We start from the raw sequence: 53,023 nt of genomic DNA, 5'->3' as shown, positions 1-53,023 counted from the left end.
AGGGGGGGCGGGGGGGGGGTTAGCCGGCGCCCCCCCACAACGCCCGCTACCCGGGCACCGGCAAACCGTGGCAACCACAAAAGCTCTACTACCAAGCGGTCCTGAGCCGAGCCTGGTTCCAAACCCTCCACGACGCCACCCTGGCCGCCGGCCTCGAGTCAGCGATGGGCCCAGTCCTCGCCGAACTCCCGACCGAAGAAACCCTGAAGGTCACCACCCGAGTCCGCTGCGAGTCCTACTTCGCCACCCGCGACAGAGCCCTCCTGGCCCACGAAACCCAGGTCGACCCGGCCCACCCGTTCTTCGCCCACTCACGCGAAATCGAGCGCCAGGCCTGGCCCTACGAGGACTACCACCTGGCCCACCCCACCCCAGGCCCCCACCTCGAAGACGACCTGTTCACCGGAGTAACCCCATGACCCGTGATGCCCCGCCAATCACGCGTGATGCCCCCTCAATCACGCGAGTTCCGCTTCCAGCCACGCGAGATCGGCCCTCAAACACGCGAGATCCGCCCCGGATCACGGCGGGACACGGTCACACCGTGACCCGAAGCTCCCGCAAGCCGCGGATGACGAACTCCGGACGTCGCCGCGGAGCCTCGGCCAACCGCAGACCCGGCAGTTTCTCCGCCAACGCGCTCAACGCGGCGGCGATCTCCACCCGAGCGAGAGGAGCACCCACGCAGTAGTGAATCCCGAGGCCGAACCCGAGGTGAGCGTTCGGCGTCCGGCCGATGTCCAGGCGGTCCGGCTCGTCGAACATCTGCGGGTCGCGGGCCGCGGCACCCAGCAGTGCGCCGATCTTCTGCCCGCGTTCGACGACATATCCGCAGATCGACACGTCCTCGGTCGCCGTCCGCTCGAACAGCTGCAATGGCGCGTCGAAGCGAATCAGCTCCTCGACACACGAATCCAGAAGGGCAGGTGAAGCCAGCAGGCGCTCCCATTGGTCCCGGTGCGTGAGCAGGGCCGTGATGCCGTTGCCGAGCACGTTGACCGTCGCTTCGTGGCCGGCCATCAGCAGCAGTACGGCGGTGGCCACGAGCTCGTCCGGCGTCAGCTCGCTGCGGAGGAGGTCGCTGATGATGTCGTCCCCCGGCGAGTCCGCGCGGGCTGAGGCGACCGACCGGACGTACGAGACGAACTCGGCGGCCGCCCGCTCGGCGGCGTCGCGGCCCTCCTCGGAAAGGCCGTACTCGTACATCTTGACGATGGCGTTGGACAGCTGGACCATCCGCGGCCCGTCGGTTCCGGGGACGCCGAGCAGCTCCGCGATCACCGCGACCGGCAGCGGCTGGGCCAGGTGCTCCAGGAGGTCGGCGCTGCCGTCGGCGGCGATCGCGGCCGCCAGGTCGTCGACCATGCGGGTGGCGAGCGTCGCGACCATCGGACGCAGCCGCTGCACGTGGCCACGTCCGAACGCGCCCGCGATCAGACGGCGCAGCCGGGTGTGCGCCGGCGGCTCGTTCTCCAGGAGGGAGTTGCGGTGCAGGAGGTTGAACGAGGCGAACCGTTCGAGCGGCTGGGCGTCCTGCCAGATCCGGCCCAGCCCACGGTGGCGCAGGACGGCCGACGACGCGGCGTGCGACACCGCGATGGCGAGGCCCAGCCCGTCGTGGAAATGGACGTCGCCCTTCGCGCGGAGTGCGGCGAACGCCGGGTACGGGTCTTCGAGGAACGCGGGATCGCGGGGGTCGAACACGTCGCGAGAGTAACCCTTCGATAGCGTCTCAAGCCGAGCCAGAGGAGGCAGCAGTGGGCAAGGGCGCGCGCAAGAAGGGTCCCAAGCAGGCGTCGGACCGCAAGCCGAAGGTGCGCGACGTCTTCGTCGGCCAGCCGTTCGAAGGGCTGGCGGCGGAGCCTGAGCTGATCGCGCTGCGTGAGTTCGTGCCGTCCGCGACGGCCAAGCTGACCCTCGCCGACGGCGGCGACGTCACCCTCGGCACCGTGCTGCCGATGGCGGCGGCGGCGTTCGTTCGCTCGGACGGCGAGCGCTACCTCGGCCTGCAGGTGCAGACGCGTTCGTCGGACATCAGCCGCGACCTCGGCCGGTCGCTGAAGTGGCTGCTGGACGCCAAGGAGGGCGACGTCCTCGGCGTGCCGGACACCACCACCCCGCCGTCCGCCGACGAGCACGCCCGCCTCCAGGACCTGCTGACGCCGGGCGCCGAGCTCGAGGTCACGCTGCACCAGGACTTCGCCTGGTGGCTGCCGGAGGACGCCGACGCCAGTGGTGACGTCGCGGTGTCGCTCGAGCGCGCGAACGCCGCGATCATGCCCACCGAGCGGCTCGGGTCGGGTGCCTACTGGGTCCTCGCCGGCGAGAAGGCGCACCTGCGCTGGGTCCGGCCGGAGCCGGAGAACCTGCTGCTCCAGGCCCTGGCCCGGCTGTCCGCGGCCGGTGAGCTCGGCCTCGGCGAGGGCTCGCGCTACGCGGGTTCGTTCCGGGCGCACGGCCTGCTGGTCCCGGTCTGGGACCTCGACCCCGAGGCCCACGCCCGCGAGTGGGCGGAGGCGAAGGACGCCCTCGGCGCCCGCCTCGAGACGGCGTTGAAGTCGCTCGACGACGAGCCGCTGAACGCGGCCGAGCGTCGTGCTCGTGACGGCCTCATCGGCCGTCAGCTCACCCTGCGCTGACCGTGGGGAGCGAGCGCCGGACCACCGGGACGAACCGGTGGTCCGACGGCGCTGGATGAGCGTTCAACCAGGCAGTATGTGGCGCAAGAGACACCGCCGCCGGATCGCGCCGGTGGGACGATTCTCGGCGTGATACTTCACATCTGCGGGGCGGCCGACTGGGCCGAAGCAGGACCGGACGGCGGCTACCGGCCGCCGTCGCTGGGGGAAGTCGGGTTCATCCACTGTTCCGACTTCGGCACGGCGCACTTGCCGGCCAACGCGCTCTACCAGGGCCGGACCGACCTGGTGCTGCTCGAAATCGACCCGGCCAAGGTCGGGGCGCCGGTACGCTGGGAAGACGGCGCGCCGCCGCACCCCGCCGGGATCCGGTTTCCGCACGTGTACGGCCCGATCCCGCGCGCCGCGGTCGTCGGCGTGCACGAGTTCCGCGAGACGGACGGCGGCGGTTTCCGGCTGCCGGCCTCGCTCGCACACCGCTGAGGTGGGCAACTCAGCAGCCGGCCGGACGTCTGGGAATTCGGCCGGGAACGCGGGCAACCTGAGGGGGCTGTGATGCGTGTTGGGGAGGAAAGCAGCTCGGCTTCTGGCCATCCGACCCCGATGGGAGGCGATACGGTGACCGCTGCGGCACCCGTCTTCTCTGGGGGAGACACCTGGGTGACCAGTGCAGGCCGAGGGAGGGCCGCGACGTTGCCGGGCGAGTTCGTCGACTTCGGGGACTTCGTCCAGGCCACGCTGCCGGGGTTGCTGCGGTACGGACACGCGCTCACCGGCAATCCGCACGACGCCGCGGACCTGGTGCAGACCGTGCTCGAGAAGATCGGTTCGCGCTGGTCGTACGTGCACGAGAAGACCGGTGACCCGCTGGCCTACGTCCGCCGGTCCATGGCGAACGCGCACGTGAGCCGCTGGCGGCGCACGCGTCGCGAGAACCTGGTCGCCGATCTGCCGGACACCAGCCCGCACGTCCCGGCCGACCCGTTCGAGCACGAGCCGCTGTGGTGCGCGTTACGAACGCTGCCGCCGAGACAACGTGCCGTGATGGTGCTGCGTTACTACGAAGGTCTCTCGGAAGCGGAGATCGCGAGTGCCCTCGGCGTCACGCAGGGCACCGTCAAGAGCCAGGCCAGCAAGGCGATCACGTCGTTGCGGCTGAAGTTGAAGCCGGACGACGGCGGAGGCGAAGGGAGTGGTGCGGGTTGAACATCTCCGAGGACGAGCTGGAGCAGCGCCTGCGCGCGCTGTTCGCCGACGAGCGGCTCGACTTGCCACCGCCGCCTGACGCCGGCACGGTCATCGTCGCCGGTGCGCGTCGTCGCCGGCGACGACGCCACGCCGTGCAGGCCGTGGTGGGGGTCGCGGCGGCCGTGGTCGCCGTCGCGGGTGGGCTGACCATGATCCGGCTCCACGCCGAAGACGGCACCGCGGTGATGTCCGCCGACGGGACCGGCAACAGTGTCAGCTCGCCTGAAGACCTCACGGCCGGTCGCCCGCCGGAACCGTCGACGCCCGGGCCGACCAGTACCCAGAGCATCCAGGTCGCCGCGCCGCCGGATTCGCCGACATCGAACGCGTCGCGACCGCCTGCCACCCAGAAGCCGTCCACGCTCCCCGCGGTGCCGAGCGGGCCGCTGCTCGCGGCTGACGGCTTCGGCAAGCTCAAGCTCGGCATGTCCGCGGCCGAGGTGACCGCGCAGGCCGTCGCGCTCAGCGATCCGCAGGGCGGGGAGAGCTGCACCGTCTACAAGGCACAGGGCAGTGGCCTGCCCGCCACCGCGACCATCGCCATTTCGAAAGCCGCCGGGCTGGTCGCCGTAACCCCGGACGTGGTCGCGCACACCTCCGAAGGCATCGGCGCCGGTGCGACCAAGGACCAGGTGCTCGCCGCGTATCCCGCGGCCAAATTCGACGCCGGTGGCGTCGTCGCCCCGGCGAGTGCCGCCGCCGAGTACCACTTCAAGCTCGGCGAGACCGGGGTCGTGCTGACGAGCCTGATGAGCGTCAACCAGGACTGCGCCGGCTGAGTGCCGGTCGCATACCGGAAACCCGGGCTGTCCACAGGGGGAGAGCCCGGGTTTTCCTTTTCGGACTAGAGCTTGCCGCCGGCCACGGGCGGCATCTGGGAGTCGGTGCCGCCGTCGCCGACTGACTCGCGGTACAGGTGGTTCTCGACCTCGAACAGGTTGCCGTTCGCCCGCTTGACGACGTTCAGCAGCGTGTTCATCTGGGAGATCTCTTCGACCTGCTCCTTGAGGAACCACTGCGTGAACTGCTCGCTGATGTAGTCCTCTTCGGCGCGGGCGGCCTTGGCCATCGCGGAGATGTCGGCGGCGACCTCCTTCTCCTGCTCGAGCGCGAGCTCGATGAGCTCGGTGACGCCGGAAAAGTCGTTGCGCACCTCCCCGGTGCCGGGGATCTCGACGTGGTGGTCGCGGTCGAGCATGTACTGCACGAGCGCCATCGCGTGGTTGCGCTCTTCGACGGACTGCTTGTAGAAGTGCTTCGCCAGCTGCGGCAGGTCCTCGGCGTCGAACCACACCGCGAGCGCGATGTACTGCTGGGACGCGTTGAACTCGTTGTGGATCTGCGCCTGCAGCAGTTCGAAGAACTTCGAGCGCGGTTCTTTCTTCTTGGTGAGGGCCATGCTCAAGAAGATACGTCAGAAAAGGAGCCGATGCCACTTCGTACTGGTGATCTTGCCCCTATTAGGGTTACCATTCCTAAAGAAGACTCACCTAAATGAAGTAAGCCTTCCCTAAAACAATGCGAAATTTTAGGGAAGGCTTACTTCATTTCTCACAACGGATCGCGACGAACCGGGCACGACATGCAGCGCGGCCCGCCCCGGCCGGACCCCAGTTCGGAGCCCGCGATCGGCAGCACCTCGATGCCGGCCGCTTCGAGCCGCTCGTTGGTCTCGACGTTCCGCTCGTAGCCGACGACGACGCCGGGAGCCAGGGCGAGGGTGTTGTTGCCGTCGTCCCACTGCTCGCGTTCGGCCGTCACCGGGTCGAGTCCGGTGTCGATGACGCGCAGCCGGTCGATCTCCATCGCCTCGGCCGCGGCCACCAGGAACGGCGCCGGGCCGGCGACCTTCACGCCGCCGTCGCCGGTCGGGCGCAGGGTGAACGCCGTCAGCGAGTCGCGGGCCAGCGGGTACATCACGACCGCGTCGGCGTCGACCATCGTGCACACCGTGTCCAGGTGCATGGTCGCGCGGGACTGCTCGATCGGGACCGCGAGCACGGTGTGCGCGATGCCGTCGGCGAACACCGACCGGGCGAGCGACTCGGCGCCGGCTGCCGTCGTCCGCTCGCCGACGCCGATGGCGAGCACACCCGGCGCCAGCAGCATCACGTCGCCGCCTTCGATCGGCGCGGAATGCGCGCCGTACGCGCGGGCGGCGTGGCGGAACTGCGGGTGGTAGGCGTAGATGAGGTCGAGCACCGCGGTTTCGCGGCGGCGCGCGGGCATGGTCAGCGACGAAATCGCCACCCGGTCGGCGACCCACACCGACGAGTCGCGGGTGAACAGCAGGTTCGGCAGCGGATCGACGGCGAAGTCGTGCGGGTGGTTCATCATCCGCACGAGCGACGCGCCCTCCGCGGACGGCAGCTCTTCGAACGTCATCCCGGCCATCAGCACCTCGGCGAGACTCGCCGCGTCGACGCCGGAGAGGTGCGAACGCAGCGAGTCGGCCAGGTCGCCGCCGAGCCGCCGGTCGTCGACCGCCGCGTGCACGCCCGCCGCGTGGGCCCGGTCGTCCTCCAGGGCCGTCCGGAGGGCGTCGGCCAGCAGCAGGACGTCGACCCCGCGGCCGCGCAGCACCTCGGCGAACGCGTCGTGCTCGTCCTGGGCCCGGTCGACCCAGGGGATCGAGTCGAACAGCAGCTGGTCGTTGTTGCGGGGCGTCAGCCTTTTGAGCTCGTTGCCGGGCCGGTGCAGCAGCACCGCGCGCAGGGGTCCGACTTCGCTGTCCACCCGGGGAGGTGTCGTTTCGTCGATCACCCCTCGAGCCTAGTCAGGGCAACCAGGAAACGTGACCCTTGAGCAGCGAATATCCGACGAACGACACGAAATCGAAGAGCGTGTGCGCGGCGACGAGCGGCCACAGCCGGTTCGTCTTCTGCCACAGCCGCCCGAACACCAGCCCCATGACGAAGTTCCCGACGAACCCGCCGAACCCCTGGTAGAGGTGGTACGACCCACGCAGCACGGCGGCGCCGAACACGGCGTTGTTCTCCCGGACGCCGAGCTGCCGCAGTCGCGTCAGCAGATAGCCGATGACCAGGACTTCCTCGGCGAACGCGTTGCCGAACGCCGACAGCGTCAGCGTGATCGGCCGCCACCACGTGTCGCCCAAAGTGGACGGTTGCACCGCCAGGCTGAACCCCAGGTGGTAGGAGATGAAGTACAGCGCCAGGCCGGGGATCCCGATCAACGCGGCGAGCAGGACGGTCAGCAGCGCGTCCCGGCCGGGCGACCGGCGGTCCAGCCCGATCCGCGCGACCTTCACGCCCGCCCGCCACAGCAGGTACAGCCCGAGCGCACCCCACCCGACCAGCTGGGCGGCCGACAGCAGCTGCTTGAGCAGGTCGATCAGGCTCGCCGCGGCCTGCGGCACGTTCAGCTGCGCCTGCTGCTGGGCCAGCGGCACCGGCTGCAACAGCGAGTCCACAAGGGACAGCAGGCTGCGCACGCCGGACATGCCGAGCGTGATCCCGAAGACGATCAGCAGCTCGAGCTTGATCGCGCGGCGCTCGGCGGGGTCCTCGACCGTCCCGGGGAACTCGGGGCGGGCCGGGGCCAGCCACGATCGCGCGGTGAACGTCATGACCGCACGCTACCTTCGGGGTATGCCGAGGAGCATCGCCACCAACGAAACCGTCGACCGCGCCGCGCTGGTCGAGTTCCTGTCGACCCGCCACCGCGCGATCCTGCTGACCACGAAGGCCGACGGCGGCCCGCAGCTTTCGCCGGTCACGTGCGGTGTCGACGCCGAGGGCAGGCTGGTCGTCTCGACCTACCCGAAGCGCGCCAAGGTCGTGAACGTCAAGCGCAACCCGAAGGTGTCCGCCTGCGTGCTGTCCGACGAGTGGAACGACCAGTGGGTCCAGCTGAACGGCACCGCCGAGGTGCTGGACATCCCGGATTCGGTCGAGCCGCTCGTGGAGTACTTCCGCGCCATTTCGGGCGAGCACCCGGACTGGGACGAATACCGCGAAGCGATGGTCAAGCAGGGCAAGAGCATCATCCGCGTCACCATCGAGAGCTGGGGCCCGATCGCCAAGGGCGGTTTCCCGGCCGAACTAGCCTGACCGCCCGCGCAGGAACGGGCAGCCGACCAGCCGCCGCAGCTCCGCCGCGAGCTGCGGCGGGCTGTCGACGGACTTCGAAAACGCCAGCCGGACGTCGTGGTCGCCCGCGTCGGACTCGACGCGCAGCCGCAGCCCGAACCGGTCGAGCCCGAGCGGGCGGATCCGGCCGCCGCGCAGCTCCGCGGGCAGGTGCTCGGCCAGCTGCTCGACGACGTCGGAGTGGTCGCTCTCCAGGTGCCGCAGCCACTGGGCCTCGTAGTCGTGGAACGGGTCGGGCGGCGCGGCGCTGAACGTGTGCGGGCGCAGCGAATGCGTGCCTTCGGCGTCGGCGAGCACGAGCGACGCCGGGGTGAGCCGCAGCAGCGTCACGCCGTGGCCGACGTCGAGGAGCCGTTCGTCCGGCCGCGTCTCGGCGATCGCCACCGCTCGCGCGCGGGCCGACTCCGGCGAGAGCGGCCGCAGCCAGCCGGTGATCCACAGCAGCCCGCGGATCGGCTCCCGCAGGTCCACCGGGGCCTGGTCGGCGAGCTCGATCATCACGGCCAGCTCGCCGCGCTGGGTCTGCTTCGCCGCGTGGACCACCATCGAGTGGTCGTCGGGCAGCAGCACGCTGACGCTGCCGCTGGGGTGCACGTGGTGCAGGACCGGGACGACCCGTTCGCCGCCCAGGTCGGCGCGGTCGCAGGTGGGCAGCAGCGACGCGGGGCCGTTGCGGGTCGCGATCGTCTTGGCGCGCTCGGCGGGGTTCGGCGCCGGCGGGCGGCGGATGCTTGTGGGTGCCTCGGTCACGGCTCACCTCCTACTTAGGTGAGCCTAACCTGAATCGCACGGTCTGGGTAGTCGTGGCGATCACGTCTCTTCCGCTGATCGGAGCATCCGGTAACGCCGATGCCCAGTTCGCCGAAAAGCCGGTACCAGTGCCGAACCGGGTGGGGGCTCAGCGTGCCGATCGTCCCGCTTCCCGAACGCGTGCGCGCGTTCGAACTCGATCCCGCCATGCCGTCCGGGGCACTGCCGATCTTCGGCGAGTACCTCGACCGCCTCGGCCGCGACACCGCGAACCGCTGGCTGGTGGCCGGGTTCTTCCTGGTGTTCGGGGTCGCCCAGTTCGTCGCCGGCGCGGGGGTCGCCCTGCCGGTCGGCACGTTCGCCCTGGCCGGCTCGATCGAGGCGTGGTGGCTCTACCACGCGTACGCGAGAGTGCCCGAGACGCGGCTGAAGCGCGAAGCGTTCCGGCTGGTGGACATCAGCGCCGACGGCCTGGTCGCGGCCGGGCGGACGGTCGGCGTGCGCCTGCCGGACGGCCGGTGGCTGCGCGTCCGGCTCGACGAAGCGCACCGGCTGCTGGTGGCCGGGCACCGGCGGGTCTGGCTGCTGGGCCGGGGCTCGAAGGTGTTCGTCGGCTTCTCCGGTGTGGTACGGCTCCGCCGCGGCCGCATCCACGACGCGCCGCCGCCGGGTGCGGTGCCGGTGCCGGAACCGGCCGGGTCCGGTTCCCCGAGGCTCGACCCGGTGCTGACGGCGCACCGCCGCCAGATCGCCCGCGACCGGCGGGCGACGGCGGCGTTCCTGCTGGTCCTGGCCGGGTTCGCGGCGTGGGTCGCGCTCGGCTTCCCGGTCGTGGCGTGGGCCGCGTGGACGTTCGGAGCCGGCGCGCTGCTGGGTGCGCTCGCGGCCGTGCTGCGCTCGTTCGCCCACGACCGTCCCCTGCCCGCCGACCACTGGACGGAGCTGCGCGCGGTCCTCGACGGCCCGGTCCGGATGAGCCGCCGCGGTTCGGCGCGGCTGAGCGGGCTCACCATGCTGGCCGACGGCCGGGTGGTCCCCTTCCGCCTGCCGAAGGCGGACCCGTCGATGGCCGCCAACATCGCTGCCACCGGACGGCTGTGGATCGCGGGAGCGCCGACGCCGGGAGCCGCGAAGACGGGCGTGCCCGGTTACCCGGTGCTGGGCACGGTCTGGCTCGGCTGAGCACGCGTCCGGTCGCGGCGGGGCAGCAGCAACGGCGTGGCCAGCACGAGGACCCCGGCGATCCCGATCGCCCAGCGCGGCCCGGTGAGGCCGGCGAGCAGGCCCCAGACCGCGGTGAGCGTGGCGATCGCCGCCTTGGTGCTGACCGACCACGCCGACAGCGTCCGCGCGACGCGGTCCGCCGGGAGCTGCTCCAGCCGGTAGGTCGCGAGGACCGGGTTGAAGACGCTGCAGCTGACGATCAGGCCGAGCTCGACGACCATGACGTACATGAGCCCGGCGGTGCCGGCCGGGATGAAAGCCAGCGCGGGCAGCCAGCACGCCCGGACCGCGCCGGCCGTCACCAGGACGGGGTGCCGCCCGAACTTCTCGACGAGCCGCGGGGTCAGCCGCGAGCCGGCCAGCCCGCCGAGACACGGGACGGCGAACGCGAGCCCGTACTGCCACGGCGCGAACCCGAGCTGGTTCAGCATCAGCACGGCGAGCAGCGGCTCGGTGCCCATGACCAGGCCGTTGAACACCATGGCGTTGAAGAGCAGCGGCCGCAGTCCCGGGTGGCCCAGCAGGAAGCGCCACCCGTCGGCGAGATCACGCGCGCGCAGCCGAGTGGCGTTGCGCGGGCGCGGCTCGCCCCCGCCGATCGCGCGGATCCCGAGCGCGGAGAGCAGGAAGCTGACGGCGTTGGCGATGACCGACGTCACCGGTCCGAACAGCGCGAACGCCGCCCCGCCGAGCGGTGGCCCGAGGGCGGTGGCGGTCCAGTTCGTGGACTCGAACCGGCCGTTCGCGACGAGCAGGTCCTCGGGCGGCACGAGTCCCTTGAGGAAGGCGCCGCTCGCGGAGGTGAAGGTGATGTCCGCCGCGGCGACGACCACCGAGACGACCAGGAGCTGCCCGAAGCTCAGCATCCCGAGGGCATAGGCGGTGGGCACGCTGGTCAGCGCGGCGAACCGGACGAGGTCCATGGCCATCATCACGGGTCGCTTCCGGCGGTGGTCGACCCACGGCCCCAGCGGCACGGCCACGAGCGCGCCGACGGCGGGCCCGACGGCGGCGAGTGCCGAGACGGCCGCCGGTCCGGAGTGCAACACGAGGATCGCCAGCATCGGGAAGGCGCCGAAGCCGAGCCACGTCCCGAACGCGCTCACGGCGTAAGCCGACCAAAGCCACCTGAACCGCGGCCCCAGCGACCGCCCGCGCATCACCGGGCGATCAAAGCCGGGAACGGCCGCGCGGGGCAAACAACCGACGCGGCGGCGAGCCACAACGCGACGTTGTGAATCTAGAGTCGGTCGCCGTGGACCTCGACGCCGTGCGCACCTTCGTGGCCGCCGTGGAGGCGGGCCGGTTCCAGGACGCCGCCACCGACCTGTCGATCACGCAGCAAGCCGTCTCGAAACGCATTGCCGCGCTGGAGAAGTCGCTCGGGGCGCGGCTGTTCACCCGCACTGCTCGCGGAGCCGTGCTCACCGGGGACGGCGAGGCGTTCCTGCCGCACGCCCGCGAGCTGCTGTCGGCCGAGCTGCGAGCGCTCGCGTCGGTGCGGACCGGGCCGCTCCGGGTCGACGTCATCGGGCGGCGGTTGTGCCCGGCCACGTTGCTGCGCGGATTCCACGAGGCGCACCCGGACGTCCCGTTGGAGGTCGCGACGCTCTTCGACACCGCGGTCGCCGCGCTTCGCGACGGCTCGATCGACGCGTCGTTCCGCGCCGTCGTCGCGCTGCCCGAGGACCTCGATGCCCAGTGGGTGCTCGACGAGCCGATCCAGCTGTTGTGCGGGCCTGCGCACCCGCTGGCCGAAGCGCCCTCGGTGGCTCCGGCCGAGCTGGCCGGGCACCGGATCTGGATGCCCGGCGTGGTGCCCGGGACCGAGTGGGGCGCGTACTACGCCGAGTTCGCGGCCGCGTTCGGCCTGTGGATCGACGCGGCCGGGCCGAACTTCGGTACCGAGGTCGTGCTGGACACGATCGCGGAGTCGCCGGAGGTGGCGACCTTGGTCGGCGCGGGGAGCCGGGTGCTGTGGCCGCCCGGGCACGACCTGCGGCGCGTGCCGATCGAAGAGCCCGTGCCGGTGTACCCGCATTCGCTGATGTGGCGGCGAGGCAACGCGCACCCCGGGCTCACGGCGCTTCGCCAGCACCTCGCGAAGAGCGAGCACGTCACCGACGCGTGGCGGCCGCGCTGGGCCGGCTAACCCAGCGACTTCCGCGTCGCCTGCTCGGTCTCCAGCACGCCCTGCCGGATGCCTTCCAGCTGGTCGCTCAACTCCCGGACCGCGCCCGTGTCGACCGCGATGTCCGTGGTCGCCGCCGTCAGCTCCGCCACCCGGGCCACCAGGCTGTCCAGGCCCAGTGCGCCGGACTGCAGCTGGGCCAGCAGCTTGTCCCGGGCGCCGGAGAGCCGCGCGTGGACGTCCGCCTGGGCCTGGACCGCCGTCAGCGCCTGCTCCAGGTCGCCGCGGACCTCGGGGTTCGCCGTGCGCAGCTCGCGCTGCAAGCGCCGGCGTTCGTTCGCCACGGCGTCGAGGTCGACCCGGGTCAGGGCCTGGCCGGTCGCCGACGCGCGGCCGGCCAGGCGCCTCAACGTCGACAGCGTCTCCTCGACCACCGGCTCCATGTCCGCGACGCGGTCGGCGAGCGGACCGGAAGCGAGAGAGCCGCTGAGCGAGGCGAACCCCTCCGCCGCGGCCGACGCCCGGTTCAGCCAGCTTTCCTCCGCCGACCCGCGCGCGACGTCGAGTACCCGTGCCTCGCGCGGTGCGGGCTGCTTCTCCCGGCCCAGCACCGCCACGCCCGCCCGGGCGGCGAGCACCGCCACCCCGACTCCGACGGCGGCGACGACCGGCAGCTGCACGGCCCACGCCACTCCAGCCGACGTGGCGGCGACCAGCAGCCCCCACGGTTCGGCGAGCTCACGGGCGAACTTCATCAGAAATTGGAAATCACGGAGGTGAACACCTGGTTGATCGAGTCCGGTTTGGACGAATCGTACTCCGATCCCGCCGTCGCCTCCGCGATCTGCTTCAGCACGTCCTGGTCGGCGTCCGAGCCGTAGGCGATCGTGAACAGCCGGACCGACTCCGCGTTGCCCTCGGGCCGCAGCTGCGGCACCAGGTGGTCGAGGTCGATGCCGCCGGAGTCCTCGTTGCGGCCGTCGGTCAGGACCACGACCGCGTTGATCGCCGCCGGGTCCAGGTGGGCCTTCATGTACTCGTACGCGGCCAGCGACGAGTCGTACAGGCCCGTGCCGGACTGGGGCGTCAGCCCGCTCAGCCGCATGGCCAGCGTCTCCTTGCCGCCGGTGCCGAGCGGCTGCACCGGGAGCAGCTCCTGGTAGTCCTTGTCGCCGTCGAGGCGGGTCGAGAACTGCCAGAGCCCGACCTGGTCGCGGGGCACGAACTGGCCGAGCGAGTCGATCGCGGCCTGCTTCGCCAGGTCGATCTTGCTCTTGCCGGTGCCCTTCACCTCGTCGCTCATCGAGCCCGAAACGTCCACGACGAGCAGCACGTTCGCCTTCTTGCGCAGGTCGGTCCACGAGGTCAGCAGCTTCGACAGCACCGACGGCGACGGCGGCTTCAGGAAGGTGATCTTCGCGTCCGGCTGGACGCCGTTGGCGGTCGTCACCTGCGGGCCCGGCTTGCCGTCGAACGACCGGAAGCCCAGCGCGGCGAACTTCGCCTGCGTCTCGCCCTGGCGCAGGTAGTTCAGGAAGTCCGCGGCGATCTGCTTGCGCGTCGGGTCGGCCCAGTTCAGCGTGACGAACGGGTGGTCGGAGTTCAGCGTCCCGTCACCCGGGTAGATCGCCACCAGCGGCACCTTCGGCGGCGCGTGCTGCCCGACCTTGGCCGGGTCGTTCGTCGGGTTGCCCTGGTTGTAGCCGATCAGCGAGCTCTCCTCGACGGTCACCGCCGAGATGTAGGACAGCGCCGCGCCGCGGTCGTCGGCCTTCTGCAGGTTCGTCAGGAACGTCAGCGTGTTGTCGCCGTAGTGCACGATCGCCTGCTCGATGTTCGAGACGAACTGCTTGGCTTCGGGCTTCTCGAGCGCGGCGGCGGTGAGGTCGGACGACGTGCCGGTGGCCGCGTAGTACGCCCCGATGGTGGCGTTCAGCCCGGCGGTGGAGATGTTCGGGTTCGTCTTGCCGAGCCGGAACTTCCCCCACTCCGGGTGGCCGTACTTCGCCCAGCCGGCCGGGTCGGTGGCCAGCGTGGCGAGGTCCTTCCAGCTGATCTGCTTGGCCGGCCAGCCCAGCGCCTCGGCCATCGGCTTCGGCATGGCGACGGTCAGCGGCGAGTTCGCGATCGACTGCGGATCGCCGTCCGGCACGATCGAGCCGGTGTCGCCCTTCGCGTTGACGCGCAGGAGGTTGACCCAGCCGCTCGCGGCCGGCGTCCAGACGTCCGGGCGCGGGCCGTCGGTGGCTTCGTTCCAGCCCTTGGCCAGCGCCTGCATCGCCACGCCCGACGATTTCGACCGGACGACCACGTCGACGCAGTGCCCGGCGACCGTCCGTCCGGAGTAGGCCTTCGCGGCTTCTTGGACGATGCCGACCTTTTCCGGCGAAGAAGCGATGTTGAGCGCGACCGCGTCCGCGCCCGAGCATTTCGGGGCGTCGGTGTCGTCGCTCGAACCGCTGGTCCAGTACCGGATTCCGATGATCAAGGAGATGGCGACCACGATCGCGGCCAGGAACGGGAGAACTTTTCTGTTGCGTCGCGTTGGTTGGGAATTGATCATCGTAACCTCCCCGTTCCGCCACCCGGAAGTTCATTATCCGGGCGCCGGAACGAGGAGGGGACGGTATTTCCGAATCTTGATTATCACTTGGGGCCGCGGCGCGACCACGTCCACGCGTAGCCGGGGTCTTCGGACGCGTCGGCGGCTTCGCCGAGCTCCAGCGGTGCGAAAGTGTCGACCATGACCGCGGTCTCGTCGAAGAACTCCGCGCCGATCGACGCCTCCGCCGCGCCCGGCTGCGGGCCGTGCGTGAAGCCGGACGGGTGCAGCGAGAGCGAGCCGATGCCGATCCCCGAGCCCTTCCGGGCCTCGTAGTTGCCGCGCACGTAGAACATCAGCTCGTCGGAGTCGACGTTCGCGTGGTTGTACGGCACCGGGATCGCGCCCTCGTGGTAGTCGACCTTCCGCGGGCAGAAGGAGCAGACGACGAAGTTCGGGCCCTCGAACGTCTGGTGCACGGGCGGCGGCTGGTGCACGCGGCCGGTGATCGGCTCGAAGTCGTCGATGTTGAACACCCACGGGTAGAGGCAGCCGTCCCAGCCGACGACGTCGAAGGGGTGCGTCGCGTAGGTGTAGCGGGTCAGGCCGGCGCGGTGCCGCACGAGCACCTCGACGTCCTCGCCGTTCTCCAGCAGCGGCTCGGCCGGCCCGCGGATGTCGCGCTCGCAGTACGGCGAGTGCTCGAGGAACTGGCCCTTCGCCGACAGGTAGCGCTTCGGCGGGCCGATGTGGCCGCGCGCCTCCAGCGTGAACAGGGTGACCTCGCCGTGGGGGACGACCCGGTAGGTGCACGACGTCGGGATCACGACGTAGTCGCCGTCGCCGACCTCGAGGCGGCCGTAGATCGTCTCGAAGGTCGCGGAGCCGCCGTGGACGTAGAACAGCTCGTCGCCGGCCGCGTTGCGGTACAGCGGGCTGGGCGCGGTCGCCGTGACGAACCCGATGGTGACGTCGTTGTTGCCGAACAGCCGTCGCCGGTCGGTCACCGCGTCGGCCTCGGCGCCGAACTTGAGGTCCTGGGTCTTGAAGGCGCGCGGCTTGAGCGGGTGGTTCGGGGTGAGCGAGCCGCGGTCCTCCTCGACCGCGACGGCGTCGACGATCGCCGTCGGCAGGCCGCGGTGGTAGAGCAGCGCGGAGTCCGCGGAGAAGCCCTCGACGCCCATCAGCTCCTCGGCGTAGAGCCCGCCGTCCGGCCTCCGGAACGCGGTGTGCCGCTTGTGCGGGATCTCGCCTACTTGCCGGTAGTAAGGCATCGACGTCCCCTTCTGACGTGTTCGTTGTGCGAACGATTTTGTCCTGATGTCGTACGCTACTAGCGTGTCAGTCGTGTCAAGCGCTGTGGAACTCACGCCCCCCGGCCCCCGTGGAATTCCTCCCCTGTTCGCGAGGCTCGTCGACGACTCGGCGCTGTTCCCTCCGGGCGATGCGGCCATGCCCGAAGCGCTGCGCGCGCACTTCGCCAGCCGGGAGTCCGAACACGCCGGTGTACTGGGGGTTTTCCTCTGCCAGGCGTCGCGGCTGCCCGAGCTGATCACCGAGCTGATCAAGATCAAGCCGAAGCAGCCGCTGCCGCTTTCGCTGATCATCGACACCGGCCTCGGCGGCGTCCCGAAGGCCATCTCGATCGTCGAATCGCGCAGTGAGCTGCTCGCGCTGCGGATGGTCGAGATGCCGGCGCCGTCGGACGTCGACGAGGTGTGGCTCGAGCGCGTCTCGGAGTTCGTCCCCGAGGACGTCATCCGGGTGGTCGAGCCGCGGCGCGGCGTCGGCTGGCTCGACGGCGTGCGCAAGGTGATCGAGCACGGCAGCTGGCCCAAGATCCGCTGCGGCGGCCAGGCGGGCGAGAACTTCCCCAGCGTCGACGAGGTGGCGGACTTCCTCGCCGTCGTCAGCGGTTCGACCGGGGCGTCGTTCAAGGCGACGAACAGCCTGCACCGCGCGGTCCGGCACACCGACCCGGACACCGGGTTCGTGCACCACGGCTTCCTGAACCTGCTCGTGGCCTCCGCGCGCAGCCTGTCCGGTGGCGACGTCCGGGCGGCGCTGGAGTCGACCGACGCCCAGGCGCTGGCCGACGAGGCCCGTGCGCTGTCCGAGCCGGCCGCGAAGGCCGTGCGGGCGCTCTTCGCGTCCTACGCGGCGGCGTCGTTCGAGGAACCGGTCGCCGACCTGGGCGAACTCGGCTTGCTGTGACCAGCCGGGAGGGGTCGCTGACGCTCGATCGGGGCTTGGCGCTGCTGCAGGCAGTGGCCGACGCCGGCGGCGACGCGGCGACCATCTCCGAGCTGGCCGTGGCCATCGGGGCGAGCCGTGCGGCCGTCTACCGGCTGCTCGTGCCGCTGTCCGAACGCGGGTTGGTCTGGCGTGACGGCACGAAGGTCCGGCTCGGCGTCGGCCTGCTCCGGCTGGCCGGGCAGGTGCTGCCGCAGCTGCGGGACGCGGCCGGACCGGTGTTGCGGGAGCTGGCCGAGAAGGTGGGGGCGACCGCGCACCTGTCGGTCGCCCAGGGACCGCAAGCGCTTGCGGTGGCCGTCGTCGAGCCGTCGTGGACGAGCTTTCACGTCGCCTACCGCGTCGGCAGCCGGCATTCGCTGACCGCCGGTGCGGCCGGCAAGGCGATGACCCTGCGTCCCGGCGGCGACGGGTGGGTGACGTCGACCGGCGAACTCGAGGCGGGCGCGTCCGGCGTCGCCGCGCCGGTCCGCGGGGTGCCGGGACTGCGGGCGAGCGTCGGCGTCATCTCCCTGGAGCCGTTGAAGGCGGCCGAAGTGGGCCCTCAGGTCGTCGCGGCGGCCACCCGGCTCGCCGACATCCTCAAGACGGACGGCTGAGCAGCGGCCGGACCATCGTCAGCAGCAGGGCGACGTCGACGGTGAACAGCAGGCGCTCGAAGAGGCCCAGCGTGACGTCCTGCTGGGCCGGGCCGAGGACGAGCGTCAGGACGAACCCGCCGAGCACCACGCCGACGCTGACGAAGCTCGCCGTGGCCAGCCGCCGGATGGTCGTCCGGCGGGGTTCCCACGGGCAGCGCTCGCGGCCCTTCTTCGTCAGCACGAACGCGGCGGCGGGGAGCGCGACGAACGCCGTCAGGGCGGCGAGGTTGTGGACCTGTCCGGCGAGCGAACGCGCCTGGCCGTCCGGGTCGACGGGCACGAGCCCGCACACCAGCAGCCCGGCCGACCAGACGCCCAGCAGCACGCAGACGGCGGTGGTATCCGGGCGGTGGGCCTTGGCGATCCCGGCGAGCAGCGCGACCGAGCCGAGCGAGAGCGCCAGGCACATGGTGCTGAACAGGGGCGCGGCCGAGGACGTGCCGAGCTTGCCGTAGACGTATTCCGACAGCGTCTGCCAGATCGGGCTGACCTGGCCGGACAGCCGCAGGTGCAAGTCGATCGAGATGGCGACGGCCAGGCCGATTCCGCCGACCGCGACCCGGCCGTGCAGCGGCGAGACCGCGGTCGAAGGCTTGTTCACCCGGTGCTCTCCCTTTCGTTGCCGAAAGGTTACCGGGTGAACCTGTGAAAGATCGGTCAGAAGGCCAGCTGGAGCAGGGCGAACGCGGCGAACCCGGCGAACGCGAACCCGGCGCAGCGCTGGATGAGCTTCGGCCGGATCCGGCTGCGCAGCTTGGCGCCGATGAACACCGCGAGCCCGGCGACCACGACGAGCGCGCTGAAGGCGCCGACGCCGACGGCGAAGGGGTTGCCGATCCGGGCGGCGAGGCTCGCCGTCGCGAGCTGGGAGGCGTCGCCCCACTCGGCGGCGAAGAGCACGCCGAACGACGTCATCGCGGAGCGCGTGAAGGACAACGGCGAGGGGCCGGAGCGCGAAGCGTCTTCGCCTGCTTCGTCGGCTTCGCTGAATCCCTCGCGAAGCAGCATGAAAGCGCCGAGGCCGAACATCGCGGCGACGACCAGCGAAAGGACTACGTCCGGCAACAGCGTCAACACGCTGCCGAACGCGACCGCGATGACGGATTGCGCGGCGAACGCGGCGCACACCCCGGCGAAAACCGGCCAGCCGCGGAAACGGGTGGTCAGCACCAGGGTCGCGACGAGCGTCTTGTCCGGCAGCTCCACGGCGAGGACCAGGCCGAACGCGCTGATCAGCGCCACCATCGCGGCAGTCATGAGATTTCTTCGCCCCTTTCACTGCAACGATAAAGGGGAGTTCAGGAAAGCCGCAAGCTGATGGCGTCCGCGAAATTGCCTGATCGGCGGCCATGAATTTGACATCAAGGGCGAACGCACAAATTTTTTCGGCACGCCGAATTTTCGGTTGTGGGCTGCGGTAGGTTCACCCGCATGGGGTCACGGGCGCGCGAGGCGCAGGTCAACGAGGTCATCCGGCGGCTGGAAGATCACTACGTCTTCCCGGACGTCGCCGCGAAGCTGGCGAAGGTGCTTCGGGCGCGTCTCGGCGAAGGGGCGTACGCGGACCTCGACGACCCGGCGTTCGCGACGGCCGTCACAGCCGACCTCCAGTCGGTGAACGGTGACCCGCACCTGCGGTTGCGCCACCACGTCGACCCGGTGGCCGAGGACGGCGACGCGGAGTACGCGACCGAGGACTTCCGGCGCGCGGCCGAGCTGGAGAACTTCGGGATCGCGTCGGTGCGGCGCCTCCCGGGCAACGTCGGCTACCTCGACACGACCATGCTCTACCAGCCGGAGCTCGCGGCGCCCGCGATCGCGGCGGCCATGACGCTGCTCGCGCCGGCCGACGCGCTGCTGCTCGACGTGCGGCGCAACCGCGGTGGCAGCCCGGACACCAGTGCGTTCCTGCAGAGCTACCTCTTCGACGAGCGGACCCACTACCTCGACATCTACGAGCGCGAAGGCCACCGCACGACCCAGATGTGGACGCTGCCGTACGTCCCCGGCCCGAAGTTCGGCGGCACCAAGCCGATCTGGGTGCTGACCGGACCGGACACGTTCTCCGGCGGCGAAGACCTCGCGTTCTCGCTGCAGCAGCAAGGCCGGGCGAAGACCGTGGGGGAGCCGACGCGGGGTGGCGCCCACCCGCGTGAACAGTACAAAGTGGACACCTATCTCGACGTGACGGTGTCGATCGCGCGCTCGTTCCACCCGGAGACGGGGAAGAACTGGGAAGGCACCGGCGTCTCCCCGGACGTCCCGGTGGCGGCGGACAAGGCGTTCGACACCGCCTACGAGCTGGCCCTGCGGCACGTCCTCGAGCTGGGCGAGGCGGGCCCGCGGCGGGGCGTGGCGGACGAGGCGCGGAAGGCGCTCGACCAGCTGTAGTCACCCAGGACGTTGGTCCTGGGCCGGACGGGACCAGTTGATCTGGCTGCCGCACCGGCCCCGGAGCAGGCTGGACCACGTGGAGGTCCTTGAGCTAGCGCGGTGGCAGTTCGGCATCACCACCGTCTACCACTTCCTGATGGTCCCGCTGACCATCGGGCTGTCGATCCTGGTCGCGGCGATGCAGACCGCCTGGGTCCGCACCGGCGATCCGCGGCACCTGAAGATGACGAAGTTCTGGGGCAAGCTGCTGCTGGTCAACTTCGCCATGGGCGTCGTGACCGGCATCGTGCAGGAGTTCCAGTTCGGGATGAGCTGGAGCGCGTACTCGCGCTTCGTCGGCGACGTCTTCGGCGCGCCGCTCGCGATGGAAGGCCTCGTCGCGTTCTTCGTCGAGTCGACGTTCCTCGGCCTGTGGATCTTCGGCTGGGACCGGCTGCAAAAGCATGTTCATTTAATGTGCGCGTGGGCGTTTTCGCTGGCCACGATGGCTTCGGCGTACTTCATCCTGGCCGCGAACTCGTGGATGCAGCACCCGGTGGGCGTGACGTTCGAGAACGGCAAGCCGACCATGAACTCGATCTGGGCGGTGCTGACGAACAACACGGCACTGGCCGCGATCCCGCACACCCTGGCCGGCGCGTTCTCGGTGGCGGCGGCGTTCCTGGTGGGCGTCGCGGGCTGGCACCTCTGGCGGAAGCGTGCTCATGAGGACGTCTGGCGCTCGTCGCTGCGTCTCGGCGCCTGGGTCGGCGTGGCGGCGTTCGCGGTCCTGGCGATCACCGGCGACGCGCAGGGCAAGCTGATGTTCGAGCAGCAGCCGATGAAGATGGCGTCGGCGGAAGCGCTGTGCCACACGGAAAAGCCGGCGAGCTTCTCGATCATCGCGATCGGCGACGTGTCGGGCGCGAACTGCGAGGACGTGAAGACGTTCAACGTGCCCGCGCTGTTGAGCTTCCTGGCGCACAACGACTTCTCGACCGAAGTCAAGGGCGTGGAGAACCTGGTCGGCGAGTACCAGGCGAAGTACGGCACGAACTACCCGGACGACCCGGCGCTGGGTTCGCTGGCCGGCAAGCCGATCGACTACGTGCCGAACCTCCCGGTGACTTACTGGGGCTTCCGCATGATGATCGGCTTCGGCGCGGTGTCGGCGGGCATCGGCGTCCTGGCCCTGTGGCTGACCCGCCGCAACCGCGTCCCGACGGCTCGCTGGTTCCCCTGGCTGGTCCTCGGCGGCATCGCGACGCCGTTCCTCGGCAACAGCGCGGGCTGGATCTTCACGGAGATGGGCCGTCAGCCGTTCGTGGTCGTCCCCAACCCGACCGGCGTCGACGGGGTGTGGATGTTCACCGCCCAGGCGGTGTCGCGCCTGACGACGGGCGAAGTGTGGACGTCCCTGATCGCCCTGACCACGGTGTACGCGGCCCTCGGCGTGGTGGAGCTGTACCTGATGCGCAAGTACGTCCGAGGCGGCGTCGACGCGGTGATGCCCCCGGAGAAGCCGAAGGACTCCGACAAACCGGGCGAGGACACCCTCGCCTTCGCCTACTGAGGAGGCAGGCCATGGACTTCAAGCCAGCCCCCACCCTGCCCGGCAGGGTTCCGGCAATGTCGTGTCGTTGCGGCAGCGCCGAGCTCATTGAACCCACCACCCCGAAGCCGGATTGTGACTACGGCCGGCAGCACCGCGTCAAGGCGGGAAAGCGTGCCTTGACCCGGCACTACCGGCCGTGTGCTGGCTTCGTATCGGGGTGCCGGAGGGGGTCTGGGTGGGCGCAAGTCAGGCTTCAGCGTGCCGTTCGCGCCGGTGAGGCACCTGAAAGCGGCCGCTTCGACTTTACCGAAGCCCCCACCCTTCCCGGGGGGCGTCCCCGAACTCAGTGTATCGGCGTGGTCACTCTCGCGGGTTACCCACAGCAAATCTGTGGACAACTCAACCCGCTGTGGATAACTCACGGCGATCGGGCCGCGAACGGCGGCAAGCGTCGGGGTGTTGTGGTAGGTGCCCGGTGACCCTCGCCATCGTCTGGTTCGCCGTCATCGCCTTCTTCTGGCTCGGCTACCTCTTCCTCGAAGGCTTCGACTTCGGCGTCGGCATGCTGCTGCCCGTCCTCGCCGAGGACAACACTGAGCGCCGCGTCATGGTCAACACCATCGGGCCCGTCTGGGACGGCAACGAAGTCTGGCTCATCGTCGCCGGCGGGGCCATGTTCGCGGCCTTCCCCGGCTGGTACGCGAGCCTGTTTTCGGCCGCCTACCTGCCGCTCCTGCTCGTCCTGCTGGCCCTCATCGGCCGCGGCGTCGCCTTCGAGTACCGCGGCAAGGTCGACTCCGAACGCTGGCGGCGCAACTGGGACCGCGTGATCATGGCCGGCTCGTGGGTGCCGCCGCTGGGCGTCGGCCTCATCCTCGCGACCACCGTCCTCGGCCTGCCCCTCGACGCCGACGGCGACCGCGTCGGCTCCGCGTTCGCCGCCGTCCGCTGGGACACCCTGCTCGGCGCGGTCGCGATCGCCGCCTTCTCGATCACCCACGGCGCCGCGTTCCTCGCCCTCAAAACCAGCGGTGAACTGCGGGAACGCGCGCGCAGCCTGGCGCTCAAGCTCCTGCCCGTCGCCATGGTGCCGATCGTCGCCTTCCTGGCGGTCGTGCAGTGGCGGGAAGGCACGCTGTGGACGCTGCTCGCGTTCGGGATCAGCGCCGTCGCCGCGGTCGTCGCCTGGCTGCGGCTGCGTGCCGACCGCGACGGGCAGGCGTTCGCCGCGCTCGGCGTGGTCATCGCCGGCGCCGCGGTGGTCATGTTCGGCTCGCTCTTCCCGAACGTCCTGCCGTCGACGCTCGACGCCGCCAACACCCTCACCATCGAAGGTGCCGCGTCGAGCCCGTACACGCTGACCGTCATGACCTGGGTCGCCGTCTTCGGCGCCCCGGCCGTGCTGATCTACCAGGGCTGGACGTACTGGGTGTTCCGCAAGCGCATCGGCACCCAGCACATCCCGGCGGTCCACGCACCATGAGCAAGCTTCCCGGACGCGCTCCCCTTCTCGCCTCGGAGTCCACAGTGGACTCGGCGCGGCCGGGAAAGGGCCCGCTCGGCGCATTGCCGGCCCTCGTGCCGGCCGTGCGCCGAGCGCTGGCCCTGGTGGGTTTCCTGTCCTTCCTCAACGCCGCCGCGCTGGTGGCCCAGGCGTTCCTGCTCGCCGACGTCCTCGCGGCGATCGTCGGAGCAGGTTCCGGGGGAAGCACCGCCCAGCTGGCCGCGCTGCTCGCGCTAGTCGTGACGCGCGCGGTGACCGGCTGGGCGGTGCGCACGGTCTCCGCCCGCGCCGCCGCGACGGTCCAGCGCGAGCTGCGCGCGAAGGCCGTCGACCACGTGCTGCGCCTCGGCCCCGAGTGGATCGCCCGTCGTGGCCACGGCGAGCTGACCGCGCTCACCACCCGCGGCCTCGACGCGCTCGACGCCTACTTCCGCGAATACCTGCCCGCGCTGGTGACGGCCGCCGTCGTGCCGCTCGGCGCCGGCGCCGCGATCCTGTTCGCCGACTGGCCGTCCGGCGTGATCGTCGCGCTGACGGTGCCGCTGCTGCCGATGTTCGCGATCCTCGTCGGCAAGTACACCGCCGGCCGCGTCGCGGGTGCGACCGACGCGACCCACCGGATGTCCGAACGGCTCCTCGAGCTCGTCCGCGTGCTGCCGGTGCTGACGGCGTTCCGCCGCGCCGCCGCGCAGGGCGAGACCGTCCGGCGGCTGTCCGAACGCCACCGCCGCGCGACGCTCAAGACGTTGAAGGTCGCGTTTTCGTCGGCATTCGTGCTCGAACTCATCGCGACGCTCTCGGTGGCGCTGGTCGCGGTGGTGATCGGCGTCCGGCTCGTCGGCGGCGATCTGCCGCTGGCCATCGGGCTGGGCTTGCTGATCCTCGCGCCCGAGTGCTACCAGCCCTTGCGCGCGGTCGGCGCCGCGTTCCACGCCAGCGAGGACGGCGTCGAAGCGGTCCGGCGCGTCGCCGACCTGCTGGCGCTGCCCGTGCCGCCTGCCGGGAGCGCGGTTCCTTCGCCGGGCGAGCTGCGCGTGTCGTCGCTGCGGGTCGCGCGACGCGGCGGGTTCGCGCCCGACGGCGAGACGTTCTCGGTGCGTCCCGGCGAGACGGTCTGGCTGCGCGCCCCGAGCGGCGGCGGCAAGTCGACGACGCTCTCGGCGTTGCTCGGCTTCGTCCCGGCCGACGACGGCGTCATCACGGTCGGCCCGACGAACCTCGCCGACGCCGACCTCGCACGCTGGCGTGAGCAGGTCGCGTGGGTGCCGCAGTCGCCGGTGTTCACCGGCGGCACGGTCCGCGAGGAGGTGGGATCGGCCGAATTGCTCGCCGAAGTCGGGCTTGACGGACTCGCCGACCGGCCGGTTTCGCAGCTGTCACTGGGCCAGCGTCAGCGCGTCGCCGTCGCGCGGGCGCTGCAGCGGGTGCGGGACGGCGCGTGGTTGCTGCTGCTCGACGAGCCGACCGCGCACCTCGACGAGGCCAGCGCGCGCCTGGTGCTGGACGCGGTGCGGCGCGCCGTCGACAACGGCGCCGCGGCGATCATCGCGGCTCATGAGCGCACGGCCGCTGTCGATATGCCGTCCGAAGCTCCGGCCGCCCCAGAACTGTCCACAAAGGACTCTTTGCGGCCGCCCCTGGGGTGGCGCGCCCTCCTCGACAGGCGGCTCTTCGGCGGCGCCCTCCTGGGCGCGGTCGCGCTGCTGGCCGGGGTGGCGCTGACCGCGACGTCGGGCTGGCTCATCGCCAAGGCGTCGCAGCAGCCGCCGATCCTGACCCTGACGGTCGCGGTCGTCGGCGTCCGCGCCTTCGGGCTGGGCCGTGCGGGGCTTCGGTATGTCGAGCGGCTGGTCACGCACGACGCCGCGTTCCGCATCGCCGGCCGCGTCCGGGTACGGCTGTGGAATTCGCTGGTCCGGCTCGGGCCGCTGCACGCGGGGGAGGGGCAACGCCGGCTGGTCGCCGACGTCGACACCGTCCGCGACCTCCTGCCGCGGGTGGTGTCGCCGCCGCTGGTGGTCGCGCTGGTCGCGGCCGGAGCGATCGCCGTGCAGACGTGGGTCCTGCCCGCCGCCGGGCTGACGCTCGCGGTGGCCGTGGTGCTCGGCCTGTGCGCGCCGTGGGTCGCGCTGCGCGCCGAGCGCCGGGCGACTTCGGCGCTGGCGACCGGTCGTCGCGAGGTGGCGTCACGTGTCCTGGTGTTGTTCGAAGCGGCGGCCGAGCTCCTCGCTTTCGGGACGGCTCGCGACCACCGCCGCGCTCTCGCCGACGCCGACACGCGCCTGGCCGCACAAGCGCGTCGCCAAGCTTTCGGCGCGGGTGCGGCGGAAGCGCTGGTCACCCTGGTCTGCGGGGCGGCCGCGGTCGTCAGCACGGCGATCGCCGCCCAGGCGGTCGCGGCCGGACAGCTCGACCCGGTCCTGGCGCCGCTGCTCGCGCTGGTCCCGCTCGCTCTCGCGGAGGTCCTCGCGCTGCTGCCGCCGGTGGCGCAGCACTGGGACACGCTGCAGCGCGCGCGTCGCCGTGTGGCGGACGTTCCGGAGCCGCCCTCGCCGGTGCCGGGGCCGATGGTCGCGTTGCGGGGAGCGGACCTCGGCTGGCCGGGAGGCCCGGTCGTGCTGCATGACGTCGATTTCGAACTCGCCCCCGGGACGTACGCCGCGGTCGTGGGACCCAGCGGTGCCGGCAAGTCGACGCTCGTCGCCGCGCTGCTCGGGTTCGTGGCCCCCCGGCGGGGCGTGGTCGCCGTTCCGGACGGGGTGGCGTGGGCACCGCAGGAGCCGATGCTCGCGGCGACGACGGTCGCCGAGAACCTCAGGTTGGCCCGCCCGACGGCGACCGACGACGAGTTGCGCGAGGCGTTGCGGCTGGCCGCGCTCACCGATGGTGCGTTGGAGGGTGCGCCGGAGGTTTCGCTGGAGACGGTGCTCGGCAGCGGCGGCAGCGGGCTGTCCGGCGGACAGGCGCAGCGGGTCGCGGTGGCGCGGGCGCTGCTCGGGGCGCCGTCGGTGGGACTGGTGTTGCTGGACGAGCCGACCGCGCACCTCGACGAGCCGACGGCGCAGGCAGTGCGCGCGCACCTGCGGGAGGCGCTGGCGGGCCGGACGGTGGTGCACGTGACCCACCGCGCCGAAGAGGCCGCCGGCGCCGACGTGGTGCTCGAAGTCCGCGACGGCCGGGTCTTCGCCCGGGTGCCGGTGACGTGATCGATTCCCGCGGTGTCCTTGCCGCGCCGCCACCGCGCCGCGCGATAATGACGGAACTCATGGATCCGACGCTTGCCGCGCGGGCACTGTCCGCCGCCACCGAGATCACGAGCACCGCCCTGTCCGGCGACGACCCGGGCGCGGTGCTGGACACGGTCGTCGCCAGGGCGGCCGAACTCGCCGACGCCGACCTGGGACTGGCCATGGTCAGCGCCGAGGACGGCCGCGTGGTCGTCGAGGCAGCCCACTACGCCACGGCCCACCCGGCCGCTGCCCGTGATCGGGCCGCCGGTGACCCAGCCGGAGGTGATCCAACCGGCGGTGATCTGGCTGCCGGTGATCCGGCCGGCGAGGCGCCGGTCGCCCGCGCGGCCGATGGACTCGTGGCCGATGGGACAGTGGCGTCGGCAGGCGAGAGCGGTGAGTCGTTGCGAGGCCTTGCGCTTCCCTCGGACTCCGCCGCCGGACGCGTCGCCAGGGGTGGGGAGCCCGTGGCCAGTGAAGACTTCACCGTCGACCCACGCACCGCTCCCTACGTTCCCGCCGAGCTCCACGGCTACGGGCCCTTCGCCGCCGCGCCGTTCGGGTCCGGGGGTCGGGTGCTCGGGGCGCTGACCGTCTACCGGAAGCGGGGGCGCGAGCCCTTCTCCGCCGGCACCGTCGAGATGCTCGTCGCCTTCGCCGCCCAGGCCGGCGTGGTGCTGGCGCTCGCCGAGGGCGCCAACGCCCGGCACCGGGTCGCCCTGTACGAGGAGCGGGAGCGCATCGCGCGTGAGCTCCACGACGTCATCGTCCAGCGGCTCTACGGCGCCGGCATGCAGCTCGACCGGGTTCGGCGCAACATGCGCAAGCGGTTCGCCCAAGCCGACGGCGTCCGGCTGTCCGACGCGATCGACCAGCTCGACCAGACCATCGAGGAAATCCGCGGCACCGTGCGTGCGCTCCGGTCACCGGAGCCTCGCCACGACACCGGCACGCCCACCGACCTCGCCGAGTCGGCGCGCGGCGAGGTCCGCATCGCCGGCGAGCTGCTCGGCTACCCACCGACCCTGGAGCTGTCCGGCGAGTTCGCCGACATCCCCGCGGAACGCGCCGACCACATCCGGGCCGCCCTGCGCGAAGCACTGTCCAATGTGGTCAGACACTCCGGCGCGAGCGAAACCCGCGTGACGCTGACCAGGGACTCCGGCGGCGTCAAACTCCGCGTCCGGGACAACGGTTCCGGCGTTCCCCAAGGCGTCGCCACCCGTGGTCTGCGTCATCTCGCCGAACGCGCGGACGCCGCCGGCGGGAAGTTCTTCCTGAACTCCTCACCCAGCCTCGGCACACTCGTCGCGTTCGACCTGCCACTCGACTGACCGGTATTCCGCTCGTCCTAGCCTTCTCGGGTCATCCAGCCTCCCTTCCACGCCCTCGTCATGATCGTACCGGCTCATCGAACATATATTCGACTCACCTTCGGGTGAATCTTTGCCGAAAAGGCCCTGATCGACGTGGCTGACCGTGACGAGATGCGGAAAAGATCGCAGCGAACGGCGGATTGCGGGCGGCGTCGGCCGCACGCGGTTACTTCTCGCGCCGCGCGATCCAGGCGGCCGCCTGGGTCCGGCGCTGCATGCCCAGCTTCGCCAGCACCGACGTGACGTAGTTCTTGACCGTCTTCTCGGCGAGGAACAACCGCTCGGCGATCTCGCGGTTGGACAGGCCCTGGCCGATCAGCTCGAGCACGTCACGCTCGCGCTCGGTGAGCGTCGCCAGCTCGTCCGTCGGCGGGTGCCGCATCTTGTCCAGGACCCGCGCGGTGCTCACCGGGTCCAGCAGCGACCGGCCCGCCGCGACCTCGCGGACCGCGTTCACGACGTCCTGCCCCCGCACCTGCTTCAGCAGGTAACCCGCGGCGCCGGCCATGATCGCGCCGACCATCGCCTCCTCGTCGTCGAACGCGGTCAGCATCAGGCAGGCCGGCGGGTTCGGCTTCGACCGCAACTCGCGGCAGAGCGTGATGCCGTCGCCGTCGCCGAGTCGGACGTCGACCACCGCGACCTCCGGCTCGACGTGCATCGCCACCGCCAGTGCCTCTTCGACGCTGCTCGCCTCGGCGACGACCTCGATGTCGGGCTCGTCGCCGAGCAGGTCGCGGAGCCCGCGGCGGACCAGTTCGTGGTCGTCCACGAGCAGTACCTGGATCGGCATACCCCGAGGTTACGGGGTGCGTGGACGCCGTGGTGGCGGCCGGTCGCCACCGTCACACGTGAATTACCTCAAAGGTGTGACCTCGGACCGCGTAACATTTCGCCCGCCGCGCATTTCTGACCGGCGAATCCGCAGGTCACCGTGGAAACGGGAGAGAATCACGGGACGCGGCGTTCTTCGTGGAGCGCTGGCATTCCCGGAATTTTGGAATGGTCCGTAACGGCCCGGCGGAGGTCGCGATAGTAACCACGCAATCGCCCCGATTCCGCTCGGAAGGAATTCCGTTGTCCTCGTTTCGTCGTGCCCTGATCACGGCCGCCGCCGTGGCCGGGTTCGCATTCCTCGGTCCCGTTCCCTTCGCTTCGGCGCAACTCTCGACGCCGCTCGTCGGCGACCTGAACTGCTCGGACTTCAAGTACCAGGAAGACGCACAGGCCGTTTACGACCGGGATCCGTCCGACCCCAACCACCTGGACGGGAACGACAAGGACGGCATTGTCTGCGAAGCACTCCCGCACCGCCCGCAGCAGCAGGGCACGACCACGCCGACGTCCGAAAAGCCCGCCACCACAACGCACACCGCGCCGAAGACGACCACCAAGAAGCCCGCCACGGGCGGTCAGGTGAAGGTGAAGCCGGTCGGCGGCGTGGCCACCGGCGGCGGTGAGCCGGACGCCGAAATGCCCGGTTTCCTGATGCTCAGCGGCACGCTGCTCGCCGCGGCGGCGTCCGGTGGCATGGTGCTCTACCTGCGCCGGCGCCCGAGTTGAGGCACCCGCGCCTGTGGCCCGCCATCGCGGCGGTCGCCACCGCGCTCGGCGTCGTCCTGGCCGTGGCCGCCGTCCTCGTCCTGTCGCCGCAGGCGACGTCGCCGATCGCCCCGCCCAGCCCGGCCGCCCCGAGTACCACGGGCATCGCGAGCGTCGCGGGCACCGCGGCGGAGACCACCCCCGGCCTCCCCGCGGCGAAACCGGCGTCCCTGACCATCCCGGCGATCGGTGTCCGCGCCGACGCGATCAAGGACCTCGGGCTGGCACCGGACGGCGCGCTGGAGGTCCCCGGCGACGCCACGACGGTCGGCTGGTTCACCGGTGCGCCGACGCCCGGTGAGATCGGCCCGGCGGTGCTGGCCGCGCACGTCGACTACAAGCACGTGCCCGGCGCCTTTTCCCGGCTGAAGGAGTTGCGGCCCGGCGAGCAGGCCAGGGTCGGCCGTGCCGACGGCCGGGTCGCGATCTTCACCGTCTACCGCGTCGACCGTTACGCGAAGGCCGCGTTCCCGACGGACCAGGTGTACGGCGACACGCCGGATCCCGAGCTGCGGCTCATCACCTGCGGCGGCACGTTCGACCGGTCGAGCGGCAACTACCTCGACAACGTCGTCGCCTACGCGAAGCTGACCGCGGTGGAGGCCTGAGCCAGGTCGATGCGCGCCAGTTCGAGCCGGACGTAGGCGCGGTCCTCGAGCGACCAGACGTCCAGGACGTCGCCGTCGATTTCGGGGTACGCGATCACCAGCCGGACGGGTTCGGCGCCGTCCGGGCGGTACAGGACGTCGACCGGGAGCCCGGCTTCGAGCTGCCAGCAGAGCTGTTGCTGCTTCGGCGTGAGGCGGCCGGCGTAGCGATCGCTCATCGCCCGCGCGAGCTGGCCACGCAGCAGGGCCGGCCCGCTCGCCGGGGCCGCCAGCAGCCGCGCGGCGTGTTCGGCGGGATCGGGCGGCAGGTCACCGGCTTCGGGGTCGTGGACGGCCATCGCCGGCTCGACTTGGTCACGGGCGGGCAGCACGATGGTGCCGTCGGAGGCGTGGCGAGTCGGCGCGTAACCCGCTCCGCGCAACGCTTCCAGCGTGCCAGAAGAGTCCACTGTGGACGTCAGCACCGTCGGGGCCACCGCGCGCAGGCCGAGTTTGGCGAGCTTGCGGTGCGCGGCGAGTTCGGCGAGCAGGGCGGGCTCCCCGACGACGACGCTCGCGACGTCGAGCACCTGTGCCTCACCGTGCCGCCGCGCGACGTCGTTGACCAGGTACACCAGCGGTTGCGGCAGTTCGCCCGCGGCGATCGTGCGCAGGTCGTCGAGCAGCTCGGCGGCGGTCGCGCCCTGGTCGAACGCGCGCCGCACGGACGCCGGCGAGAACCGCCAGCTCGTCGCGGTCCCCTGAGCCTCCCGGTCGGCGACGCGGTCGAGCAGCGCGGTGAGCCGGGTGTCGGGCGAGCCGGGCACGATCGCCGTCAGGTCGGTGCCGAACAACGCCGTCGTGCGGGCGCGGGAGACGAGCTCGTCGGCGACTTCCCCGAGCTTTTCCGGGGCGAGCAGCGCGCGCCCGGCCGCGGTGACGGCGCCGTGCGCGACGACGCCGAGCAGCTCTGCCTCGGTGAGCGCGACCCGCAGGTGCCCGGCGAAGTCGTCGGTCGGCAGCATCGGCGCGTGCCACTCGGCGAGCCGGGTCAGCGCGTCGAGGTCCGTGATCGCGTCGCCGGGATCGAGCCGCGCCAGCAACCGCACGACCGCCTGCCGCACGAGCGCGTCGACGTCGGTTTCGTACTCCGGCGGCTCGGGGTCCCACCAGGTCGTCAGCAGCAGGCGGTACAGCAGCGCCGGAGCGGGCCGGGCGAGGTCCGGGTCGGGCGCGAGGGTGGGCGGTGGCGCCTTCCGTCCGCGGCCCGGCGGCTCGGGCTCGTCGGCCAGCAGCAGCCCGGCCTGCGCCGCGAGGTCGATCGCCAGCTCGATCTCCGCGGTCGTGCCCCCGGTCTCCTTGGCGAGCTTCTTGATCAGCCGCACCCCGATCGTGCCGTCCTTGAGCAGCGGAAACGGTTCCGCCGCGGCCAGATCGACGATCGCCGACACCCGATCGAGCAGCCGCAACGCAGCGGCCGACGACGCGGCTTCGGCGGCTTCCGTGCCGATGTGCGTGACGGTGTACGCGGGTTCGTCGGGCGTGAACGGCAGCTGGTGGTCCGGGCCGCGCAGCGCGAGCGCCACCTCGATCGGCATGGCCGCGCTGCCGTAGTAGGTCGCGAACAGAAAACCGTGGTCGAACGCCCAGCCGCCCGGCACGACGCCGTCCACCTCGGGAACGCCGTCGGCCATGTCCCGCAGCACCTTGCGCGTGTCCTCGGGCGCGGTGGCGAACAGCTCGCGGACGCGGTCGCCGTCGCGGAAGAACCGCACGAGCCCGAGCAGCAGCTCCGGCTTCCGTTTGGCGTCGGGCAGGCCGAGTGCCCGGCTGAGCTTCGCCAGCCAGGGCGTGCCGAGCTCGCCGAGCAGATTCGCGACGGGCTGGCCGAGGCCTTCGGGTTCGAAGCTGTTGCGGTGCAGTAAATCCGGCAGGACGACGTTGTCGCCGTCGCGCCACAGCAGGGCACGCTCGGTCAGATCGTCTACAAAGGACTCGACGGACGCGGCCCCGAGCAGCCGGGCGACCTCACCGAGGGGAGCAGGCCGCTGCCCGAGCGCGTAACACAACTGGACGGCACGCATGACCTGAACCAGCGGCATGGGCAACCGAAGCAGGGCTTCGTTGAGGGACTCGGGCGAGGCCAACCGCGCGGCGACGACGTCCAGCCGGCGCGGCCACGGCTCCTCGAGCACGTCCGGCCGGAGGGCCAGTACCTTCGCCAGCCCTTCGCGGTCCAGGCGGGTGAGCCTGCCGAGCAGTTCGTCGGCGTTGGTCACGGATGTCCTTCGAAAGGTCGGTTACCGAGGGCCTCAGCTTACGCTGGGTGGCGTGGCGCCGGCCTCGGGACCGTGTGCGGCGGGCAAGTGGGCGGTGATCCGGTCGGCGATCTGGTCGATCGATTCCAGCAATGTCCGCCGGGGCGCTGTCAGGTCGACCGCGTGGACGAAGAGCTCGATGCCGCCGTGCTTGACCTCGTACGTCTTGAGCGGTTCGGCGCCCCTGGCGTACACCAGGTGCCCCTGACGCAGGTCGAGCGCGGTGCAGTAGGACAGCATCTGGAAGAGGTTGTCGTTGTTGGGTTTCCCCTTGTACTTGGCGTCGACCGCGGCCACCGGCCGGTCTCGGTGGTTCCACACCAGGTCGAGCTTGATCGGGACCTGGTTGCGCTTGTCGAGGTGCGACTTGTAGGGGGTGCTCGGCCACCCTTCGGCTCGGGAGCCGAGCGCCCTCGCGATCGAGCCGGTCACGAAGTCTTCGAAGATGGTCTCGAGGTTGAACATGAACCCGTTGATGCCCAGCGTGCCCGGTGAATGTTCGGGAGAACGGGTCCGCAGGATCACTTCGGCCAGCTCGAGCACGGTGTGATAGCGCTCGTTGAGGCGGTCGGGTGTCCACTTCGGCGGCTGCGCGCCCGGCCGGGGGAATTGAACGCCTTCGAACCTTCCCCGGAGTGCACGCAGTCTTGCCGAGGACACTTCGTCGACTCCGGGAACGGTCAGCATGTGCTCGACGGCGGCCAGAAGGACCCGGTTTTCGGCGATGTCCGGGGTGAAATCGTCGTACTGGATCTCCATCGGCAACGGCTGGTCGAAGCGTCTCCGCAGCTGGTCGGCAAGCCTGATCCGGCCGCGCAAGGCAGTCGATGACTCATCGCGTTGCCGGTAGCCGTGGAGGAGTCCGAGCCGAAGCGCTTCTTCGGCTTGTCGCCACAACGTCTGGGCGACTGCCGGCACAACGCCCTCCTCGGTCGTGGTAGCGACCAGTTCGTCGCGCCAGCCCGCCGGGTTCCGCGCATAGCCCGCCAAGAACAGCAACCGCGAGATCTTCATCTTGGGCATGACCCAGAATTCGAGGTCACCGAGCCGGAAGGCTCCGACCCGGCCCCGCTTGCCGGCGACCGTCCACCAGCCGGTTTCCCGCCGCCGGGCAAGGGTGACCAAGCCTGAAGCTTCGAGCAGTGCCGCTTGTTCTTCGTCGAGCGCGACCGCCGTACCCGGACCGGTTTCGGTGAGCTCAATCGGTGACATCGCTCGGCAAGCTCGCGCGGATCGTCTCCAGCCGGAAGGCGTCCATGGCGGTTCCGCTGCCGTAGTGGTGCTCGGCGAGCAGCGGGAGGATCGACGCCTGCCACGCCCGATCGAGACCGTCCGGCCGCTGGTAGATGCTTTCCCGCATGAGGAACGACGGTCCGACGGCGAGGTCGCGCTGACGGATCGTCCTGTTCAGCGCGTCCAGGACGCGGGGCGCGTCGCGGTTGAATTCGGCGTCCTCGAACGTGGCCAGCCAACGCTCCAGCAAGCCGGCGGTCGGCGGGAGCGACGGGTGCAGCTCGGTGAAGACGAACCGCCGTCGGATAGCGGCGTCGACCTGGGCGATCGACCTGTCGGTCGTGTTCATCGTGCCGATGACGAAGATGTTGGGCGGCAGCGTGAAGTCGGTTCGGTTCGAGTACAGCAGGCTGATCGCCTCGTTCCGGTACTCGAGCAGGAAATACAGCTCACCGAAGACCTTGGCCAAGTTCGCCCGGTTGATCTCGTCGATGATCAGGATGTGCGGCTCCGATGGGTTCTTGCGCGCCGCGTCGACGAGGTTCCGGAACGGGCCGCCGTGCAGGCCGAAGTCGACTTTCCCGTCTTCGCCCTGTACCGGGCGGAACCCCTCGAAGAAGTCTTCGTAGGTATACGAAGGGTGGAACTGCACCAGCTTGACCGCGGTGAGGTCGGCCAGCAGGTGGGCGAGTTTCCGGGCGAGAAACGTCTTCCCGGTGCCCGGCGGCCCATGGAAGATGAGCTGCTTGTACTCCCAGAGCAGGTCGGCTTGAGCCTGCAGCCAGTCCCGTTCGACGAGGAGCCGGTCGGCCGCCTCCTCGGTGATGGTGGGGAAGGCCAGTTCACGCTGGGGCTCGACAGCGGGGTCTTCGATCGTGACACCGAGGTTCCGGAGCACTCGCTCGACGGTTCCCAGGTTGTCGGTCAGCTCGACGATGGCTGACTGGCTGCTGAGTTTCGCGCGGAGCTCCTGCGGCAGCTCGTCCACGGTGGGTGGGTTTTCGACCCGGAACCACCGTGCGAACCGGCGCAGGTTGGATCGGGTGTTCCCGGACAGAAAGCCGGCAGGGCCGTCGACGCGGCCGAAGTAGACGTGCTCCTGCTCGTCCCGGGTCAGGAGGTAGTCGCCGAGCTGGATCCGGTTGAGGAAGTCGTTGAACTCGGTGAAGCGTTGCTTCTGGGCGTTGTAGGACAGGTGCTGGTAATCCTGGTCCACCGCCTTCCGGAGCCGCTCCGTCGAAACGGGCAGGGCGAGCGGGCGGAGATTGGACGGCAGCGACACGAAGCCCTCGTTCAGCCAGCCGCCGACGAGCTCTCGTTCGTCCGCCGTGGTTCCTTGGACCAGCCAAGCCCGGCGAAGTGGAGCGGGTTCGGCGAGCAAGTCGTCGTCCAGCTGCTCGATCAGCACCTCGGCGGAGAGCCGGGACTCGGGGGAGGCGTGGCCGAACACGTCGAACTCCACGCCTTCGGACTCCAGGCGCTTCCGCACGTCCATTCCCCGATACCGGACCGGCAGCATTCCCTCCGACGGCAACGAGCCGTCCACCTCCAGGATGCGGTGCGTGCCCGCCGGCCCGGTGCGGGCGAGGAAGTGCCCGATGTGCTGGGGCGACTGTCCGGTGACTTCGGAGAGGTCCTCGTAGGAGCTCCAGAAACCGGGGCTGACTTCGCCGACGAGCTGGATGATGGTGCGCTCCGAGCCGCTGAGCCGGGCGACCGCTTCATTGCGTTGCTTGCGCAGCTCGCCGAGGCGAGCCTTCAACTCCGCCAGCAGCTCGTCTTCGGAATACGTCTCCAGCGCGATTTCGCCGGCGTCGGTCAGTGACCAGCCGCCGATCTTGCTCATCCAGCCGATCGTCGCCGCGTCGCCGGTGTGGTAGCCGAGGTGGACGCGCCAGCGTACCCGTCCTTCGTTGTCCTTCGCCCGCTCATACGGCGACAGGTGATCCCCGAGGCGCTCCTCGACACGCTCGTAGACCTGCCCCGGCTTCAGCGGGCTGTCGGCGTCCCGGAGGACTTCAAGGCTCGCTCGAAGGAGAGGTGCGACGCGTACGGTGTCGGCCAACGAAGCTCCAGTCGTCCGTGGTGGGGTGGTGACGGCGTTTCTAGGCCGTCATCGTTTCGAGGAACTCCTGGGTCTCCGGGTCGGTCGAGTAAACGCAGGTTCCGCGCATGCCACGGGTCAGCAGCACCTTGTACGTGTGAGCGATGAGCGTCTTGAAGTACTGAGGGTTGTCCTTCGCCTTCTTGACCTCGTCGTCGTGTGAGCTTTTCGCGTTGGCCACCCAGTCGTCGCCGCGGCGCACGTAGTCGGGCCCGAAGATGACTCCCGACCAGTCGTATTCGAAGCCCTGAGCCGTGTAGACACAGCCGACCTGGCCGAAGCCGCGAGGATCGGTCGCCCAGAAATGCGACGGCGGGACGCCGGGTACCGCTTTTTCCGGGCGTGCGTTCCACGGACGTTCCCAACCGTCGATGGTGACATCCTTGGCGAGTTCGAGACCATCCCCGGTGCGGACGGGTTCCTTGCTCCAAGGCCAGCAGAAGCCTGCCGAGAGACGTGCGGTGCCGCCGTACTCGTTGCGCTGCCTGAGCAGCCAGTTTTCGAGCGAGTCGGGCGTGGCGGCGGTGGCCACCACGAGGCTCTGGTCCTTCGGCGTCGCGAGTTTGCTCCAGGGCACGGGGCCGAGGCTGCTCAGCCCGAGGAGCCGGGCGACCCATGCGTCGAACCTGGGCGACCCGCCACACCGGAACTGGCTGTCCAGGCGAAGCACTTCACATTCGTAGCCGTTCGCCGTCGCGGCGGCCTCGATTTCACGCCGCGAGCCCATCTCACCAGGGCGGACCGTCTGCCTCTCGTCCAGAAGAAAGACGGGGACCTTCGCCGCATTGATCAGTTCGTCGATCTGCCGGCCTGCTCGCTCACGCACGTGTTTGGGGGTGTATCGCTTCACGCTGGTCTCGCGGATGCGGTGCGCTTCGTCGCAGATGAGCGCGTCGAGTCCCCGTGCCGGTGCGGTCATGTAGTCGTTGAAATACCTGAAGCCGCCCATCTTGCCGCTCGACCGTGAACCGCTGACCTTCCGGAGCGTGTTCGTGAACGAGCGCGAGCCGGTGGCGTGTTCCACCTGGTACCCGCGGCTCGCCAGGTCCTTCTTCAGCTTCAGGGCGATCGCGCTCTTCCCCGAACCCGGGCCGCCGAGGACGACCACTGCCCTGAGCGTTCCGGTGGCACGTGCGTGGTCGACGGCCCGGAGAACCTCTTGGTACGCCACTTCCTGTTCGTCCAGAAGCACGAGGCTCTGGTTGACGGTCTTCGTTTCGACATCGATCAGGAAGCCGGCATTGTGCTGAAGGCCCAGGAACTCGTCTCCGGCTTGCCGGGTCTTCGCCTGGTCGTCGCCCGCCTTGAAGAGGGAACGCAGATGGTACTGCAGGTCAGTACGGCGTTCCGGAGAAAATACGGCGACCAAATCGGAATGGTCGTAACGATCGAGCCAGGTCGCGGTGTCCGTGCTGTGCACATACGCGACGCCGTTCACGCTTCGCGGGTTTTCCGCGAGCTTGGGTGCCGAAGTGAGCAGGTACTCGCAGTACTGCCGGACCTGGGCCGCGGGATGCAGGATCAAGGCGTCCCCGACCCGGATGAGATCGTCGGTCTCCAGTTCCACTGCGCCGGGTGAGGCGAGTTTGACCAGCAGGTAACTGGGTTCTTCGGTGTGCGGGTTGTGGCCGCAGAGCACCAGGTCGACGTGCTTCGGGCTCTTGCCCAGCCGCGGACCGACGATGACGTCGAGCGTGCCCAGATCGGCGGCGACGATCTCCGACAACAGGCTCGGAAGCCCGTTCGTCCACCGCTCGAGTTCCGGTTCGCGGCCACGGGAATCGCCGTCCGTGCCTGAACCTTCCGCCAAGGACCGCTGAAGCCTGCCTGTCCTCGCGTCGGTCAGCAGTTCCCCGGCGGTACGTCGGATGAGCGGCATTTTCCCCCACTTGTGCACGCGTGACCTCATGCGCGGGTGGGGACAGCGACGAAGTCTTCCTTCGGTGTCCGTCGGGCCGCATTCGGCGTCGATATTAGTGGATCGGTGACCGGTTCAGGTGAACGTGTTCCGGATCCGGAATTCCGGTAGCTTCGGTGCGGTGCCACGACTGATCCACCTGAACGGGCCCTCCGGGATCGGGAAGTCGACGATCGCGCGGTGTTATGCCGAACGGCATCCCGGGGTGCTCGACCTCGACACCGATCGGGTCGTCTGCCTGATCGGTGGCTGGCGGGACACCTTCTTCGAAACCTTCAAGGCCGCGCAGCTGCTCACCCTCGCCATGGCCGAGACGCACCTGCGGACCGGGCACGACGTCGTCATGCCGCAGCTCGCCACCCGTGTTGCCGACATCGAGGCCTTCGAGGTCGCCGCCGGGAAGTGTGGGGCCGAGTACCGGGAAATCCTGCTGACCGCTGACAAGCCCGTCGCGCTGGCTCGGTTCGGTGGCCGGGCTGGGAGTGGGGATGCCGTGACCGAAGGCGTCGACGGTGTCATGCGGGAGCTCGGTGGGGCCGCCGTCGTCGGGCGGATCCACGACCAGCTCGCCGCCTACCTGCCGCAGCGGCCGGACTGCCTGGTCGTGCCCACCGATGGGCTCGGGCCCGAGGCGACCTACGAAGCCGTCCTCGCGGCGCTCGGTGGTGACCCCGTGCGGCGCGGGTGAGGCGGACCGGGTTCACTGGGCGGTATGGCGGCAATTCCGGAGCTCGCGCTGCGGCAGATCGAACGGTGGTGCGCGCAGCGCGTCCCAGAACACCTTCAGGACCGGATCCGGGTCGAGTGCCGGACGCGGGGGCGCGCGGTCACCATCGTCGAACGGCGGGCGCCGTGGTCGCCGGAGGCCGGGCCCGAGTGGTCCGAACAGAAGATCGCGCAGCTGCGGCTCGACGAGTTCGGGATCTGGTCGGTGCTGTGGGCCGACCGGAACGGGCGGTGGCTGTCCTACCCCGACGCGCCCGTCGCCAGCACGCCGCCCGCTCTGCTCGCCGAGATCGACCGGAACCCGAACGGCGTCTTCTGGGGCTAGGCCGGCGGTGGGAAGCGGAGCTCGTTGCGGTCGATCTTCGCGTGCGCGGCCGCGGGCAGGTCGACGCCGAGGCGGTCCGCCAGCTGCAGCAGGTACAGCGTGACGTCCGCGATCTCGTCGAGCACCTTCGCCTCCAGCGTCGGGTCATCGCGCCAGGCGTCGGACTCCTCCGGCGTCAGCCACTGGAACAGCGAGGTCAGCTCGCCCACCTCGCCGGACAACGCCATCACGAGGTTCTTCGGGGTGTGGTACGGCTCCCAGGCCCGGGCCGCCGCGAAGCCGCGCAGGCGCTGGGTCACGTCGTCGAAAGTCACTCGCCGATTGTGCCCGGCCGTCACCGTGCGCTAGCGGCCGTATGGCGGATTGTCGTTGACCGGTAAATCTCTCACTCAATAGGTTGAACTTCGTCGGGATGCTTGCGGGGACCAAGGCTGGGAAAGGAACGTCTTGAAGTACCTGCGATCCGTCCGCGGCCGGATGCTGGGCATCGCGTTCATCCCCGGCGGCGCGCTCGTCGTGGTGGCCGCGGTGATCGCCGTTTTCCTGGTCCATCAGGCGGTTCGGACGCGCGACCTCGCATTGGAGACCGCGGACGCCGCCGATCGGACCGCGCGGGCGGTGGTCGCGCTGCAGGCCCAGCGGAGCGCGGCCATGGGCGTGCCCGACCGACAGTCCGCCGCGTACGCGAATTTCACCCAGCGGATCGACACCGCCATCGCCGGCCTGCGTGACTACGCGCGCCGCGCGCCGAACGCCGAGTCCGCCTACCAGCAGACGATCGCCGTCGAGCTGCTTTCCGTCGCCGAAGGCATGGACCGCTCCGATTCCCTCGCCCTCGCCGGGCTGGACGACGTCACGCGGCGGTCCTACACCACCGCCGTCGCCGCCTACCGGGCCGAACTCGCCCGGGTGGCGCCGCAGCTCACCGAGAGTGGCCGGACGGCGTACGAGTCGCTGACGCGCAGCGCCGACTGGAGCAGGCTGGCCGCCGCCGAGGATGCGATCATCGCCGCCGAACCGCTGCCGATCGCCGAGTCCACGTGGCGCAGTGCCGCTTACACCGTTTCGGGCGAGCTGGGCCGGTTGTATGCGCAGCAGAGCCAGTACGCGGTTCAGCTGACGCTCGACGACGGACGCCGCACCCTCGGCGGCGCCCTCGCCGCGGGCGCGGCGCTCCTGCTGACCGCCCTGCTGCTCCTGGTGGTGGTGCGGCGGCTGGTGGCCCGCGTGCCGGTGCCGGTCGTCCCGATCATGGTGCCGACCGTCCGCGCGGCCATCCCCCGTCCTCGCCACGCACGGTCACGACGGCCGCATCTGCCGGACCCGTGGCCGCTGAAAGCCGTGCTCGACGACTTGCGGCGTCGATGAGGTGCTCACGAAGCGTCACTGATTACTCCGAAAAGAGCACGCGGTTGGCCCACACGCGTGCTGGACGGCCTCGGGCAGACTGGTGCGCGTGAGTCCCCACTCGGATCTTCGCCCCTACCTGCGCACCTTGGGCGCGGAGACGCTGGCGGACCTGCTGCACGCCCAAGCCGAACGTGACCCTGAGTTGCGGCATTCGCTCGAACTGCGCGCTGCCACCCAATCCGGTGACGTCAGCGAGGCGCACCGGCTGCTGGACACCGCGGTCACCGACGGGAACGTCGAGTACACCGCGAAGATCGGCGCGGTTCTCGACACGCTGCAGCGGATGCTCGACGCCGGCAGCCGCGCCGACCTGGCGCCGCTGGCCCGGCGCACGGTCGACGACATCAGCGAGGTGCTCGAGCAGTCCGGCGACCACGCCGGCGACCTCGGTGACCGGCTGGACCGCGCGGTGGAGCTGTACGCCCGCGCGTGCGCCGCCCGGCCGCCGGACCCGGAGAAGCTGGCCGACTGGATCCTCGAGGTCGAGTTCGACGGCCCCGGCCGTCCGGTCATCGACCTCGCCGAGTTCGCGACGGCGCTGGGCGAGCCCGGGCTCAAGCGGATCAAGTCCACTGTGGACGACGTGCTGGCGGCGAGCGGCCCCGGGCACCGCCGTGACGTGGCCGAACGGCTGCGGGAGCAGCTGGCCGAGGTGCTCGGTGACGTCGACGAGCTGGTGGCGATCCTCTCGGCCAAGCCGCCGCGGGTGGACGTCAGCCTCAAGATCGTCCGGGTGCTGCGGGCCGCGGGACGGCACAGCGAGGCCATCGCGCACGCCGCTCGCGCGCTGACCCACGACAAGCAGCCGCTGCCACCCGAGCAACCCGAGGACGAGACGTCTCGTCGTCGCAAGGACTTCGACGCCAAGCCGGGCCGCGAGACGTACGCCGCGCTGCGCGAAGCCGCGCAAGCCGCGGGGAAGTGGACTGTGCAGCGCCGCGACGCGCTGGCGTGCCTGCGTGAACGCGCCGCCGAGGGCGTCGAGCAGGCTGACGAGCTGGTGCGCGTCCTGCTCGACGACGGCCGTCCCGACGAAGCCTGGCGGGCCTGTGTCCGGTTCGGGGCCGCGCCGGAGCTCAAGCTCGAACTGGCCGAGCAGCGCGCCGCGGAGCACCCGGCCGAGACGATCCCCGTCTTCCGGGAGCACGTCGAGGAGCTCATCGAGCGCAAGGACCCGCAGGCGTACCAGGAAGCCGCCCGCCGGCTGAAGCTGTTGCGCACCTTGCACAAACGTGCCGAAACGCCCGACGAATTCACCGCCTACCTCGCCGCGCTGGTGGAAACCCACCGCCGGAAAACCCGCCTGATCACGGAAATCCGGACCGCCCGCATTGCCATGCCGAAGGCCGTAACTTCCCCGCGCACCCCTCGTTGACCGGGGTGGACCGGTGTTACACGTGCACCGGGACACCGTGAGCCAGGCAGGGTGGTGATGCCGCTCTGGCCAGCGACGTCGCGGTGGCCCAGTTCCGTCGTCCCGGCTCGGCGCCTCCCCGTCGAGCCTCGGCGGGACCCGCGCCAGGGCCACCGCGACCGGCTCGCGGCGGGGTGAAAGCATTGATGCCATGAGCCCGGTGAGTCGCGCCCGCAAGAGGCAGCCGCAGCCCGTCACCCACAGCGTGACCGGCTTGTTCAAGGACGTCCTGAACGACTTCTCGGCGCTGGGCGCCGACCCCGCGCCGGTCGACGTCGAACTGCTCGCCTCCGAGGTGCTCGGCCAGTTCCGCGACCTGCCCGTCGAGGACGGCGACGAGCCGCTGGGCCTCGAACTCATCGCCTTCGCGCAGCGCAAGATCACCCCCGGCGCCGCCGCGCTGCTGGCCGCGCTGAAGGTCGTCGCCGAGACCGACGTCGAACGCAAGGCCGCCGACGCCGGGCTGCAGGTCGTCCTCGGCCGCGGCATCCCCGAGCCGTCCTGGGCGGACGAGCTGGGCCGGGTCACCGCCGGCGAGTGCCTGCGGACCGGTGACGTCTACGGCGACGAGTCGTCGCTGCTCTGCGTCTTCACCCACGGCGGCCAGGCGTACGGCCTGCTCGCGCTGCTCGACTTCACCGAGGGCGGCCGGGTGCGGGACCTCGTCGTGATCGACCAGCCCGCGGACGTCCTCGCCGAGATGCGCGAGCAGGCCGACGCGGACCCGGAGCTGGTCGTCTTCGAGGCGGTCGACCCCGCCGAGGCCCACCGCCTGATCGCCGACGGCCTCGCCGCCACCGACCACCTCGACGAAGCCGACGTCAGCGAGGACTACGCACGCTTCCACGCCGTCGCCCTCATCTGGTGCCGCGCGCTGCCGGAGCCCGCGCTCGTGCCCGAGGTGGCCGAGTGGTCCGAGACCGAGCGGGCCGCCGTCGTCGAGCAGTTCGTCGCGGCGAGCGGTGAAGACGCCGATGCCGCCCGCGCGATCGGTGCCCTGTTGCTGGAGCACGGCGTGCGCACCGACCCGGCGAACCCGCTGCGCGTCGGCCCGGAGAAGGTCGCGCGGTTCCTCGAGGGCCTGCTCGGCGGGGAGTACGAGCTCGACGCCGACCACGAAGACGCCGTCGAGCCGGTCGTGCTGGCCTGGGTGCAGTGGACGGCGGAGCGGGCCGGGCTGTCCGAGACCGCGGTCGCCGCGCTCGACGAGGCCGTCGCCGACTACCTGAGCGAGTACACCGACGAGGACGACTCGCCGCTGGAGCGCTACTTCGGCGACACCGGCGACCTGTCGCCGACCGAACTGGCCGACGCGCTGGAACGCCGGATGTTCGCCGTGCCGTCGGTGACCACGGAAATCGACGAGGAAGAGGTCGACCTCGACCCGACCGACCCCGAGCAGCGCCGGGCGCTGGTCATCGCCGAGGCCGACGAGGACGAGGACGAGCAGCGGCTGATCCTGCGCGCGACGATCGTCGACCAGCTGTGGGACAACGAGCCCGCCGAGGTCTGGCAGGCCGCCGAGCGCCTGCGGGAAGGCGAGCTGGACCGCGACGAGATTTTCGAGCAGCTCATCGACTCGCTGGAAAACAGCCTGCTGGACGCGGAAAACCTGGAATACGACGCCGACGCCTACCTCGAGGCGCTGGCCGAACTCTGATCGCTAAGGGAGGGGGCCCGCTGGTTCGGCGGGCTTCCCCTTGCGGCGGCGCTCCTGCAGGCGGTCGTCGAAGTCCACGACGAACGTTCCGGCGGCCATCGCGATCAGCAAGGCCAGACCCAGCACCGCACCGACCCACGTGAGGATCATCGAGAACATCGTGGGCCTCCTCCCCAGCTCAGAGCCGTTTTCCTGACTCCTTCAGGGTCGCTTTCACACCCCTGCGCCGGTATCGGCCAACCGGTTACGCCTGAACGCCGCGCCTCGGCCGAACGGCCGGAATCCGGCGCGCAGAGTCGCGAGTCCACACCGGATCGTGGTCGCGCACTCGCTCAGCGTGGGAAAGCGCGGCATGTGGGTGACAAGCCGCGTGACGGGTCAGAGCTTGCGCAGGCGGACCCGGTTGATGGCGTGGTCGCAGTCCTTGCGGAGCACGAGCGTCGCCCGCGGCCGGGTCGGCTTGATGTTCTCCATCAGGTTCGGCTCGTTGATCGAGCGCCACAGGTGCCGTGCCTCGGCGCGGGCCTCGTCGTCGGGCAGGCCGGCGAAGTGGTGGAAGTGCGACGCCGGGTCCGCGAACGCCGTGTGCCGCAGCTCCAGGAACCGCTCGATGTACCAGCGCTGGATGTCGTCGGTGTGCGCGTCGACGTAGATCGAGAAGTCGAACAGGTCGGACACCATCAGGCGCGGGCCCGGCTGCAGCACGTTCAGGCCCTCGAGGATGAGGATGTCCGGCTGCTGCACCACCTGCTCCTGCCCCGGCAGGATGTCGTAGGCCAGGTGCGAGTACACCGGCGCGGTGACCCGCTCGGCCCCCGACTTCACCTCGGTGACGAACCGCAGCAGCGCGCGCCGGTCGTAGCTCTCGGGGAAGCCCTTCCGGTGCATGATCCCGCGCCGCATCAGCTCCGCGCGCGGGTACAGGAAGCCGTCGGTGGTGACCAGGTCGACGCGGGGGTGATCCGGCCAGCGAGCGAGCAGCGTGCGCAGGATGCGGGCGGTGGTCGACTTGCCGACCGCGACGCTCCCGGCGATGCCGATCACGAACGGGACCTTCGTGCCGCGGGAGTCGTCACCGAGGAACGTCGTCGTCGCTTCGTAGAGCCGCTGGCGCGCGGCGACCTGCAGGTTGATCAGGCGGGAGAGCGGCAGGTAGACGTCGGCGACCTCGGCCAGGTCGACCTGTTCGCCGAGACCGCGCAGCCGCAGCAGCTCGGCCGCGGTCAGCGGCAAGGGCGTCGAACTTCGCAGTTCTTTCCATTGTTCCCGGTGCAGCTCGACATAGGGGCTGAGTTCGCGGACCCGGGTCATCGCACACTCCTCCGGCCGTCGCCTGCACTGGCGGACGTTCACCTGCGTGATTAACGGTAGGGCTTACGGCCGGTGAACGCGCTGTGATGTAGTCCACCCCGAAACCTCGGGAAATTACCGGGAGTGACGAAAAACCTCGTCCCACGCCGCCGCGACCTGGCGCGCGCACGTCGCCGGTTCGACGCCGCCGACGCCGGTGCCGAGGCCCGGCATCGCGATCGTGTCGACGAACTCGCGCACCGGTCCCTGGTCGAGCTTGCCGTCGCGCCACTGCAGGAAGACGGCGCGGGCGGCGAGGTAGGGATGCACGGTGTCGGCGGGCAGTACCTCGCCGGGCTCGCGCATGGTCGGCGCGCTGATCAGCCACGCCGGTTCGGCTTCGCCGGTCGGGACCAGCACGGCCTCGCCGATCGGCAGCTCACCGCCGTGAAAGGCCAGGACCGCGCTGCGGACGCTCTGCTCGATGCCCGGGAAGGCCCGCGCGTAGACGGCGTCGATGCCGCCGCGCATCCAGCCGTAGGAGTTGGCCGGGCTGACCACGGCCTGGGCGGTGACGTCGAGGACCGACCCGCGGTGCACGCGGACCCGGCCGGCCAGCGACTCCGCGGCGGTCGTCCAGGCGGCGGCGAGTGGTTCATCGACGGCGCACAGCACCAGCTCCGGGGTGCGCGGGGAGAGCCTGGACGTCCCGGCGCCCTCACGACCGGCGTGTGTGCCCGAATCGGCGGTCACGCACCCCAGCATCGCAAAAAACGCCACCCGGCGTAACCGGTTCGAGTACCGGCTGTCCGAGTGAAAGTCGCCACGGTCCGGCCCCGTAGCCTGAGTGCTGTGTCACGGATCGCATACTTCGGCCCCCGAGGGACCTTCACCGAACAGGCCGCGCGGATCCTCGCTCCCGGCCAAGAACTGCTTCCGGTCGAGACCGTCCGGCTGGCGATGACCGCCGTCCGCAAGGGCGAGGCGGACGCGGCGTGCGTCCCCATCGAGAACTCGGTCGAGGGCGTGGTGCCCGCGACGCTCGACGGGCTCAGCGAGTCGACGCCGCTGGTCGCCGTGGCCGAAGCGATCCTGCCGGTCCACTTCAGCGTGCTGACCCGGCGCGGCGGCGGGGAGATCCGGACCGTCGCCAGCCACCCGCACGCACTCGCCCAGGTCCGCGACTGGCTCGAGGCGAACCTGCCGGACGCGCACCCGGTGGCGTCGTCGTCGACGTCGGCCGCCGCGGTCGGCGTGCTCGACGGCGACTTCGACGCGGCGGTCTGCGCGCCGGTCGCGGTCGAGCACTACGACCTGGAAGTCCTGGCCACCGAGGTCGCGGACGTCTCCGACGCGGCGACGCGGTTCCTGCTGGTCCGCCGGCCGGGCGAGCTGCCGGCCGCCACCGGTGCCGACCGGACGTCCGTGGTCGCCGCGGCCGCGAACCGCACCGGCACGCTCGCCGAGCTGCTCACCGAGCTGGCCACCCGCGGGATCAACCTGACCCGGCTCGACGCCCGGCCGACGCGGAACAACTTCGGCGAGTACCGCTTCTTCATCGACTTCGAAGGCCACGTGGCCGAGCCGCGGGTCCTCGACGCGCTGACGGCGTTGCGCCGGCACTGCCGCAACCTGCGGTTCCTCGGTTCGCACCCGCGGGCCGACGGGACGCAGACCACGATCGAGCCCGGCTTCGGCAACGACGACTTCGCCGAGGCGGCCGAGTGGGCCGACGCGGTCCGCAAGGGGGACCTGGCGTGAGGCTGCTGCTCATCCGCCACGGTCAGACCGACGGGAACGTCCGTGGCGCGCTCGACACCGCCTTGCCCGGCCCGCCGCTGACCGACCTCGGCCGGCGGCAGGCCGACGCCCTCGCAGCACGGCTGGCGGAGGAGCCGCTGGTCGCGGTCTACGCGTCGCAGGCGACGCGCGCCCAGCAGACCGCGGCGCCGCTGGCGGCGCGGTTCTCGCTGGACGTGCAGATCGTCGACGGGGTGCACGAGGTCGTCGCGGGTGACCTGGAGGGGGCGACCGACCACGCGTCGATCCGGACGTACATGGACACGGTCCGGCGCTGGACGCTCGGCGAGCTGGCGGTGTCGCTGCCCGGCGGCGAGAGCGGCACGAGCGTGCGCACCCGGATGCTGGACGCGGTCGGCCGGCTGCGCGCCAAGCACGAGCAGGCCGACCCGGACGGGGTGATCGCCCTGGTCAGCCATGGTGGCGCGATCCGGCTGAGCGGCGAGTGGCTGGCTCCGAACGTCCACGCGGACGTCGCCAACGCGGCGCTGATCCCGAACACCGGGCTCGTGGAGCTGGCCGCCCGGCCGGACGGCCAGTGGCGCTGCCTGACCTGGGTCGACACTCCGCTCTGAAGATCACGAACGTGTGATCCTGTCACGTTTAGAACACGTTCGGTGGGGAATTTACGAAGCTGGCGAACCTGCCCGCCAACGGCACGTCTACCCAGTAGCACCGCACCAGGGAGGCGATTGAGATGGTTCGGACGAAGCTTTCACGGTTGTTCCCGGTCGTCGCGGCTTCGGCGGGCGTTTTCGCGCTCTCCGCCTGCGGCAGTGGGGGCACCACACCCGCGGCGGACAGCTCGGCGGCACCGTCTTCGTCGTCGCCGGCCACCACCACGGTCACCACCGCCACGTCGAGCACGGCGAGCGCGCCGCCGGTCGCCCCGCCGGTCGTGCAGCCCGCCGACAACGGGCTCTGCAAGGCCGGGGACGTCCAGCTTTCGCTCGGCCAGGGTGACGCCGGGGCCGGATCGGTTTACCGGCCGTTGCTGATCAAGAACGTCAGTGCCGAGCCCTGCACGATCCAGGGATTCCCCGGGGTGTCCTATGTGGCCGGTGCGGACGGCCACCAGGTCGGCAAGGACGCCTTCCGCGAAGGCACCAAGGGCAACGCCGTCAAGCTGAGCCCCGGCCAGACCGCGGCCGCCGACATCCAGTTCGTCAACGTGCAGAATTTCGACCCGAACACCTGCCAGCCGACGCCGGTGAAGGGCCTGCGGATCTACCTGCCGCAGGAGACCGCGTCGAACTTCGTGCCCTCCGACGGCACGGGCTGCGCGAGCACGAAGATCCCGGGCAACCAGCTCGCGGTGAAGACGGTCCACCCCGCCTAGATCCTGGCGCAGATCTCCTTGGCTTGGACGAGGTGGCGCTGGCCGGAGATGTCGGCGAAGTGGAGGCTGAACACCATCCGGCTGACGCCGTCGATGTGGTCGGCCAGCTCCTGGTAGTTCGGGTTGACCTGGGCGGCGGCCGCGGACAGCTCGCGCGCCGCCGTCATCCGGTGCAGGCGCTCCGACGTCAGGCTGGGTGTCAGCGATGGATGGGCGTCACGGCTCGTGTCGGGCAGCTCGCCGACGCGGTCGAGTGCCTGGCACGCCGCGACGGCGTCTTCGAGCGCTCCGGCGTGCACCCCGGACAGCGCCCAGAGCAGGCCGAGCACGCCGCTGCCCAGCACGAACCCGGCGACCGTGGCCAGCACCAGCATCCGGCGCGACGGCGGCGGGGCCGTGGTCACGGCCTCGCCGGACTCGGCCGGAGACTCGTCGAAGTCGGAACCGGCACCGGTGCCGGTGTCCGCGGTGCTGCGCATAGCCGCCTCCTCACCACCTGGGTGAGGAGCTATTTCAGCTCACAATCCGGGATCGTGGTGCGTCAGCGCCGCGGCTGAGTCCGATTTGTCACCGAGCGGGAACCGCCGCAGCGCGCCGAACGCGAACCCGGCGATCGCCAGCATCGCCACCCCCGACACCGCGAACGTCCGCGCCGCCGTGCCGAGCGCCTCGGTCAGCACCCCGCCGAGCAGGGCACCCACCGGAATCGCGCCCCAGACCACCGTCCGCCACACCCCGAGCACCCGGCCGAGCAGGTCGCCGGGCACCAGCGTGTGCCGGGCGGTCGCGAGCACGACGTTCACCGCGACGACCGCGGCTGCGAACAGGCCGAACAGCGCGGCACCCGCGATCGGCGAGCGCACCAGGCCCATCCCGCCGAACCCGATGCCGCAGCAGACGATCCCGCCGACGACCACCGCGCGCCGGCCGGTCGCGCGCACCAGCCGCGGTGCGATGCCCGCGCCGGCCAGCCCGCCGATCCCGCCGACGAACGCGAACAGGCCGAACGTCGCGTCGGACAGGTGGAGGTCCTGCAGCGCGTACAGCACCAGCTGCGCCTGCGCGAGCTCGCTGACCAGGCTGAGCAGGCCGGCGACGACGACCAGCCGGCGCAGCAGCGGGTGCCCGCGCAGCCAGCGCAGGCCGTCCGCCAGCTCGGTGCGGAGTTTCGCCGGGCGGACAGCGCTTTCCCCCTTGCCGCGGTAGGTGCCGGCCAGCCCGAGCAGCACCGCGGCCGCGATCGCGAAGCCGGCGGAGTTGAGGATGAACGGGAAGGCCGCGAAGAGCGCGAACGTCAGGCTGCCGACCGGGCCGCCGAGGAACGTCTGGCCGACGATTTCGCAGGCCTGCAGCTTGCTGTTGGCCGCGTCGAGCGAGCCGTCGCCGACGACGGCCGGGACGAGCGCGTTCGCCGCGCTGTCCGCGATCGTCTCGGCCGTCCCGATGATCAACGCGGTGAGGTAGACCAGCCAGATCGTCATGCCGCAGGCGGCGACCAGGACGGCCAGCGCGCCGACAGCGACGGCGCGGGCGGTGTTCGCGACGATCATCGCCCGCCGCCGGTCGATCCGGTCGACCAGCGCGCCGGCGATCGCGGCGAACAGCAGCCAGGGCAGGAACTGGGTGGCGGACAGCCCGGCGATGAGCACCGGGTCGCGGGTCAGCGTCGTGGCCAGCAGGGGCAGGGCCACCTTGCCGATGCCGTCCCCCAGGTGGGACGCCGCGCTCGACGTCAGCAGCCAGGTGAGTCTTCGGCCGTTGTCCACCGGGGCCCCCACGCTTATCGCAGTCACCCAATGACTTCACGTGACAGGATAAGGGGGGCGCGTTGCCCGTCGTGGTCACGTTGTGACTACTAGTGCGAAAGTTTCAGCCCCAGCCGAGCTCGTGGAGCCGGGCGTCGTCGATGCCGAAGTGGTGGCCCAGCTCGTGCACGACGGTGATGAGGACCTCCTCGACGACTTCGTCCTCGTCCTCGCACATGGCCAGGATCGGCTGCCGGTAGATCGAAATCCGGTCCGGCAGCACCCCGCCGTACGACGACGTCCGCTCGGTCAGCGCGATCCCGTGGTAGAGGCCGAGGATGTCCGGGGCCTCGTCGTTGAACTCCTCGACGAGCACGACGACGTTGTCCATCGCGCGCGCGAACTCGGGCGGCACCTCGTCCAGGGCTTCCGAGACCAGTTCCTCGAACCGCTCCCGGCTCATCTCGACGGGCATCAGCCGTTCTTCTTCGTCGACGGCGGAGTGGCGCCCGTCGAGGCCGGGCCGCCGCCCCCGTCCGAAGGCGGGCCGCCGTCCTGAGGCTGGCCGCCGTCGGGCCCGGCCGGCGCGGCCTTGAGGCTGCCGGTCACCGCCTGCAGGCCGCTCTTGTCGGGCAGCGCCGCCGCCACCTTGCAGTTGACCTTGGTCGAGCCGACGTCCCAGCTTTCCTGCTCGCGCAGGTCCCAGGTGAGGATCAGGTTTTTCGCGCCGAGGTCGGCGCCGCCGGTGTAGTCCGCGGCCGCCTTGTTGCACTCGGTGTCGAGCCAGGCCTTCTGGTCGTCCTGCGACGGGTAGCCCTCTTTGAACTTCGACTTGAGGTCGAGGGTCGCGATGATCTCGTAGGAGTGCGGTTGCGCGCAGTCGATCGGGTCGCCGACGCCCTTGCCGAGCAGCGCCAGGCAGGTGCCGGGCTCGAAGACGAGCGACTGGTCCTGGTCCTTGGCCGGCCCGGTCGTCGGCAGCAGCTTGCCGCCGGGACCCGCCCACTGCAGGCCGCAGCGCAGCTGGCGGTCGCCGTCCTCCCACTGCGACGGCGTCGGGCGGAGCAGGTTCGTCGTGAGCTTCCCGTACGGGTCCAGCCGGTGCCCGAGGTACGGCTTCACGTCCGCGGTGCACTTCTGCTGCGCGATCTTCTGCCACTGGTCCAGTGACGGCACGGGCGCGCCCTCGGGGAACTGGGCGCCGATGTCGACCAGCGCGGTCACCTCGAACAGGTGCGGCTGGGTGCAGGCGACCTTGTGCGCGTCGCTCGCGTCCGGGTTGTCCCAGGTCAGGCAGCTGCCGGGGGGTGAGTGGAACGCCTCTTGGGCGGCGGCGGACAGCTTCCCGGCGCCACCACCGGCCCCGCCGGTGATGCCGTCGCTCCAGGAGAACACGACGCTGAGCGCGAGCGCGATGAGCGCGCCCGCGAAGATCCCGCCCATCACGACGCGGGTGCGCAGCGTCTGCGTGGCGGCTGGGAACCGATCGGCGCTGGGAGACATCGCAGTCCATGATGCCCGCGCCGCGCATGACGTGCGCGGTCCGGGTGGTTAGGGTGGTCACGGTTTCGCGGTGGCCGGTGATTACGGAGCGCACATGACGCAGGACAGCAACACTGGGGACCAGCCGCCCCCCGAGCCGCCGAAGCGCGGTTCGATGAGGTTCCAGGACTCGAACACACAGCCGAAACAGCCGTCGCTCGCCGAGCAGCGCGCGCGTCAGCAGGCGCTCGCCCAGGAGGAGCGCGACGAGGAGCTGGCCCGCCAGGCCGACGCCAAGGCGGCCACGCGGCGCAAGGTCCTCATCGGCAGCGGCGTCACGGTCGGCCTCGTCGGCCTGGTCGCGACGTTCTACACAGTCGCGAAGCCGACCGAGGTCACGGCCGTCTGCACCGACGCCGGCGGTGTCGTCCAGAACGACGACAACTGCGACGAGCACTACGTGACCACCCACGGCGGCCACGTCAGCGGCGGCTTCCTGTTCCTCCCGATCCCGGGCGGCGGGTTCAACAGCTATCGCTACAACTACGGCGGCACCGGCACGATCGGGCAGCACGTCTCGGGCGGCTCCTACGACCCGCCGTCGTCGCGCGCCAACGTCACGACGAAGACCGGCAAGTCCGTCCAGCGTGGCGGGTTCGGCATCAGCGGCAAGAGCGGCAGCACGGGCGGCAGCGGCAAGAGCGGGGGATCGTAGGTGTACCGGGACCGGCGTGAGCCGCGGCGCGACTGGCAGCGGATCGTCGAAGAGCAGGGACTCGTCTACGGCACGCCGGCCCGCGACAGCAGCGGCCGGACGCGGCCGTACTGGGACGAGTCGGTGCACTACGTCTTCGACATGGACGAGGTCCTCTCGCTCGAGGCCGACGTCGAACTGCTGCACTCGATGTGCCTCGAAGCCGTCGACAACGTCGTGACGACCGAGGGCTACCAGCGCTTCGGCATCCCCGAGTGGGTCTGGCCGCACATCGCCGAGTCGTGGAAGCGGCAGGACCCGCACGTCTACGGCCGGTTCGACCTGCGCTACGACGGCAAGTCGCCGGCGAAGCTGCTGGAGTACAACGCGGACACGCCGACCACGCTGCTGGAGGCGTCGCTGCTGCAGTGGCACTGGAAGACCGACGTCTTCCCGGACGACGACCAGTGGAACTCGATCCACGAAAAGCTCGTCGAGCGGTGGTCTTTCCTCCAGGGCAAGCTGCCCTCGAACGAGCTGCACTTCACGTGGTCGGCGGCCGACCCGTCCGGCGAGGACAACGTCACCACGGCGTACCTGCAGGAGACCGCGGCCGAGGCCGGGCTCGACACGGTCGGGCTGGCGATCGAGGAGATCGGCTGGGACCCGGTGCTCAAGCGGTTCGTCGACCTCGAGGAATCGCAGATGGCGACCGTGCTGAAGCTGTACCCGTGGGAGTGGGTGGTCGACGAGGAGTTCGGCCGCCACGCCGTCGAGTCGCTGCCGCGGACGCTGTGGATCGAGCCGTTGTGGAAGATGATCCTCTCCAACAAGACGCTGCTGGCGATCCTGTGGGAGAACTACCCGGGCCACCCGAACCTGCTGCCGGCGTTCGCCGACGACCCCGGCATCCTCACCGAGTACGTCCGCAAGCCGAAGCTGGGCCGCGAGGGCGCGAACGTCCAGATCGTCGCGACCGGCTACGAGACCCAGACCGACGGTGTCTACGGCGCCGAAGGGTTCGTCTACCAGGCGTTCGACCCGCTGCCCGAGTTCGACGGCTACCGGCCGGCGCTGGGGGCGTGGATCGTCGGCGACAGCTCGGCCGGCCTCGGCATCCGCGAGACCGGCGGCCTGGTCACCGACGACGGTGCGGCATTCGTCCCACACCGCATCCCCGAGCCGTGATAGAACACCCCATCGCTGACTTCTTGGGAGAAAACTCGTGACCTCGACGCTTGCGCTGTCCGACACGTTCGGCTCCGACCTCGTGCGGGGGATCGGCGCGATCCTGCTGTACGGCGTCGTCGGGCTGCTGCTGATGTTCGCCGGGTTCTACGCGATCGACTGGACCACGCCCGGCAAGCTGTCGAAGCTCGTGACGCAGGGCCTGCCGAACGCGGTGATCGTGACCGCGTCCGGGATGCTCTCGATGGCGTTCATCGTCGTCGTGGCGATCTTCAACTCGGCGAGCGACCTGACCGAGGGCCTGATCACGTCGCTGGTCTACGGCCTCCTCGGGATCGCCGTCCAGGTGATCGCGGTGCGGCTGCTGGAGTGGGCGACCCGCATCGACGTGGCGTCGACCATCGAGAGCGAGAAGTTCGCCCCGGTGAGCATCGTCGTCGCGGCCGCGCACATCGGCCTGGGTCTCGTGGTGGCGGTCGGCATTTCCTGAGCGTGGCCGCGCTGGTCCGTTCGCACTAGTGCCTCATCAAGGAACGTTGACGCGGTAACCGTGTCGCGTGGACATCCGGGCTGGTGATCGCGAGGCTGGCCGGTGGAGGTGAGTCATGGC

Annotated in this window: 52 protein-coding genes; 28 read left to right on the top strand and 24 right to left on the bottom strand. The window is 70.6% G+C overall.

Annotation, left to right across the window (positions count from 1 at the left end; all coding sequences use genetic code 11):
• The first annotated feature begins 164 nt into the window (after nucleotides 1-164).
• Nucleotides 165-419: a hypothetical protein gene (locus AB0G28_RS40065; RefSeq protein WP_361102148.1), complete on the top strand. Its 255-nt coding sequence runs from the start codon at nucleotides 165-167 to the stop codon at nucleotides 417-419.
• A gap of 118 nt (nucleotides 420-537) precedes the next feature.
• Here the strand turns inward: AB0G28_RS40065 and AB0G28_RS40060 are convergent, their stop codons facing one another.
• Complete coding sequence (locus tag AB0G28_RS40060; RefSeq protein ID WP_361102145.1) at nucleotides 538-1,704, bottom strand: cytochrome P450; 1,167 nt, start codon at nucleotides 1,702-1,704, stop codon at nucleotides 538-540.
• Nucleotides 1,705-1,757: 53 nt separating this feature from the next.
• Between AB0G28_RS40060 and AB0G28_RS40055 the strand changes: the two genes are divergently transcribed.
• From AB0G28_RS40055 to AB0G28_RS40040, 4 genes are all read left to right on the top strand, one after another.
• Entirely contained in the window at nucleotides 1,758-2,639 is an 882-nt protein-coding gene (locus tag AB0G28_RS40055) for a DUF5926 family protein (protein ID WP_361102142.1), read from the top strand.
• Between the two features lie 129 nt (nucleotides 2,640-2,768).
• Nucleotides 2,769-3,122, top strand: coding sequence for a DUF952 domain-containing protein (locus AB0G28_RS40050; RefSeq protein ID WP_361102139.1), 354 nt, complete (start codon nucleotides 2,769-2,771; stop codon nucleotides 3,120-3,122).
• A gap of 210 nt (nucleotides 3,123-3,332) precedes the next feature.
• Complete coding sequence (locus AB0G28_RS40045; RefSeq protein ID WP_361102163.1) at nucleotides 3,333-3,845, top strand: SigE family RNA polymerase sigma factor; 513 nt, start codon at nucleotides 3,333-3,335, stop codon at nucleotides 3,843-3,845.
• Nucleotides 3,842-4,666 carry a hypothetical protein gene (locus tag AB0G28_RS40040; protein WP_361102136.1) on the top strand — a complete coding sequence of 275 codons (825 nt, stop codon included), beginning with the start codon at nucleotides 3,842-3,844 and terminating at the stop codon, nucleotides 4,664-4,666. Before AB0G28_RS40045 ends, AB0G28_RS40040 begins: the two co-directional genes overlap by 4 nt.
• A gap of 65 nt (nucleotides 4,667-4,731) precedes the next feature.
• Here the strand turns inward: AB0G28_RS40040 and AB0G28_RS40035 are convergent, their stop codons facing one another.
• The 3 genes from AB0G28_RS40035 to AB0G28_RS40025 form a co-directional block, all read right to left on the bottom strand.
• On the bottom strand, nucleotides 4,732-5,286 hold the full coding sequence (locus AB0G28_RS40035; protein WP_361102133.1) for a ferritin: 555 nt from the start codon (nucleotides 5,284-5,286) through the stop codon (nucleotides 4,732-4,734).
• A gap of 152 nt (nucleotides 5,287-5,438) precedes the next feature.
• On the bottom strand, nucleotides 5,439-6,623 hold the full coding sequence (locus tag AB0G28_RS40030) for an arginine deiminase (RefSeq protein WP_361102160.1): 1,185 nt from the start codon (nucleotides 6,621-6,623) through the stop codon (nucleotides 5,439-5,441).
• A gap of 40 nt (nucleotides 6,624-6,663) precedes the next feature.
• Nucleotides 6,664-7,476 carry a CPBP family intramembrane glutamic endopeptidase gene (locus tag AB0G28_RS40025; protein WP_361102130.1) on the bottom strand — a complete coding sequence of 271 codons (813 nt, stop codon included), beginning with the start codon at nucleotides 7,474-7,476 and terminating at the stop codon, nucleotides 6,664-6,666.
• 22 nt (nucleotides 7,477-7,498) lie between these two features.
• Here AB0G28_RS40025 and AB0G28_RS40020 point away from each other — a divergent pair, with 22 nt between their 5' ends.
• Nucleotides 7,499-7,960, top strand: a complete 462-nt coding sequence (locus AB0G28_RS40020) for a PPOX class F420-dependent oxidoreductase (RefSeq protein WP_093945650.1) — start codon at nucleotides 7,499-7,501, stop codon at nucleotides 7,958-7,960.
• Here AB0G28_RS40020 and AB0G28_RS40015 read toward each other — a convergent pair.
• On the bottom strand, nucleotides 7,952-8,749 hold the full coding sequence (locus tag AB0G28_RS40015) for a DUF2470 domain-containing protein (RefSeq protein WP_361102127.1): 798 nt from the start codon (nucleotides 8,747-8,749) through the stop codon (nucleotides 7,952-7,954). The genes AB0G28_RS40020 and AB0G28_RS40015 overlap by 9 nt on opposite strands.
• Nucleotides 8,750-8,902: 153 nt before the next feature.
• On the opposite strand from AB0G28_RS40015, the gene AB0G28_RS40010 reads away from it, so the two are divergent.
• Nucleotides 8,903-9,931, top strand: a complete 1,029-nt coding sequence (locus AB0G28_RS40010) for a hypothetical protein (RefSeq protein ID WP_361102124.1) — start codon at nucleotides 8,903-8,905, stop codon at nucleotides 9,929-9,931.
• Here AB0G28_RS40010 and AB0G28_RS40005 read toward each other — a convergent pair.
• Nucleotides 9,898-11,136 carry an MFS transporter gene (locus AB0G28_RS40005; protein WP_361102121.1) on the bottom strand — a complete coding sequence of 413 codons (1,239 nt, stop codon included), beginning with the start codon at nucleotides 11,134-11,136 and terminating at the stop codon, nucleotides 9,898-9,900. The genes AB0G28_RS40010 and AB0G28_RS40005 overlap by 34 nt on opposite strands.
• A 92-nt stretch (nucleotides 11,137-11,228) precedes the next feature.
• Between AB0G28_RS40005 and AB0G28_RS40000 the strand changes: the two genes are divergently transcribed.
• Nucleotides 11,229-12,125, top strand: a complete 897-nt coding sequence (locus AB0G28_RS40000) for a LysR family transcriptional regulator (protein ID WP_361102118.1) — start codon at nucleotides 11,229-11,231, stop codon at nucleotides 12,123-12,125.
• Here the strand turns inward: AB0G28_RS40000 and AB0G28_RS39995 are convergent.
• From AB0G28_RS39995 to AB0G28_RS39985, 3 genes are all read right to left on the bottom strand, one after another.
• Nucleotides 12,122-12,859: a hypothetical protein gene (locus AB0G28_RS39995; protein ID WP_361102115.1), complete on the bottom strand. Its 738-nt coding sequence runs from the start codon at nucleotides 12,857-12,859 to the stop codon at nucleotides 12,122-12,124. The genes AB0G28_RS40000 and AB0G28_RS39995 overlap by 4 nt on opposite strands.
• The gene (locus AB0G28_RS39990) at nucleotides 12,859-14,667 is read right to left on the bottom strand and encodes a substrate-binding and VWA domain-containing protein (RefSeq protein ID WP_361102112.1); all 1,809 of its coding nucleotides are present in this window, start codon (nucleotides 14,665-14,667) and stop codon (nucleotides 12,859-12,861) included. The genes AB0G28_RS39995 and AB0G28_RS39990 overlap by 1 nt, the downstream gene beginning before the upstream one ends.
• An 83-nt stretch (nucleotides 14,668-14,750) precedes the next feature.
• Nucleotides 14,751-15,920 (bottom strand): homogentisate 1,2-dioxygenase domain-containing protein, encoded by a 1,170-nt coding sequence (locus AB0G28_RS39985; RefSeq protein WP_361102109.1) that lies wholly within the window; start codon nucleotides 15,918-15,920, stop codon nucleotides 14,751-14,753.
• Between the two features lie 85 nt (nucleotides 15,921-16,005).
• Here AB0G28_RS39985 and AB0G28_RS39980 point away from each other — a divergent pair, with 85 nt between their 5' ends.
• Nucleotides 16,006-16,860, top strand: coding sequence for a hypothetical protein (locus AB0G28_RS39980; RefSeq protein ID WP_361102157.1), 855 nt, complete (start codon nucleotides 16,006-16,008; stop codon nucleotides 16,858-16,860).
• Nucleotides 16,857-17,498, top strand: a complete 642-nt coding sequence (locus AB0G28_RS39975; RefSeq protein WP_361102106.1) for a helix-turn-helix domain-containing protein — start codon at nucleotides 16,857-16,859, stop codon at nucleotides 17,496-17,498. The genes AB0G28_RS39980 and AB0G28_RS39975 overlap by 4 nt, the downstream gene beginning before the upstream one ends.
• On the opposite strand, the gene AB0G28_RS39970 is transcribed toward AB0G28_RS39975, so the two are convergent.
• Nucleotides 17,482-18,141: a DUF998 domain-containing protein gene (locus tag AB0G28_RS39970; RefSeq protein WP_361102103.1), complete on the bottom strand. Its 660-nt coding sequence runs from the start codon at nucleotides 18,139-18,141 to the stop codon at nucleotides 17,482-17,484. The genes AB0G28_RS39975 and AB0G28_RS39970 overlap by 17 nt on opposite strands.
• Nucleotides 18,142-18,197: 56 nt before the next feature.
• A complete protein-coding gene (locus AB0G28_RS39965) occupies nucleotides 18,198-18,785 on the bottom strand; it encodes a TMEM165/GDT1 family protein (RefSeq protein ID WP_361102154.1) in 588 nt (195 codons plus the stop codon).
• A 186-nt stretch (nucleotides 18,786-18,971) separates the two neighbouring features.
• On the opposite strand from AB0G28_RS39965, the gene AB0G28_RS39960 reads away from it, so the two are divergent.
• The 5 genes from AB0G28_RS39960 to AB0G28_RS39940 all read left to right on the top strand — a co-directional run bounded on the left by AB0G28_RS39960 (nucleotide 18,972) and on the right by AB0G28_RS39940 (nucleotide 27,536).
• On the top strand, nucleotides 18,972-19,931 hold the full coding sequence (locus AB0G28_RS39960) for a S41 family peptidase (RefSeq protein WP_361102100.1): 960 nt from the start codon (nucleotides 18,972-18,974) through the stop codon (nucleotides 19,929-19,931).
• 79 nt (nucleotides 19,932-20,010) lie between these two features.
• Nucleotides 20,011-21,486 (top strand): cytochrome ubiquinol oxidase subunit I, encoded by a 1,476-nt coding sequence (locus AB0G28_RS39955; protein ID WP_361102097.1) that lies wholly within the window; start codon nucleotides 20,011-20,013, stop codon nucleotides 21,484-21,486.
• A 457-nt stretch (nucleotides 21,487-21,943) separates the two neighbouring features.
• Entirely contained in the window at nucleotides 21,944-22,951 is a 1,008-nt protein-coding gene (gene cydB, locus AB0G28_RS39950) for a cytochrome d ubiquinol oxidase subunit II (RefSeq protein ID WP_361102094.1), read from the top strand.
• Nucleotides 22,948-26,178, top strand: a complete 3,231-nt coding sequence (gene cydD, locus AB0G28_RS39945) for a thiol reductant ABC exporter subunit CydD (RefSeq protein ID WP_361102091.1) — start codon at nucleotides 22,948-22,950, stop codon at nucleotides 26,176-26,178. The genes cydB and cydD overlap by 4 nt, the downstream gene beginning before the upstream one ends.
• Nucleotides 26,179-26,237: 59 nt before the next feature.
• Entirely contained in the window at nucleotides 26,238-27,536 is a 1,299-nt protein-coding gene (locus tag AB0G28_RS39940; RefSeq protein ID WP_361102088.1) for a GAF domain-containing protein, read from the top strand.
• A 208-nt stretch (nucleotides 27,537-27,744) separates the two neighbouring features.
• Here the strand turns inward: AB0G28_RS39940 and AB0G28_RS39935 are convergent, their stop codons facing one another.
• A complete protein-coding gene (locus tag AB0G28_RS39935; protein ID WP_043788689.1) occupies nucleotides 27,745-28,371 on the bottom strand; it encodes a response regulator transcription factor in 627 nt (208 codons plus the stop codon).
• Nucleotides 28,372-28,655: 284 nt separating this feature from the next.
• Between AB0G28_RS39935 and AB0G28_RS39930 the strand changes: the two genes are divergently transcribed.
• Together AB0G28_RS39930 and AB0G28_RS39925 are read left to right on the top strand one after the other, a co-directional pair.
• On the top strand, nucleotides 28,656-29,141 hold the full coding sequence (locus AB0G28_RS39930) for an excalibur calcium-binding domain-containing protein (protein WP_361102083.1): 486 nt from the start codon (nucleotides 28,656-28,658) through the stop codon (nucleotides 29,139-29,141).
• A complete protein-coding gene (locus tag AB0G28_RS39925; protein WP_361102080.1) occupies nucleotides 29,138-29,788 on the top strand; it encodes a class F sortase in 651 nt (216 codons plus the stop codon). The genes AB0G28_RS39930 and AB0G28_RS39925 overlap by 4 nt, the downstream gene beginning before the upstream one ends.
• Here the strand turns inward: AB0G28_RS39925 and AB0G28_RS39920 are convergent.
• From AB0G28_RS39920 to AB0G28_RS39905, 4 genes are all read right to left on the bottom strand, one after another.
• On the bottom strand, nucleotides 29,758-32,046 hold the full coding sequence (locus AB0G28_RS39920; protein WP_361102077.1) for a helicase-associated domain-containing protein: 2,289 nt from the start codon (nucleotides 32,044-32,046) through the stop codon (nucleotides 29,758-29,760). The genes AB0G28_RS39925 and AB0G28_RS39920 overlap by 31 nt on opposite strands.
• Before the next feature lie 33 nt (nucleotides 32,047-32,079).
• Nucleotides 32,080-33,108 (bottom strand): restriction endonuclease, encoded by a 1,029-nt coding sequence (locus AB0G28_RS39915; protein WP_361102074.1) that lies wholly within the window; start codon nucleotides 33,106-33,108, stop codon nucleotides 32,080-32,082.
• A gap of 175 nt (nucleotides 33,109-33,283) precedes the next feature.
• On the bottom strand, nucleotides 33,284-35,383 hold the full coding sequence (locus tag AB0G28_RS39910) for an AAA family ATPase (RefSeq protein WP_361102071.1): 2,100 nt from the start codon (nucleotides 35,381-35,383) through the stop codon (nucleotides 33,284-33,286).
• Between the two features lie 40 nt (nucleotides 35,384-35,423).
• A complete protein-coding gene (locus AB0G28_RS39905) occupies nucleotides 35,424-37,301 on the bottom strand; it encodes a DUF2075 domain-containing protein (protein WP_361102068.1) in 1,878 nt (625 codons plus the stop codon).
• A gap of 160 nt (nucleotides 37,302-37,461) precedes the next feature.
• Between AB0G28_RS39905 and AB0G28_RS39900 the strand changes: the two genes are divergently transcribed.
• A complete protein-coding gene (locus AB0G28_RS39900; protein WP_361102065.1) occupies nucleotides 37,462-38,028 on the top strand; it encodes an AAA family ATPase in 567 nt (188 codons plus the stop codon).
• 24 nt (nucleotides 38,029-38,052) lie between these two features.
• Nucleotides 38,053-38,391, top strand: a complete 339-nt coding sequence (locus AB0G28_RS39895) for a DUF3024 domain-containing protein (RefSeq protein ID WP_361102062.1) — start codon at nucleotides 38,053-38,055, stop codon at nucleotides 38,389-38,391.
• Here AB0G28_RS39895 and AB0G28_RS39890 read toward each other — a convergent pair.
• Nucleotides 38,388-38,705, bottom strand: a complete 318-nt coding sequence (locus tag AB0G28_RS39890) for a nucleotide pyrophosphohydrolase (protein WP_361102059.1) — start codon at nucleotides 38,703-38,705, stop codon at nucleotides 38,388-38,390. The genes AB0G28_RS39895 and AB0G28_RS39890 overlap by 4 nt on opposite strands.
• A 133-nt stretch (nucleotides 38,706-38,838) precedes the next feature.
• Between AB0G28_RS39890 and AB0G28_RS39885 the strand changes: the two genes are divergently transcribed.
• The 3 genes from AB0G28_RS39885 (at nucleotide 38,839) to AB0G28_RS39875 (ending at nucleotide 42,875) form a co-directional block, all read left to right on the top strand.
• Nucleotides 38,839-39,759 carry a nitrate- and nitrite sensing domain-containing protein gene (locus AB0G28_RS39885; protein ID WP_361102056.1) on the top strand — a complete coding sequence of 307 codons (921 nt, stop codon included), beginning with the start codon at nucleotides 38,839-38,841 and terminating at the stop codon, nucleotides 39,757-39,759.
• Between the two features lie 88 nt (nucleotides 39,760-39,847).
• Nucleotides 39,848-41,176, top strand: coding sequence for a DUF6880 family protein (locus tag AB0G28_RS39880; protein WP_361102053.1), 1,329 nt, complete (start codon nucleotides 39,848-39,850; stop codon nucleotides 41,174-41,176).
• Nucleotides 41,177-41,366: 190 nt separating this feature from the next.
• Nucleotides 41,367-42,875, top strand: a complete 1,509-nt coding sequence (locus AB0G28_RS39875) for a hypothetical protein (RefSeq protein WP_361102050.1) — start codon at nucleotides 41,367-41,369, stop codon at nucleotides 42,873-42,875.
• 3 nt (nucleotides 42,876-42,878) lie between these two features.
• Here AB0G28_RS39875 and AB0G28_RS39870 read toward each other — a convergent pair whose 3' ends face one another.
• The 3 genes from AB0G28_RS39870 to AB0G28_RS39860 all read right to left on the bottom strand — a co-directional run bounded on the left by AB0G28_RS39870 (nucleotide 42,879) and on the right by AB0G28_RS39860 (nucleotide 44,918).
• Entirely contained in the window at nucleotides 42,879-43,034 is a 156-nt protein-coding gene (locus AB0G28_RS39870; RefSeq protein WP_361102047.1) for a hypothetical protein, read from the bottom strand.
• A gap of 219 nt (nucleotides 43,035-43,253) precedes the next feature.
• Nucleotides 43,254-44,186: a type I pantothenate kinase gene (gene coaA / locus AB0G28_RS39865; RefSeq protein ID WP_361102044.1), complete on the bottom strand. Its 933-nt coding sequence runs from the start codon at nucleotides 44,184-44,186 to the stop codon at nucleotides 43,254-43,256.
• Nucleotides 44,187-44,300: 114 nt separating this feature from the next.
• A complete protein-coding gene (locus tag AB0G28_RS39860) occupies nucleotides 44,301-44,918 on the bottom strand; it encodes a macro domain-containing protein (RefSeq protein WP_361102041.1) in 618 nt (205 codons plus the stop codon).
• Between the two features lie 99 nt (nucleotides 44,919-45,017).
• On the opposite strand from AB0G28_RS39860, the gene pheA reads away from it, so the two are divergent.
• The 3 genes from pheA to AB0G28_RS39845 all read left to right on the top strand — a co-directional run bounded on the left by pheA (nucleotide 45,018) and on the right by AB0G28_RS39845 (nucleotide 47,304).
• Nucleotides 45,018-45,926 (top strand): prephenate dehydratase, encoded by a 909-nt coding sequence (gene pheA / locus AB0G28_RS39855; RefSeq protein ID WP_361102038.1) that lies wholly within the window; start codon nucleotides 45,018-45,020, stop codon nucleotides 45,924-45,926.
• Nucleotides 45,923-46,540, top strand: coding sequence for a histidine phosphatase family protein (locus tag AB0G28_RS39850; RefSeq protein ID WP_361102035.1), 618 nt, complete (start codon nucleotides 45,923-45,925; stop codon nucleotides 46,538-46,540). Before pheA ends, AB0G28_RS39850 begins: the two co-directional genes overlap by 4 nt.
• A gap of 122 nt (nucleotides 46,541-46,662) precedes the next feature.
• Nucleotides 46,663-47,304, top strand: coding sequence for a DUF4232 domain-containing protein (locus AB0G28_RS39845; protein WP_361102032.1), 642 nt, complete (start codon nucleotides 46,663-46,665; stop codon nucleotides 47,302-47,304).
• Here the strand turns inward: AB0G28_RS39845 and AB0G28_RS39840 are convergent.
• The 4 genes from AB0G28_RS39840 to AB0G28_RS39825 form a co-directional block, all read right to left on the bottom strand.
• On the bottom strand, nucleotides 47,301-47,783 hold the full coding sequence (locus AB0G28_RS39840) for a hypothetical protein (protein WP_361102030.1): 483 nt from the start codon (nucleotides 47,781-47,783) through the stop codon (nucleotides 47,301-47,303). The two genes, AB0G28_RS39845 and AB0G28_RS39840, sit on opposite strands and share 4 nt — an antisense overlap.
• Nucleotides 47,784-47,822: 39 nt before the next feature.
• Nucleotides 47,823-49,070 (bottom strand): MFS transporter, encoded by a 1,248-nt coding sequence (locus AB0G28_RS39835; protein WP_361102151.1) that lies wholly within the window; start codon nucleotides 49,068-49,070, stop codon nucleotides 47,823-47,825.
• A 103-nt stretch (nucleotides 49,071-49,173) separates the two neighbouring features.
• Nucleotides 49,174-49,524 carry a metallopeptidase family protein gene (locus tag AB0G28_RS39830; RefSeq protein WP_020642760.1) on the bottom strand — a complete coding sequence of 117 codons (351 nt, stop codon included), beginning with the start codon at nucleotides 49,522-49,524 and terminating at the stop codon, nucleotides 49,174-49,176.
• On the bottom strand, nucleotides 49,524-50,552 hold the full coding sequence (locus AB0G28_RS39825) for a septum formation family protein (RefSeq protein ID WP_361102028.1): 1,029 nt from the start codon (nucleotides 50,550-50,552) through the stop codon (nucleotides 49,524-49,526). The genes AB0G28_RS39830 and AB0G28_RS39825 overlap by 1 nt, the downstream gene beginning before the upstream one ends.
• A 94-nt stretch (nucleotides 50,553-50,646) precedes the next feature.
• Between AB0G28_RS39825 and AB0G28_RS39820 the strand changes: the two genes are divergently transcribed.
• From AB0G28_RS39820 to AB0G28_RS39810, 3 genes are read left to right on the top strand one after another with little or no spacing between them, the layout of a single operon-like run.
• On the top strand, nucleotides 50,647-51,246 hold the full coding sequence (locus AB0G28_RS39820) for a hypothetical protein (protein WP_361102025.1): 600 nt from the start codon (nucleotides 50,647-50,649) through the stop codon (nucleotides 51,244-51,246).
• Nucleotides 51,247-52,413: a glutathionylspermidine synthase family protein gene (locus AB0G28_RS39815; RefSeq protein ID WP_361102022.1), complete on the top strand. Its 1,167-nt coding sequence runs from the start codon at nucleotides 51,247-51,249 to the stop codon at nucleotides 52,411-52,413. It begins immediately after the preceding gene.
• A gap of 37 nt (nucleotides 52,414-52,450) precedes the next feature.
• Entirely contained in the window at nucleotides 52,451-52,903 is a 453-nt protein-coding gene (locus AB0G28_RS39810; protein WP_361102019.1) for a DUF350 domain-containing protein, read from the top strand.
• The last annotated feature ends 120 nt before the right edge of the window (nucleotides 52,904-53,023 follow it).

Source organism: Amycolatopsis sp. NPDC021455, assembly GCF_040640995.1.
Classification (GTDB): domain Bacteria; phylum Actinomycetota; class Actinomycetes; order Mycobacteriales; family Pseudonocardiaceae; genus Amycolatopsis.
This window is presented reverse-complemented; position numbering and strand designations above follow the sequence as displayed.

What these genes read in the sequence shown, in the direction of transcription:
- AB0G28_RS40065 (WP_361102148.1), top strand. Translation starts at nt 165, where the DNA reads ATGGGCCCAGTCCTCGCCGAACTCCCGACCGAAGAAACCCTGAAGGTC.
- AB0G28_RS40035 (WP_361102133.1), bottom strand. Translation starts at nt 5,286, where the DNA reads ATGGCCCTCACCAAGAAGAAAGAACCGCGCTCGAAGTTCTTCGAACTG.
- AB0G28_RS40025 (WP_361102130.1), bottom strand. Translation starts at nt 7,476, where the DNA reads ATGACGTTCACCGCGCGATCGTGGCTGGCCCCGGCCCGCCCCGAGTTC.
- AB0G28_RS40020 (WP_093945650.1), top strand. Translation starts at nt 7,499, where the DNA reads ATGCCGAGGAGCATCGCCACCAACGAAACCGTCGACCGCGCCGCGCTG.
- AB0G28_RS39995 (WP_361102115.1), bottom strand. Translation starts at nt 12,859, where the DNA reads ATGAAGTTCGCCCGTGAGCTCGCCGAACCGTGGGGGCTGCTGGTCGCC.
- AB0G28_RS39990 (WP_361102112.1), bottom strand. Translation starts at nt 14,667, where the DNA reads ATGATCAATTCCCAACCAACGCGACGCAACAGAAAAGTTCTCCCGTTC.
- AB0G28_RS39985 (WP_361102109.1), bottom strand. Translation starts at nt 15,920, where the DNA reads ATGCCTTACTACCGGCAAGTAGGCGAGATCCCGCACAAGCGGCACACC.
- AB0G28_RS39965 (WP_361102154.1), bottom strand. Translation starts at nt 18,785, where the DNA reads ATGGTGGCGCTGATCAGCGCGTTCGGCCTGGTCCTCGCCGTGGAGCTG.
- AB0G28_RS39960 (WP_361102100.1), top strand. Translation starts at nt 18,972, where the DNA reads ATGGGGTCACGGGCGCGCGAGGCGCAGGTCAACGAGGTCATCCGGCGG.
- cydD (WP_361102091.1), top strand. Translation starts at nt 22,948, where the DNA reads ATGAGCAAGCTTCCCGGACGCGCTCCCCTTCTCGCCTCGGAGTCCACA.
- AB0G28_RS39940 (WP_361102088.1), top strand. Translation starts at nt 26,238, where the DNA reads ATGGATCCGACGCTTGCCGCGCGGGCACTGTCCGCCGCCACCGAGATC.
- AB0G28_RS39935 (WP_043788689.1), bottom strand. Translation starts at nt 28,371, where the DNA reads ATGCCGATCCAGGTACTGCTCGTGGACGACCACGAACTGGTCCGCCGC.
- AB0G28_RS39915 (WP_361102074.1), bottom strand. Translation starts at nt 33,108, where the DNA reads ATGCCCAAGATGAAGATCTCGCGGTTGCTGTTCTTGGCGGGCTATGCG.
- AB0G28_RS39905 (WP_361102068.1), bottom strand. Translation starts at nt 37,301, where the DNA reads ATGCCGCTCATCCGACGTACCGCCGGGGAACTGCTGACCGACGCGAGG.
- AB0G28_RS39895 (WP_361102062.1), top strand. Translation starts at nt 38,053, where the DNA reads ATGGCGGCAATTCCGGAGCTCGCGCTGCGGCAGATCGAACGGTGGTGC.
- AB0G28_RS39875 (WP_361102050.1), top strand. Translation starts at nt 41,367, where the DNA reads ATGAGCCCGGTGAGTCGCGCCCGCAAGAGGCAGCCGCAGCCCGTCACC.
- AB0G28_RS39870 (WP_361102047.1), bottom strand. Translation starts at nt 43,034, where the DNA reads ATGTTCTCGATGATCCTCACGTGGGTCGGTGCGGTGCTGGGTCTGGCC.
- coaA (WP_361102044.1), bottom strand. Translation starts at nt 44,186, where the DNA reads ATGACCCGGGTCCGCGAACTCAGCCCCTATGTCGAGCTGCACCGGGAA.
- AB0G28_RS39845 (WP_361102032.1), top strand. Translation starts at nt 46,663, where the DNA reads ATGGTTCGGACGAAGCTTTCACGGTTGTTCCCGGTCGTCGCGGCTTCG.
- AB0G28_RS39840 (WP_361102030.1), bottom strand. Translation starts at nt 47,783, where the DNA reads ATGCGCAGCACCGCGGACACCGGCACCGGTGCCGGTTCCGACTTCGAC.
- AB0G28_RS39830 (WP_020642760.1), bottom strand. Translation starts at nt 49,524, where the DNA reads ATGCCCGTCGAGATGAGCCGGGAGCGGTTCGAGGAACTGGTCTCGGAA.
- AB0G28_RS39825 (WP_361102028.1), bottom strand. Translation starts at nt 50,552, where the DNA reads ATGTCTCCCAGCGCCGATCGGTTCCCAGCCGCCACGCAGACGCTGCGC.
- AB0G28_RS39820 (WP_361102025.1), top strand. Translation starts at nt 50,647, where the DNA reads ATGACGCAGGACAGCAACACTGGGGACCAGCCGCCCCCCGAGCCGCCG.